General features: G+C 64.7%; 56 protein-coding genes and 1 tRNA gene (1 of these 57 running past the window's edge). 22 read left to right on the top strand and 35 right to left on the bottom strand.

All coding sequences use genetic code 11. From position 1 onward, the window contains the following. Positions 1-454: the 3' portion of an ABC transporter ATP-binding protein gene (locus Q0877_RS11955; protein ID WP_299168119.1), read on the top strand. It extends 1445 nt beyond the left edge of the window; the window shows 454 of its 1899 coding nt (coding positions 1446-1899); its start codon lies off the left edge, out of view; it ends in the stop codon at positions 452-454. Between the two features lie 67 nt (positions 455-521). Then, positions 522-845, top strand: a complete 324-nt coding sequence (locus Q0877_RS11950) for a hypothetical protein (protein WP_299168083.1) — start codon at positions 522-524, stop codon at positions 843-845. Positions 846-867: 22 nt separating this feature from the next. Here Q0877_RS11950 and Q0877_RS11945 read toward each other — a convergent pair whose 3' ends face one another. Continuing rightward, complete coding sequence (locus Q0877_RS11945; RefSeq protein ID WP_299168082.1) at positions 868-2394, bottom strand: DUF6297 family protein; 1527 nt, start codon at positions 2392-2394, stop codon at positions 868-870. Next, on the bottom strand, positions 2394-3080 hold the full coding sequence (locus tag Q0877_RS11940) for an ABC transporter ATP-binding protein (protein WP_299168079.1): 687 nt from the start codon (positions 3078-3080) through the stop codon (positions 2394-2396). Before Q0877_RS11940 ends, Q0877_RS11945 begins: the two co-directional genes overlap by 1 nt. Before the next feature lie 90 nt (positions 3081-3170). On the opposite strand from Q0877_RS11940, the gene Q0877_RS11935 reads away from it, so the two are divergent. After that, positions 3171-4439, top strand: a complete 1269-nt coding sequence (locus Q0877_RS11935; RefSeq protein WP_299168077.1) for a multidrug effflux MFS transporter — start codon at positions 3171-3173, stop codon at positions 4437-4439. Here Q0877_RS11935 and Q0877_RS11930 read toward each other — a convergent pair. Beyond that, entirely contained in the window at positions 4436-4708 is a 273-nt protein-coding gene (locus tag Q0877_RS11930) for a hypothetical protein (RefSeq protein WP_299168076.1), read from the bottom strand. The genes Q0877_RS11935 and Q0877_RS11930 overlap by 4 nt on opposite strands. Positions 4709-4842: 134 nt before the next feature. Between Q0877_RS11930 and Q0877_RS11925 the strand changes: the two genes are divergently transcribed. After that, positions 4843-5244, top strand: a complete 402-nt coding sequence (locus Q0877_RS11925; protein WP_299168075.1) for a VOC family protein — start codon at positions 4843-4845, stop codon at positions 5242-5244. A gap of 18 nt (positions 5245-5262) precedes the next feature. Next, positions 5263-6174 (top strand): ribonuclease Z, encoded by a 912-nt coding sequence (locus tag Q0877_RS11920; protein ID WP_299168073.1) that lies wholly within the window; start codon positions 5263-5265, stop codon positions 6172-6174. 12 nt (positions 6175-6186) lie between these two features. On the opposite strand, the gene Q0877_RS11915 is transcribed toward Q0877_RS11920, so the two are convergent. The 7 genes from Q0877_RS11915 to Q0877_RS11885 all read right to left on the bottom strand — a co-directional run bounded on the left by Q0877_RS11915 (position 6187) and on the right by Q0877_RS11885 (position 12524). Continuing rightward, entirely contained in the window at positions 6187-7224 is a 1038-nt protein-coding gene (locus tag Q0877_RS11915; protein ID WP_299168071.1) for an isopenicillin N synthase family oxygenase, read from the bottom strand. Between the two features lie 56 nt (positions 7225-7280). Further along, positions 7281-7775, bottom strand: coding sequence for a DNA alkylation repair protein (locus Q0877_RS11910; protein ID WP_299168068.1), 495 nt, complete (start codon positions 7773-7775; stop codon positions 7281-7283). A 3-nt stretch (positions 7776-7778) separates the two neighbouring features. Next, a complete protein-coding gene (locus tag Q0877_RS11905; RefSeq protein WP_299168065.1) occupies positions 7779-8060 on the bottom strand; it encodes an antitoxin in 282 nt (93 codons plus the stop codon). Between the two features lie 169 nt (positions 8061-8229). Further along, positions 8230-9477, bottom strand: coding sequence for an ABC transporter permease (locus tag Q0877_RS11900; RefSeq protein WP_299168063.1), 1248 nt, complete (start codon positions 9475-9477; stop codon positions 8230-8232). Continuing rightward, entirely contained in the window at positions 9474-10355 is an 882-nt protein-coding gene (locus tag Q0877_RS11895; RefSeq protein ID WP_299168060.1) for an ABC transporter ATP-binding protein, read from the bottom strand. Before Q0877_RS11895 ends, Q0877_RS11900 begins: the two co-directional genes overlap by 4 nt. A gap of 81 nt (positions 10356-10436) precedes the next feature. Continuing rightward, positions 10437-11135 carry a response regulator transcription factor gene (locus tag Q0877_RS11890; protein ID WP_299168058.1) on the bottom strand — a complete coding sequence of 233 codons (699 nt, stop codon included), beginning with the start codon at positions 11133-11135 and terminating at the stop codon, positions 10437-10439. A 42-nt stretch (positions 11136-11177) separates the two neighbouring features. After that, positions 11178-12524, bottom strand: a complete 1347-nt coding sequence (locus Q0877_RS11885; RefSeq protein WP_299168056.1) for a sensor histidine kinase — start codon at positions 12522-12524, stop codon at positions 11178-11180. Between the two features lie 320 nt (positions 12525-12844). Between Q0877_RS11885 and Q0877_RS11880 the strand changes: the two genes are divergently transcribed. Continuing rightward, positions 12845-14326 (top strand): glyceraldehyde-3-phosphate dehydrogenase, encoded by a 1482-nt coding sequence (locus Q0877_RS11880; RefSeq protein WP_299168053.1) that lies wholly within the window; start codon positions 12845-12847, stop codon positions 14324-14326. Positions 14327-14569: 243 nt separating this feature from the next. Here the strand turns inward: Q0877_RS11880 and Q0877_RS11875 are convergent, their stop codons facing one another. Together Q0877_RS11875 and malQ are read right to left on the bottom strand one after the other, a co-directional pair. Beyond that, complete coding sequence (locus Q0877_RS11875; protein ID WP_299168051.1) at positions 14570-15952, bottom strand: OFA family MFS transporter; 1383 nt, start codon at positions 15950-15952, stop codon at positions 14570-14572. A gap of 153 nt (positions 15953-16105) precedes the next feature. After that, on the bottom strand, positions 16106-18178 hold the full coding sequence (malQ, locus tag Q0877_RS11870; protein ID WP_299168049.1) for a 4-alpha-glucanotransferase: 2073 nt from the start codon (positions 18176-18178) through the stop codon (positions 16106-16108). A 165-nt stretch (positions 18179-18343) separates the two neighbouring features. On the opposite strand from malQ, the gene Q0877_RS11865 reads away from it, so the two are divergent. Beyond that, complete coding sequence (locus tag Q0877_RS11865) at positions 18344-20266, top strand: acyl-CoA dehydrogenase family protein (RefSeq protein ID WP_299168047.1); 1923 nt, start codon at positions 18344-18346, stop codon at positions 20264-20266. Here the strand turns inward: Q0877_RS11865 and Q0877_RS11860 are convergent, their stop codons facing one another. After that, positions 20267-20815: an acyl-CoA thioesterase gene (locus tag Q0877_RS11860; RefSeq protein WP_299168045.1), complete on the bottom strand. Its 549-nt coding sequence runs from the start codon at positions 20813-20815 to the stop codon at positions 20267-20269. Positions 20816-20959: 144 nt separating this feature from the next. Here Q0877_RS11860 and putP point away from each other — a divergent pair, with 144 nt between their 5' ends. After that, entirely contained in the window at positions 20960-22459 is a 1500-nt protein-coding gene (putP, locus tag Q0877_RS11855; protein WP_299168042.1) for a sodium/proline symporter PutP, read from the top strand. An 82-nt stretch (positions 22460-22541) separates the two neighbouring features. Here the strand turns inward: putP and Q0877_RS11850 are convergent, their stop codons facing one another. Further along, entirely contained in the window at positions 22542-23597 is a 1056-nt protein-coding gene (locus Q0877_RS11850) for a DNA polymerase IV (RefSeq protein ID WP_299168117.1), read from the bottom strand. A gap of 158 nt (positions 23598-23755) precedes the next feature. On the opposite strand from Q0877_RS11850, the gene Q0877_RS11845 reads away from it, so the two are divergent. Then, the gene (locus Q0877_RS11845) at positions 23756-24589 is read left to right on the top strand and encodes an aldo/keto reductase (protein ID WP_299168040.1); all 834 of its coding nucleotides are present in this window, start codon (positions 23756-23758) and stop codon (positions 24587-24589) included. Positions 24590-24660: 71 nt separating this feature from the next. On the opposite strand, the gene Q0877_RS11840 is transcribed toward Q0877_RS11845, so the two are convergent. Next, complete coding sequence (locus tag Q0877_RS11840; RefSeq protein WP_299168039.1) at positions 24661-25308, bottom strand: pyridoxal 5'-phosphate synthase; 648 nt, start codon at positions 25306-25308, stop codon at positions 24661-24663. Between the two features lie 67 nt (positions 25309-25375). Here Q0877_RS11840 and Q0877_RS11835 point away from each other — a divergent pair, with 67 nt between their 5' ends. The 3 genes from Q0877_RS11835 (at position 25376) to Q0877_RS11825 (ending at position 28277) form a co-directional block, all read left to right on the top strand. Next, positions 25376-26185, top strand: coding sequence for a phosphatase PAP2 family protein (locus Q0877_RS11835; protein ID WP_299168037.1), 810 nt, complete (start codon positions 25376-25378; stop codon positions 26183-26185). Between the two features lie 98 nt (positions 26186-26283). Beyond that, positions 26284-27972: a phosphoenolpyruvate--protein phosphotransferase gene (ptsP, locus tag Q0877_RS11830; RefSeq protein ID WP_299168035.1), complete on the top strand. Its 1689-nt coding sequence runs from the start codon at positions 26284-26286 to the stop codon at positions 27970-27972. A 29-nt stretch (positions 27973-28001) separates the two neighbouring features. Beyond that, on the top strand, positions 28002-28277 hold the full coding sequence (locus tag Q0877_RS11825) for an HPr family phosphocarrier protein (RefSeq protein ID WP_299168033.1): 276 nt from the start codon (positions 28002-28004) through the stop codon (positions 28275-28277). A gap of 209 nt (positions 28278-28486) precedes the next feature. Here the strand turns inward: Q0877_RS11825 and Q0877_RS11820 are convergent, their stop codons facing one another. The 4 genes from Q0877_RS11820 to Q0877_RS11805 form a co-directional block, all read right to left on the bottom strand. After that, a complete protein-coding gene (locus Q0877_RS11820) occupies positions 28487-29215 on the bottom strand; it encodes a hypothetical protein (RefSeq protein ID WP_299168031.1) in 729 nt (242 codons plus the stop codon). A gap of 8 nt (positions 29216-29223) precedes the next feature. After that, the gene (locus tag Q0877_RS11815; protein WP_299168029.1) at positions 29224-29961 is read right to left on the bottom strand and encodes a hypothetical protein; all 738 of its coding nucleotides are present in this window, start codon (positions 29959-29961) and stop codon (positions 29224-29226) included. A 152-nt stretch (positions 29962-30113) separates the two neighbouring features. Beyond that, the gene (locus Q0877_RS11810) at positions 30114-30326 is read right to left on the bottom strand and encodes a hypothetical protein (RefSeq protein WP_299168027.1); all 213 of its coding nucleotides are present in this window, start codon (positions 30324-30326) and stop codon (positions 30114-30116) included. Positions 30327-30335: 9 nt separating this feature from the next. After that, positions 30336-30509 carry a hypothetical protein gene (locus tag Q0877_RS11805; protein ID WP_299168026.1) on the bottom strand — a complete coding sequence of 58 codons (174 nt, stop codon included), beginning with the start codon at positions 30507-30509 and terminating at the stop codon, positions 30336-30338. A gap of 236 nt (positions 30510-30745) precedes the next feature. Between Q0877_RS11805 and Q0877_RS11800 the strand changes: the two genes are divergently transcribed. Beyond that, entirely contained in the window at positions 30746-31252 is a 507-nt protein-coding gene (locus tag Q0877_RS11800; protein ID WP_299168025.1) for a hypothetical protein, read from the top strand. 38 nt (positions 31253-31290) lie between these two features. On the opposite strand, the gene Q0877_RS11795 is transcribed toward Q0877_RS11800, so the two are convergent. The 3 genes from Q0877_RS11795 to Q0877_RS11785 form a co-directional block, all read right to left on the bottom strand. Then, the gene (locus Q0877_RS11795) at positions 31291-32568 is read right to left on the bottom strand and encodes an endonuclease/exonuclease/phosphatase family protein (protein WP_299168023.1); all 1278 of its coding nucleotides are present in this window, start codon (positions 32566-32568) and stop codon (positions 31291-31293) included. A 60-nt stretch (positions 32569-32628) separates the two neighbouring features. Then, the gene (locus Q0877_RS11790) at positions 32629-33234 is read right to left on the bottom strand and encodes a hypothetical protein (RefSeq protein ID WP_299168021.1); all 606 of its coding nucleotides are present in this window, start codon (positions 33232-33234) and stop codon (positions 32629-32631) included. Between the two features lie 196 nt (positions 33235-33430). Beyond that, positions 33431-33503 (bottom strand) — tRNA-Lys (locus tag Q0877_RS11785). Positions 33504-33643: 140 nt separating this feature from the next. Between Q0877_RS11785 and Q0877_RS11780 the strand changes: the two genes are divergently transcribed. The 4 genes from Q0877_RS11780 (at position 33644) to Q0877_RS11765 (ending at position 36680) form a co-directional block, all read left to right on the top strand. After that, positions 33644-34291 carry a hypothetical protein gene (locus Q0877_RS11780; RefSeq protein WP_299168020.1) on the top strand — a complete coding sequence of 216 codons (648 nt, stop codon included), beginning with the start codon at positions 33644-33646 and terminating at the stop codon, positions 34289-34291. A 64-nt stretch (positions 34292-34355) separates the two neighbouring features. Beyond that, the gene (locus Q0877_RS11775; protein WP_299168019.1) at positions 34356-34820 is read left to right on the top strand and encodes a pyridoxamine 5'-phosphate oxidase family protein; all 465 of its coding nucleotides are present in this window, start codon (positions 34356-34358) and stop codon (positions 34818-34820) included. A 231-nt stretch (positions 34821-35051) separates the two neighbouring features. After that, complete coding sequence (locus Q0877_RS11770; RefSeq protein WP_299168017.1) at positions 35052-35669, top strand: DUF47 domain-containing protein; 618 nt, start codon at positions 35052-35054, stop codon at positions 35667-35669. Beyond that, on the top strand, positions 35670-36680 hold the full coding sequence (locus Q0877_RS11765) for an inorganic phosphate transporter (protein ID WP_299168015.1): 1011 nt from the start codon (positions 35670-35672) through the stop codon (positions 36678-36680). A gap of 60 nt (positions 36681-36740) precedes the next feature. Here Q0877_RS11765 and pstB read toward each other — a convergent pair whose 3' ends face one another. The 4 genes from pstB to pstS all read right to left on the bottom strand — a co-directional run bounded on the left by pstB (position 36741) and on the right by pstS (position 40851). Continuing rightward, entirely contained in the window at positions 36741-37520 is a 780-nt protein-coding gene (gene pstB, locus Q0877_RS11760; protein WP_299168013.1) for a phosphate ABC transporter ATP-binding protein PstB, read from the bottom strand. A gap of 28 nt (positions 37521-37548) precedes the next feature. Next, positions 37549-38652, bottom strand: coding sequence for a phosphate ABC transporter permease PstA (gene pstA, locus Q0877_RS11755; protein ID WP_299168011.1), 1104 nt, complete (start codon positions 38650-38652; stop codon positions 37549-37551). Next, entirely contained in the window at positions 38652-39584 is a 933-nt protein-coding gene (pstC, locus tag Q0877_RS11750; protein ID WP_299168009.1) for a phosphate ABC transporter permease subunit PstC, read from the bottom strand. The genes pstA and pstC overlap by 1 nt, the downstream gene beginning before the upstream one ends. 151 nt (positions 39585-39735) lie before the next feature. Continuing rightward, entirely contained in the window at positions 39736-40851 is a 1116-nt protein-coding gene (gene pstS, locus Q0877_RS11745) for a phosphate ABC transporter substrate-binding protein PstS (protein ID WP_299168007.1), read from the bottom strand. Between the two features lie 257 nt (positions 40852-41108). On the opposite strand from pstS, the gene Q0877_RS11740 reads away from it, so the two are divergent. The 4 genes from Q0877_RS11740 to disA all read left to right on the top strand — a co-directional run bounded on the left by Q0877_RS11740 (position 41109) and on the right by disA (position 45662). Next, positions 41109-41870, top strand: a complete 762-nt coding sequence (locus tag Q0877_RS11740; protein ID WP_299168005.1) for a hypothetical protein — start codon at positions 41109-41111, stop codon at positions 41868-41870. A 10-nt stretch (positions 41871-41880) separates the two neighbouring features. Continuing rightward, entirely contained in the window at positions 41881-43008 is a 1128-nt protein-coding gene (locus Q0877_RS11735; RefSeq protein WP_299168003.1) for an aromatic acid exporter family protein, read from the top strand. A gap of 55 nt (positions 43009-43063) precedes the next feature. Further along, on the top strand, positions 43064-44440 hold the full coding sequence (gene radA, locus Q0877_RS11730; RefSeq protein WP_299168001.1) for a DNA repair protein RadA: 1377 nt from the start codon (positions 43064-43066) through the stop codon (positions 44438-44440). A gap of 145 nt (positions 44441-44585) precedes the next feature. Next, positions 44586-45662 carry a DNA integrity scanning diadenylate cyclase DisA gene (gene disA / locus Q0877_RS11725; protein ID WP_299167999.1) on the top strand — a complete coding sequence of 359 codons (1077 nt, stop codon included), beginning with the start codon at positions 44586-44588 and terminating at the stop codon, positions 45660-45662. A gap of 28 nt (positions 45663-45690) precedes the next feature. Here disA and Q0877_RS11720 read toward each other — a convergent pair whose 3' ends face one another. Continuing rightward, positions 45691-46395, bottom strand: coding sequence for a DUF4232 domain-containing protein (locus Q0877_RS11720; protein ID WP_299167997.1), 705 nt, complete (start codon positions 46393-46395; stop codon positions 45691-45693). Positions 46396-46513: 118 nt separating this feature from the next. Here Q0877_RS11720 and Q0877_RS11715 point away from each other — a divergent pair, with 118 nt between their 5' ends. After that, positions 46514-47437: an A/G-specific adenine glycosylase gene (locus Q0877_RS11715; RefSeq protein WP_299167996.1), complete on the top strand. Its 924-nt coding sequence runs from the start codon at positions 46514-46516 to the stop codon at positions 47435-47437. Positions 47438-47456: 19 nt separating this feature from the next. Here the strand turns inward: Q0877_RS11715 and dhaM are convergent, their stop codons facing one another. From dhaM to Q0877_RS11675, 8 genes are all read right to left on the bottom strand, one after another. Further along, positions 47457-48185, bottom strand: a complete 729-nt coding sequence (gene dhaM / locus Q0877_RS11710; protein WP_299167995.1) for a dihydroxyacetone kinase phosphoryl donor subunit DhaM — start codon at positions 48183-48185, stop codon at positions 47457-47459. After that, positions 48182-48820 (bottom strand): dihydroxyacetone kinase subunit DhaL, encoded by a 639-nt coding sequence (gene dhaL / locus Q0877_RS11705; protein WP_299167992.1) that lies wholly within the window; start codon positions 48818-48820, stop codon positions 48182-48184. Before dhaL ends, dhaM begins: the two co-directional genes overlap by 4 nt. Beyond that, the gene (dhaK, locus tag Q0877_RS11700; RefSeq protein WP_299167990.1) at positions 48821-49822 is read right to left on the bottom strand and encodes a dihydroxyacetone kinase subunit DhaK; all 1002 of its coding nucleotides are present in this window, start codon (positions 49820-49822) and stop codon (positions 48821-48823) included. A 241-nt stretch (positions 49823-50063) separates the two neighbouring features. Next, on the bottom strand, positions 50064-50237 hold the full coding sequence (locus Q0877_RS11695; protein WP_299167988.1) for a CsbD family protein: 174 nt from the start codon (positions 50235-50237) through the stop codon (positions 50064-50066). A gap of 159 nt (positions 50238-50396) precedes the next feature. Then, on the bottom strand, positions 50397-50906 hold the full coding sequence (locus Q0877_RS11690) for an amino-acid N-acetyltransferase (RefSeq protein WP_299167987.1): 510 nt from the start codon (positions 50904-50906) through the stop codon (positions 50397-50399). Between the two features lie 48 nt (positions 50907-50954). Further along, positions 50955-53045 carry an alpha/beta fold hydrolase gene (locus Q0877_RS11685; RefSeq protein WP_299167986.1) on the bottom strand — a complete coding sequence of 697 codons (2091 nt, stop codon included), beginning with the start codon at positions 53043-53045 and terminating at the stop codon, positions 50955-50957. 98 nt (positions 53046-53143) lie between these two features. Then, a complete protein-coding gene (locus Q0877_RS11680) occupies positions 53144-55651 on the bottom strand; it encodes an ATP-dependent Clp protease ATP-binding subunit (protein WP_299167983.1) in 2508 nt (835 codons plus the stop codon). A gap of 132 nt (positions 55652-55783) precedes the next feature. Further along, complete coding sequence (locus tag Q0877_RS11675) at positions 55784-56107, bottom strand: Lsr2 family protein (RefSeq protein WP_299167982.1); 324 nt, start codon at positions 56105-56107, stop codon at positions 55784-55786. Positions 56108-56258 lie beyond the last annotated feature (151 nt).

Here is a 56258-nt window from a genome sequence, read left to right as displayed (position 1 = left end):
CATCCGCTACGGCAACCTGGATGCCACCGAGGAGCAGGTGATGCAGGCGGCGAAAGCGACCTTCGTGGACCGCTTTGTGCGGGCGCTGCCGGAAGGTTACGACACCGTCATCGACGAAGAGGGCAACAACGTCAGCGCAGGTGAGAAGCAGCTGATCACCATTGCCCGCGCGTTCCTCGCCAGCCCGTCTCTGCTGATCCTTGACGAGGCCACCAGCTCCGTGGACACCCGGACCGAGCTGCTGGTGCAGCACGCAATGGCGGCGCTGCGCACCGACAGGACCAGCTTCGTCATCGCCCACCGCTTGTCCACCATCCGCGATGCCGACATCATCCTCGTGATGGAGGACGGCCGGATCGTGGAGCAGGGCAGCCACGCCCAGCTCCTCGAGGCGCAGGGAGCCTATTACCGCCTCTACATGTCGCAATTCGCAGCGGCGGCGGATCCCGTCTAGGCCGTCGGGGTTCCCCATCTCGGTATCGGCTGTTTGAATGGACTATGACTATCCAAGGGGGAACGTCATGACCTACACCAAACTTTTCCTGACGGGCGGCACGTCGCTGCTCGCCGGTGCCTTCCTGTTGCTTGTGCCGCTCAGCAGCATCATCAACGGCACAGCAAGCGGACTGGACTGGTTCCTCGCGGCAGTCGGGGCCTTCCTTCTGCTCGAAGGTGCCCTGATGTTCTTCCTCGGGATGCAGTCGCGGAAGAGGGATTTGAACCGTGCCCGTACGTACGGCGAGGAGTCAGACGGCAAACCCTTCGACGATGACCGCCCCCAGAACCCGCATCAGTTCCCCGGCGCCGGTGTCCAGGGGCAGGCGGGAACGGGCGGATCGCTCTGACCTAGCGCCGGTTGCCGGGGTGCTAGCTGTTCCCGTGCGGATTGGTCATCGCAACCACCAGGAACACCACTGCGCTGATCACCCCCTGCACCACAAGCACCGGCAGGGCCACCACGCCCAGATACAGCGTGAGGGCCACGGGCATCAGACTCAGCACCGTCACGTCCACGCCCCGCAGCAAGGACGCCAGCTGAGCGCGCGGAACCGGACCGAACGGCGTCTCAACCGGCGGCGCTGACCAGTCCGTGGCCGGTCGGGTAGCGCCGCGAACCGAGCCGGCACCCATCCCGACGCCGGACAGCGCCGCAAGCAGGATCAGCATCGGCCCAGCTGCCCCGAGGAGAACCAGCACCCCGCAGAGCACCATCATCCACAGCGCCATGGCGACGGCAGGCATGAAGGAGCGGCTCGCCCGGACCAGCGCCGGCCCGACCGGCACCAGCCCATCGAGTTCCGGCACAAGCGCTGCTTTCCGCGCGACAGCCCCGAATCCGGACGCCACGGCACATCCGGCAATAACGACGGCTCCAAGCTGCACGAACACCGGCAAACCGCCGTCCACCAGCATCACGGCGACACACGCCATCAGCCAGAGCACCGCCGTCGTCGGTGTGGGATGCAGACGCAGGAAAGCAACGACGTCGGCGCGCAGCAAAGCCGTGAACGGACGGCTCGTGCGCCGGGCGAAAAACCGTGCACCGCGGCGGTGCGCGGTACGGGACTCAGCTCGGACGGCGCGCAGCAGCTCGTTCGAGTCCATGAAATACAGTGACGATCCAACGTGCCCCGAGACCGCTCCGGCGCGGGTCAGCTCCGCGCCCGGGATGAAACCGGCGCGCGGTGAAACGAACGCCAGGAGTGCCACGGCCAGCACCAGCCCGGCGCTCGCGGTCCAGACCGATGGCACCAGCACTACGGCAAGCGCACCGCCAACCACGAGGACGGCGGCCGTGACCTTCAACCCGACCGCGCCCGGACGTTGCTGCAACAACGCGGCTACACCCAGCGTCGCGGCGACGGCCAGCCCGAAAGTCGCGGCGGCAAACGCATGCGTAGGAGGAGTCCGTTCCAGCGCACTCAAAATGCTGACCGGCGTGTAGGCAACTGCTGCGCCCACACCGGCAAGCACCGTCCGTCTCAGGAACGGACCCCACACCATGGGCCGCCGATCCACCGGCAGGGAGAGCCACCACGTACTCTCCGGCCCACCAACCGCAAGCGGTCCAAGCCTCCGGCCAAGCACGACGACGGCGGTGAGCGCCGCGAACGTCAGCAGAACCTCCAGCGCCTGGCTGGGCAGGACGAGTACCGGGTCGGCGATGAGGCCGCTGTCCGTGGTGGAGCGCTGGGCGAATTCGCCGCGCAGCGCAAGCACGAAGGACACCGCGAGGGCAACCGCGCAGCCGAGAGCGAGAACGCTGACATAGACGTCGACGAACAGGTCCGGCAGGGAAGTCCTGGCGCGGTTGTAACGGCGGGCCGATCGTCGGGTGAACCGGACAATCTCCCCAGCTCGATCAGCGGAGCCCACCGCGGTGGCAGTGCTCATCAGGCGCCCGCGATAATGGCCGCTGCGGCATCCGGAGCGGTAACCGTCACCTCGTCATCGATGACAAGACAGGACGTCGCCGTGTCCAGGAGCAGCTGCGGGTCATGCGTCACGAGCACCACGGCCGTACCGCCCGCGGCCAGCAAACGGATGCGCCTGCCCAGCGCTTCGCGCATCACCGGGTCGAGCCGCTGCTCGGGCTCGTCGAGGATGAGCAACGAGGCCGGCCGCATCAAACCGGCAGCAAGCAGAGTGCGCCGACGCTGACCGGACGAGAGCGACTCAGGTACAACATCGGCCCGCTCTTGAAGGCCGAAGAAACTCAACTCCTCCTCCACCTGCGCCTCAGGATCAGGGAGGGAATGGCCGCGGGCGACCAGCAGCAAATGTTCGCGGACAGTGAGGGACGGGAAGAACAGGTCCTCATCGAAAACGGCGGATACCTCCCTGCGGAAGGCAACGGCGTCGGGATTTGCCAACAGCCCGTGGACTTTCACATCCCCCGAGATGGGGAGCTGCCGGCCGGCGAGCGTGCGGGCGGCCGTCGACTTGCCCGCTCCATTGAAACCGACGACGCCGAGGATCTCCCCTGCACCGACGGCCACTGAAATCTCGCCGCAGACCGGCGCACCCGCGTAGCCGACGACGAGGCGCTCGGCCTCCAGGACAGTCCCCCGTGAAGTCACCCTCCAACCCTATCGGGACGGCAGAGCGGCGGTCCCGTAACGTTTCAACTCCCCCGACACTCGGCCGGGAATCGGTTTACAGTTGATCAGGTGACCAACCCGCCTGCGTCCCAGGCTCAAACTCCTCGGTATGTTCCCGGGATCAAGTACATCCTGATGCTGGGCGCACTCGCTGCGCTGCCGGCCGTCACCACCGACATGTACCTGCCTTCGCTTCCTGCGGTGGCGGAGGATCTGCAGGCGAGCCAGGCAGCCGTGCAGTTCACGCTGTCGGGCATGCTTTTGGGCGGCGGCGTGGGGCAGCTGGTGATCGGTCCGCTGTCAGACCGCTTCGGGCGGCGGCTGCCGCTCATCGTCGGGATCACGCTGCACGTGGTCATCTCGCTGCTTTGCTCGATCGCCCCCGATATCGGCACGCTCATTGTGCTGCGGGTGCTGCAGGGCTTCTTCAACGCGGCTGCCGCCGTCGTCGCCATCGCGGTCATCCGCGACCGGTTCGTCGGATCCGACGCCGCACGGCTGCTTTCGCGCCTCATGCTGGTGATCGGCGTCGCGCCGCTATTCGCTCCGACCGTGGGGCAAGCCATCGCCGGCCTGTGGCAGTGGCGCGCGGTGTTCTATGCACTGGCGCTGATCGGCGTTGCCCTCGTGGTGATTGTCTGGCGGTTCATGCCGGAAACGCTTCCCAATGAACGACGCCGGCCCGCCCACATCCGCCATGTGGCCGGCGGGTACTGGCAGCTGCTTCGGAACGTTCGCTTCATGTCACTCGCCGTGATTCCCGGGCTGGGACTCGGCGTCATCATGAGCTATGTGGTGGGTTCACCCTTCGTGTTCCAAAACCAGTACGGCCTCAGCCAGGGCCAGTTCGCGCTGGTGTTCGCGCTGAACGGTGTGGCGTTGGTGCTCTCGGCTCAGCTGAACGCCTCGCTGGTCCGGAGGGTCGCGCCCGCCAGGCTGCTGCGCGCGGCGTCAGTTGCGCAGCTCGTGTTCGCGCTGGTTCTGGTGGCAGTGGCGGCAACGGGCTTCGGCGGTGTCATCGGCCTGTGTGCAGCCCTGTGGCTCGTTCTCGGTACGCAGGGCATGATTCCGGCCAATGCATCGGTACTGGCGTTGAACTCCTACGGGCATATGGCGGGTACGGCAGCAGCAGTGATCGGCGCGCTGCAGTCCGGGGTCGCAGGAATCGTGAGCCCGCTTGTGGGGCTGCTCGGCGGTGACGCCAGGTCCATGGCGCTTGTCATGCTCGGCACCGTGGCGCTCACCGTCGTCGTACTGCTGCTTGGCACTCCCGTCTTTCGCAGGGGCGGCTGGCGTGTGTTCGACGTGCCGGAGGAACAAGCCGCCGCCCAACCCTAATCGCTGGGACTGGTGTCCGTCGTGAGGTCTCGGTCGTCGTCGCCCTCGTTGTCCTCATCCTCGGCAGGACCGGGTGCTTCGCTGACGCCCTCGGCAGTGCCCTCCGCCTCACTTTCAGCTTCATCCGCGGCTGCATCCTCGGCCTTATCTGCTGCTCGATCCTCCGCCCGCTCATCATCGGTACGCTCGGGATCCCGCGAGATGGGGCTATGCGCGTTCTGAAGACCGTCCTGCACAGGATTCTGGTGGTCGTCTACTTCGCTGTCCATGATTTTCCTCCTGCGGTCATTCACGCTTGATGCGCCAACGTTACAGCTCAAGCGGCACCCTTGTCCCTGTGGAAATGCCCGACATTTCCGGGCGGATCGCTACGCAGCGGGCGTGCACTTTGTAAGCTTTGCCAATGACAGCACCCCAGATCTACGTCAGTTTCCCGGGCACTGCGCGTGAGGCTTTGAGCTTCTACGCCGGTGTCTTCGGAGGAGAGCTTTCCCTGCACACTCACGAGGACTTCGGTAGAAGCGAGGGAACTCCCCATGCCATAGCCCACGGAACGCTCAACGGCACCGTTGCTTTGGCAGGTTCGGATGCAGGACCCGGCGACAAGAGCGTCCGGTTCGAGGGCATGATGCTCTCGTTGCTGGGGACAGCCGAACCGGCTGTTCTCCACGACTGGTTCGACAAGCTGGCTGACGGCGGCACCGTGGTCGATCCGCTCGCGTCCAAACCGTGGGGCGCGTCCGACGGGCAGGTCATCGACCGTCACGGGCTCCACTGGCTCATCGGCTACGAACCCGAGGGGTGAGCGGGCAGACTCGACACCATGCGCGAACTCGTGATCCTCGGCACCGCCTCCCAGGTTCCCACCCGGACCCGCAATCACAACGGGTACCTCCTCCGTTGGGACGGCGAGGGGCTGCTCTTCGATCCGGGTGAGGGCACCCAGCGGCAGATGACCTACGCCGGCGTCAGTGCTTCCAGCGTCAGCCGCATCTGCCTGACACACCTGCACGGCGACCACTGCTTCGGTCTCCCGGGAGTACTGTCCCGCATGGTGCTCGACGGCGTCACCCACCCCGTGCACCTCCACTACCCCGCGTCCGGCGAGGAAGCGGTCCGGGCACTCGTCTCCCTCGCGACGCCGGGCCTGGACCTGCGGCTCCACCCACACGGATCCGCCGGCGCCATCGCCGACGGACTCGAAGTGCAACCGTTGCGGCACCGGATCGAGGCCTACGGGTACCGGCTCACCGAACCGTCGTCACGAAGCCTGCTTCCTGAGCGTCTTGCTGCCGCTGGAATCAAGGGTCCCGACGTGGGCCGCCTGCAACGTGAGGGGCGGATCGGCGACACGGCCCTCGAGGACGTCAGCATGCCGAGGCCCGGCCAAAGCTTCGCCTTCGTCATGGACACGGCTGAGTGCGAGGGCGCCGAGGCGCTCGCCGAGGACGCCGACCTTTTGGTCGCCGAATCCACCTTCAGCGACGACGACGCCGGCCTCGCCGCCGAGTACCTGCACCTCACCGCGGGGCAGGCAGGCACGCTGGCTGCGAACGGACACGCACGAACGCTGGTGCTTACACACTTTTCGTCACGCTACCCGGATGTCGGGGTGCTGGCGGAGGAGGCGGGTGCTGCCGTCGTCGTCGGTGAAGGTGCCAGCGGCGGCACTCACGTGATCGTCGCCAACGACCTGGACCGCATCTCGCTTCCCAAGCGCCGCTTGCTGCCCTAGCCTCCTGCCGACTCAGCGCTGCGACAGAACCTTCCCCAGCCCGGGATGGTGCAGTTCGGCAACATCGGGGTGGGCACGTACCCGCCCCTTGAGCACGTTCATCCCGTAGGAGGACAGCATGGGGTTGTCCGGGTCATCCGAGATCCCGCGGGCGGCAGCTTGCAGCTCGGGCGGCAGCGGAACGGGCTGGACGACGGCGTCAAGACGGGGCGACCAGAAGAACGGGACCGAGTAGCGGTCCACGCCGGGCGGCGGCGCCTGCACCTGATGGATGGTCGCTGCAAGGTAGCCTCCGGTGGCCACCTCCAGCATCTCGCCCAGGTTCACCACCAGTGCCCCCGGAATGGGCTCGACAGGAATCGGGGTGTCCGTGCCGGGCGGCAGCACCTCAAGCCCGCCCACCTCGTCCTGCAGGAGCAGCGTCACAAAGCCGTAGTCGGCATGGAGTCCGACGCCCTGGCTGCCAGCACCCTCGAGCCCGCCGACGTAGTGCACGAGCTTGGCCATCCAGGCCGGCGTGGCCTCGAAGAGGTCCGCGAAGTGATCCTCCGGCTGGCCCAGTGCAACGGCGATCGCCGACAGTAGCTCCGCACCGACCCCGGACATCAGGGCAGCCCATTCCATCGCCCGGCTTTCGAGCTCCGGGGGGTTTTCTTCCGGCCACTGGTTGGGCCCCTGAAGCAGCCAGTACGGCTGGTCCACCGGGTAGTCGGGGACCGGCTCGCGCTCCGGGGAGAAGTCGATCTGCTCGCGGGAATCAGCACGGCCACGCGTCACCTCGGTACCGAGACGGGCATAACCGCGGAAGTGCGGGGAGTTGCGGTTGTCGAGGGCGAGCCGCTCCTCCACCGGTAGGTCAAAGAAATCCTTCATCCCACTGAACAGGTCATCCACCTGGGAGGAAGCAGCGCCGTAGTTGATGATCTGGAAGAACCCCACGGCATGGGCGGCTTCGCGCAGCTGCTCGATGAAGTCCTGGTCGAAAGAGCCGTCGGGGCGGCGGGCTGTGCTGAGATCGAGCACGGGAATCGATCGCTGGGTATGCGTCATTGATGGAGCCTAACGCGAGCACCCCTACCTGATACTTCTCTTTATGACGCAATGTTTCATTCAGACGGAAGGGACTGCCGGACCACTTCCGCGGCCCGGCGCAGCATGGGCTCCTGATCCTGCGCCCAACGGTCGACGACGGTGATCGCCTTCAGTCTGTCGTGCCCGGTGAGGCGTGCAATCATTGGCCCGACGACGTCGGCCGCGAGTGGACCCGCCAGCGATTCTGTCTGCGAACTCCGCAGGAAACCTTCAATCCTCGTCAGATCACTGTTCCGGAGCAGTGCAACGCTCGACTGCAAAAGGACCACTGCAGCGAGTCGCCGCTCGAAAGCCGGTGAAATTCCCCAGAGCTCGGAGCTGAGGAAGGCCACCTCATCGTGTGTCAGATGCCTGAATTTGCGGCGGGCATCACGAACGGCGCCCCGGACGGCGCCAACCGAAGCACCGTAGTAGCGCAGCCCGTCGTCGAGCGCGTTCAGGAAATCGGCCCGCTCCCACGACGCTTCACGCTGGAGCGCGGCATCAATGAAGTCCGCTGCCTCACTCAAGGATCAGAGGCGTGGATTTTCGGGGCTACCTCCGGGGGCCTGCGGGCCACTCCCGGGGGCCTGCGGTCCGTCGCCGGGACCGCCGAGGTGCTTCTGCGCCTGGCCGCGGGCGTTCTGGATCTTGTCCTGGTGCTTGCCCTTGGTGGCTTTATCAGCAGCCTCGGCGACCCGATCCACCACCTTGCTGCCCATTTCCCTGGACTTGGGGCTGTTCAGGGCCTCCCTGACCTTGGGGTTACGCGCAAGTCCCATTGCAATTTTGCCGAGCGATCCGAATGAAGCCATGACCAATTCCTTCTTTCACGTGTTTGGGTGTCCTGTGACTACCAACGTGGTCCTACCGGGAATTGTCCCCGCAATCGGCCCGCGCGGAAAGCAGAAACGGCCCGCAGGTGCAGGAACGCCGATTCGAACCGGCGTTCCTGCCCCTGCGGGCCGTCTTTGCGAAGGGGTTTTACTGCTCCAGCTTCATGGCCTTGCGCAGTGACAGCGCACCGCCGCTCTGCATGATGGCCCGGCGGTAGATCTTCTCGCCGAGGTAAAGGAGCGCGAATGCCGCAGCCAGCGCGATTCCCAGTGACAGGATCGGCTCCCACAGTGCCACTTCCGAGTTCAGCATGCGGATCGGCATTGCCACCGATGACACCACCGGCATGTAGGACGCGACCACCAGCAGCTGCCCGGAGGCAAACAACCCCGCACCCAGCGCCGCGAAGATGAGGACCATGACCGGCGTGGAATTGCTCGACAGGTCCTCCGGCCGGCTTGCCAGGGAACCCAGCACCGCCCAGATGGACGCGAGGATCAGGAACCCGAACAGGAAGAACACGAGGAACCAGCCCGAGGCAGGGATGATGCTTCCCACGAGGTCCGCCGTACCGGTCAGGTTCAGGGCCAGCAGAGCCGCGCCGCCATACAACGCGAGCTGCACCATGGCCAGGACCGTGTTGCCGAGCACCTTCCCGTACAACAGCTGCCGGACGGGTATCGCCGTGGCGAGAATCTCCACCACCCGGTTCTGCTTCTCCTCCACCACCGAATTGGCGATAGCCATTCCGAAGATGATGGACGCCATATAGAACAGGAAACTGAAGGCAAACCCGGCAACATCTGCCACGGCCTGGTTCTCCGCACTGCCCTCAAGCAGCGACTCCTCCAGCTCAGAACCGGCGAGCAGCTCCTCCGGGGACGTTCCGGCCGCGGCCGCGTTGGTTTCCAGCATGTACGCCTCCAGCGACGCACCGATTCCGGTGTTCAGCCCCCTGGAAACCTCGTTCTTGCCCGTCAGAGTCCAACTGCCGTCGTCGCCCCGGATGAGTGCCGCATCGGCTTCCTCTGCCCGGACCTCCTCGAGCGCTGCTTCCTCCGACTCGGCGACAATCGCCGAGAAGGTGGTGTTGCCGTCGTCGGCCCGGCCTTCCTCGTCTGCGAGCGCGACGACCGACTGTCCCGCCTCCGAAGTTATCGCCACTGTGAAATCCTCACCGCGGCTGGACATGTAGGCGTTGAACACGACGCCGGCGACAATCAGCACCAGCGTCACAATCGTGGAGATCGCGAACCCGCGGTCCTTCGCCTTGACCATGACCTCACGCAGCGTGACGATCAGCCAGGCCGGCTGCCCGTTGCGCCCTGATGGGGACGACGACGGCGGCTCCTGCTGCAGCTGCTGTTTTTGTTGGTGCCTGGTTTCGGTGCTCACTGGGATACCCCCCGGTAGATTTCGCTCAGGCTTGGCCTGATCCTGCTGAACTCCTGCACGCTTCCCCGCGCCATGGCGGCGGCAAGGAGCCGCTGCGCGTCGTCGTCGTGTTCCAGCTCGACGACGGCGTCCTGGCCGGCGACGTCGATGACCTTTACGGCGGTTTCCTCCCGGACCCAGCCGGCGTCGGGTGAGACGGTCAGCCTGTGACGGCGGGGAGCGGTAGCGCGGAGTTCATCGCCGGTGCCGGCAGCCACCAGTCGGCCCTTCTGCAGTACCACCAGGTTGTCGCAGAGACGGTCCACGAGGTCGAGCTGGTGGCTGGAGAAGAGGACGGGGACGCCCTGAGCCGTGTGCTCGCGGAGGAGGTCCACCATGGAGTCCACCGCAATGGGGTCGAGCCCGGAGAACGGTTCGTCGAGAACGAGGACCGAGGGCCGGTGCAGGAGTGACGCCGCAATCTGCACCCGCTGCTGGTTGCCGAGTGACAGGGACTCCAGCTTGTCCTTTCCGCGGTCGCCGAGCTGGAACCGCTCCAGCAGGTCCTGTGCGCGGGACCGGGCATCGGTCTGGCTCATCCGGTGCAGTTGGCCCAGGTAGACGAGCTGATCGAGGATGGGCTGTTTCGGGTAGAGGCCGCGTTCTTCCGGCATGTACCCGAACGTGGCGCGGTCGTCTGCCGTGACCGGGCGGCCGTCCACGAGGACGCTGCCCGCATGCGCGGTGAGCACGCCCATGATCATGCGCATGGTCGTGGTTTTGCCAGCGCCGTTGGCCCCCACGAAACCGGTCATTTTCCCCGAGGGAACTGTGAAACTAACGTCGTCGACGGCGGTGTTCTCGCCGAAACGCCGGGTCAGGTTCTGCACCTGCAGCATTGGGTTTCCTCCCGTTTGATCCTTCTGTCATCAACAGTAGGCAAGCCGGGTGCGGGGCGGATGAGCCGTAAGGCGGAACCTTCATTCCCCCGGACGGATGAGCCCGCTCTCATAGGCGAAGACGACAGCCTGCACCCGGTCCCGGACCTGGATCTTGGCGAGCAGGGAGGAGACGTGGGATTTCACGGTGGCTTCGGCAAGATAGAGCTTCCGGGCCAGCTCGGCGTTGCTCAGCCCAGAAGCCATACACTCCAGGACCTCCTTTTCCCGCTGGGTCAGTGTCGCGAGGAGGGTCTGCTGACGTTGCTGGTGCGGGCTGGGCTGCTTATCCGCCTGCGCCGGAGCCTGGCTGCCGAGCTGGTCCGCGAAGCGCTCGATGACGCGGAGGGTAACCTCCGGGGCAAGCAGCGCATACCCGCCGGCAACAGCCTGCACTGCCGCGACGAGGTCCTCCGGATCGGCGTTCTTGAGCAGGAACCCGCTCGCGCCGCCGCGGATTGCGTCGAAGAGGTAGTCATCGCGTTCGAAGGTGGTGAGGATGATGACTTTCCCCCGGCCCGCCGCCGTGATCTGTTCGGTAGCCCGGATTCCGTCCAGCACTGGCATCTGCACGTCCATGAGGATGATGTCGACGTCGTTGGCGGCCACGAAGTCCACTGCTTCCTGCCCATTGGTTACCTGGCCCACCACCTCGATGTCGTCCTCGATGGAGAGCATCGTTGCGAAGCCGGCGCGAACCAGTCCCTGGTCATCGGCGAGCAGCACTCGAATCTTGTTCATTGCGTTCTTTCTCGGGAAGTTTCGCTGGAGGAAGGGACGGGTCTAGTGCAGCAGGAAACGAGCACGAACACGCCAGCCGCCGTCCGAGCGCGGCCCGATTTCCACCGTCCCCCGGTGCAGCGCGGCGCGTTCGCGAATGCCCTGTAATCCGTACCCGGAGCCTGCCTCCACGTGCTGCCTGGGCCTGCCGTTGTCCACGGTCTCCAGCTCTACCCAGCGCTCCCCGTCCGTGCACCACGTGCGCAGGGTCATGACCGCAGCGGACGCAGTCGAATGCCGTCGGACATTGGTGAGGGATTCCTGGGCCGTCCGGTACAGGGACAGCGCCAGCGGTGCCGATACCTCATCGAGAGCCCCTGGTGCGTCCTCCACCCGCGCGAAGGCGACATCAAGGCCACCGTCCAGTTCGCTCTTGGCCAGCACCTCAATATCGGCGAGTCCGGGCTCCGGATGGCGCCCGCCGTCGTCATCCGTGTCCTGTGTTGCCGCCTCCGAGCGCAGCACGCCGAGGAGATTGCGCATGTCCGTGACGGCCTGGCGGCTGGCCTGTTCGATGGTGCGCAGCGATTCCGCGGCGACCTCCGGCTTACGGTCCATCACCCGACGCGCCGCTCCCGCCTGGACTCCGATGACGGACACGTGATGGGCGACGACGTCGTGCAGTTCACGGGCGATCCGCAGGCGCTCTTCGATGACCGCACGGCGTGCGAGTTCCGCCGATTGCCGGGCGATCTGTGCTGCCTGTTCGGCCAACTGTGTGCGTTGGAGTGCGTTGCGCCAGGACGACATGCCCGCCAGGATGGCACCGCCGAAGTACGCGAAGTTCACGATGAAGTTGTAGAGCGCTGCAGAGGTCAGCGTGTCGAGAATGCCCCGCCACGTCTCGTCTCCCTCGGAAACCTGCTCCAGCAGCCCGTCATACGTGTTCGAAACGGTCAGCGAAAGGATCAGCCACAACGTCATGGCGACCACCACAACCGTGGTTCCGAGCCACAACACCCTGCGGTCTTTCGCCCAGGCCACCGCCGAGTAAAGCGACGCGAAGTACGCCACCTGGTAGGAAAGTTGCAGCGAAAGCGCCGGAATCCAGAGACTGAGGATGATGAAGAGCGCCGACATCACCAGCATCACCGCAACCGGGAAACGCCGCCTGAACACCAGGGGGAAGATCATCAGCGCAAGCACGGCGTGCTGCAGCCAGATAGGGCTGCGCTCCTCCGCCATGGCCCCGACTCCGCGGCTCAGCTCAAGCGTCACTGCGCTGACCAGGAAGAAGACCACGACGCCGGTCACGTCCCTGCGCAGCTGCTCGGCAGTAGGGCCGGGCCGCTCCCACCGGCTTTCCTCGGCCTCCATTCCGGGTGTGAGGCGATTGAGTATGTTCAGCATGACGACGTACAGCACCCTCCGGATTGTTCCTGCGTCAGTGTAGCGAGCGGCACCGACAAACCGGCTCCGCCGCAAGGTCTAATCCCAACGGATGAGCGGCTACGGGCCGAAGAACTTATGCCGTTCGTCACAGATTGCCCGCGGGCGTTATCAGCTGCCGGAAGCGGCGGCTATCCTAGCTGCATCACCGCATCCGGGCTGCCGACGTCAACGTCGCGCGGATCTGTGCGGCGAACCGATCAACTGAACTGCCGCACTCCCACCCTGGAAGCTTCGCGGCAAACGCCGGACAACCCGGCGAGAGAGAGGACCTGATCATCGTGGATCACAACCCTTCCGTCACCCGCGACACCTGGATGAGCCGGGAGGCTCTCGCCGAGGGGATGATTCCCGTCATCGGCCGCCTCTACCGCGAGAACAACGTGGTTACCAGCATCCATGGGCGCAGCCTCATCAACAAGTCCACCATGGGCATTTTGAAGGCCCATCGGTTTGCACGGCGCATGAGCAAGGAAGAGCTGCTCCTCGAAGAGACCGCTCCCCTGCTGCGCACCCTCGCAGAGTTGAACCTCGGAGCAGCGTCGATTGACGTTGCCCGCCTCGCACAGAAATACCGGACGGACGGCGCCGGTGCCTCCCTGGAGGAGTTCCTCCGGACGGAACTTGCCGACGTCGTCGGAAAGCGCGGCGCGGACGCAAGGACGAGCACCGACGTCGTTCTCTACGGTTTCGGGCGCATCGGCCGCCTGGTGGCCCGGTTGTTGATCGAGAAGGCAGGCGGCGGGCACGGCCTCTGCCTGCGGGCGATAGTAGTGCGCAAGGGGGCTGAAAACGACCTCATGAAGCGCGGCAGCCTGCTGCGCCGTGACTCGGTGCACGGCTCCTTCGAGGGCAGCATCCAGGTGGACGAGGAAACCAACACCATCACAGCCAACGGTGTAAGCATTCAGGTCATCTACTCGAATGACCCGACCACCATCGACTACACCGCCTACGGCATCAACAACGCGCTGGTTGTCGACAACACCGGCCGGTGGCGTGACGAGGATGGCCTCAGCCAGCACCTGCAGAGTAAAGGCGTTGCGAAGGTCCTCCTGACCGCGCCGGGCAAGGGCTCCCTGAAGAACATCGTCCACGGCATCAACCACACGGACATCGCCGCGGATGACCGCATCATCACCGCGGCATCGTGCACCACCAACGCCATCACCCCGGTCCTCAAGGCAATCAATGACGAGTTCGGCGTGGTGCACGGGCATGTGGAGACGGTGCACTCGTTCACCAATGACCAGAACCTGATCGACAACTTTCACAAGGGCGACCGCCGCGGACGCTCCGCTGCCCTGAACATGGTCATCACGGAGACCGGTGCGGCCAAGGCCGTGGCCAAGGCACTGCCCGAGCTGCAGGGCAAGCTCACCGGCAGTTCCATCCGCGTGCCTACCCCGGACGTCTCGATCGCGATCCTGAACCTGTCACTCGAGAACGAAACGACAAAGGACGACGTCAACGACTTCCTCCGCGAGATGTCGCTGCACTCCGACCTGCGCAAGCAACTGGACTACATCGATTCCCCGGACGTCGTCTCCACCGACTTCGTGGGCTCGCGCCGCTCCGGCACGGTCGACGGCCTCGCCACCATCTGCAACGACAAGAACCTGGTGCTCTACGTCTGGTATGACAACGAGTTCGGCTACAGCTGCCAGGTCGTGCGCGTGATGGAGGAGATGGCAGGCGTGCACGCGCCGTCGTTCCCCGCGAAGGAAGCCATCCCGACGGCGGAGCTTGCCGCGAGCGTTTAGCTTCCGCGCGCTGCGGTCGCCTTCGGCGGCGAGCGTTCAGCCGCTGCGCAGAAGCGCCGGTCAGTGACGCGATCGTGGGGATGTCCCCACGATCCTGCCACTCACCGGCGCTTCTGCGGTTGTAATTGCAGCTAGCCGGTGAAGAGCGCGGCCACCCGGGTGAGGGTTGTGAAGATTCCGTAGGCCAGGGGCACCGCCACCAGTGCCCACACGACGGTCAGTCGAGCCTTGCTGATTTCCATCTCATGCCTCCATTGCGGGTTCGGCGGTCTTCTTGGGTTCGTGGAAGCTTGAATCCACGGACTTGATCATCAGGTTGGCGATAAATCCGATGATCAGCAGGCCAACCATGGTCAGCAGGGCCGGCTGGTAATCGGCAGCAACAAGCTCTCCCGGGGTGCCCCTTGCATCGAGGAACCCGTTCACGATCAGCGGCCCGGCAATGCCGGCGGCCGACCAGGCGGTCAGGAGGCGGCCATGGATCGCGCCCACCTCAAAGGTGCCGAAGAGATCGCGGAGGTACGCGGGCACGGTGGAGAAGCCGCCGCCGTAGAAGGAGATGATCACGAAGGCCAGCAGCACGTAGAGCACCGTGGTGGAGGATCCGGCGAGAGCAAGCACTGTATACAGCACCGCGCCGACGCCGAGGTAGACCATATAGATGCGCTTGCGGCCAATGTGGTCGGACAGGGTTGACCATCCGAAGCGGCCGGCCATGTTGCCGATGGACAGCAGGCCCACGAAGCCGCCCGCTACAGCCGCGGACACCGCGCTGGCGCCGTCTGCCTGTCGGAAGAAGTCCTGGATCATCGGTGCGGCCTGTTCAAGAATGCCGATTCCCGCGGTCACGTTGCAGAACAGCGCGATCCAGATCAGCCAGAACTGCTTGGTACGAATGGCGTTCTTCGCGGAGACGTTGTCGCTGGTGACCAGTGCCTTGGACTTCAGGGTGCTCGGATCGAAGCCGTCCGGCCGCCAATCGGCAGCGGGAACCTTGATGGTGAAGGCTCCGAAGACCATGTAGATGAGGTAGATGACCGCGAGGGTCACAAAGAGCATGCCGACGGCTTCGCCGCTCGCTACCCAACCGTCCGTGCCGGAATCAGGGTCGAACATCCTCAGCAGCTGCGTGGAAAGCGGGCTCGCGATCAGCGCGCCGCCGCCGAAGCCCATGATGGCCATACCGGTAGCGAGGCCGGGCCGGTCGGGGAACCACTTGATCAGCGTTGAAACGGGCGAGATGTAGCCGATGCCCAGCCCGATTCCACCGATCACGCCGTAACCGAGGTACACCAGCCAGAGCTGGTTGGTGAAAATGCCGAGGGCGCCGACCAGAAAGCCGCTCACCCAGAACATCGCAGAGGTGAACATGGCTTTACGCGGCCCGTTGCGGTCCACCCAGGTGCCCATCACCGCTGCGGACAATCCGAGCATCACGATGGCGATGGAGAAGATCAGGCCGATCTCGGTCAGGCTCGCGTCAAAGTGCTCCACGAGTGCCGTCTTGTAGACACTGGTGGCGTAGGCCTGCCCGATGCACAGATGCACGGCGAGCGCCGCGGGCGGGATCAGCCATCGGTTGAATCCGGGTGGAGCAATTGTGTGTTCCCTATCGAGCCAGCTCATGAACTGAATGCCTCTCCCTTGCGCGTATGGACGGCGTCGTCCGCTCGGCCCCCACCATGGAACATTGTGCATGAGGTCACATATTGCCTGAGGCAAACATAACCGGCGTGCGCCGAACGGTCATTTCTGCGCGATAAGCGGTAGAGCCGCCCCTTATCGCTGGACAGCGCGCACCAGCGAATCGAACCGGGCAGAGCCGGGCAGGTCTTCAATGAGCACGACGCCGTCCGGTCCTGCCAGCGGAATCTGCCAGTTGGGATACTGCTCGGCTGTGGTTCCCGGCTGGTTCTGGGTGCGTTCCTCCCCCACCGCGTCGGTCAGCGCCACGCCGAGGAGAACCGACGGTGTGCGCGCGATGAAGGAATGCATCGCTTCAACCGTCTCCTGGACGCTGGCGGGCTCAGTGCCGGTCGTGGAGCGGACGAGCGAAAGCACCTGCTCCTGGGTTTCCCGGTCGGCGGCCTTCTCCTCCTCCACGGATCGGCCCAGCAAGCCGAGTTGCTCGCGCAGTTCCACATGCCTGCCGGCGAGATACCCCGCGCTTGGCGGAAGGTCGTGGGTGGTGACAGTGGTGAGGCACGCCGTCCGGTACTGCTCCGCCGGGCGGGGCTCGTCGTCGTCGTACTCAAACCACAGGATCGAGGTGCCGAGCACGCCGCGCTCGGCCAGGTACTCCTGCACGCCCGGCTCGAAGACTCCGAGGTCCTCCCCGACGACGACGGCGCCCGCCCGCTCCGCTTCAAGCGCGAGGATGCCGATGAGCGCCTCGTGGTCGTAGTACACGTAGGCGCCGTCGCCGGGCATGGAGCCCTGCGGAATCCACCACAGCCGGAACAGGCCCAGGATGTGGTCGATCCGGATGCCGCCCGCATGGCGGAGGATGGTTCGCAGCATGTCACGGTACGCCGCGTAGCCGGACTCCGCGAGTCGTTCCGGGTGCCACGGCGGCTGCGCCCAGTCCTGGCCCTGCTGGTTGAACATGTCCGGCGGGGCACCGACGCTGATGCCGGATGCCAGCACATCCTGCAGGGTCCAGGCGTCAGCACCGGCGGGGTGGACGCCCACGGCGAGATCGTGCATGATGCCGAGGTTCATCCCGGCATCCGCCGCTGCGTGCTGGGCTGCTTCGAGCTGTTCGTCGCAGAGCCACTGCAGCCAGGCGTGGAACTCGATGCGCCCCTCGAGCTCGGTTCGCTGCGCCTCAAGGAACTCGGGGTCGCTCCACTCGCGGGCTCCCTCGGGGAGCTTTTCAGCGAGCGCGGACCACAGGGCGAAGTTCTCCAGCCCCGGCCCGGCCTCGGAGCGGAACCGCCGGAACGCTTCGTTCCGCTCAGGGTGGCGCGGGACGGCGAAGACGAGTTCGAGCGCCTGCAGTTTGGCGGCGTAGCTCGGATCGCGCTCGATAACCTCCGCGTTGCCGTTAGCTGCCTTGAATGATGCAGCCAGGTCGCGGACGGTCTTCGCGTCGGCATCGGGAAGGCCGTCGAACTCGGCAATGTTCTCAACGCGAAGGTAGATGGGATTGAAGAACCGGCGTGTGCTCGGCAGGTAGGGGGATGCCTCGACAGGCGGCTTGGGCTGCGCGGCGTGCAGCGGGTTGATCAGCACGAATCCCGCACCCTTCGCGGCGGAAATTTCTGAGACTCGCGCGAGGTCATCGAGGTCCCCGATACCCCACGACGACCGCGACCGCACCGAGTACAGCTGCGCCATGAGCCCCCAGGTCCGGGTCAGCCGATCGGCCGTGCTGAGTTTCCGCGGGGTTCCAACGAGCGCGCAACGCGTTTCGGTAGACCCGTCAGTCACTACAAGCGAGTGCCAGCCGAGCGGGAGGTCGAGCGGGATCTCCACCGTGAACCGGCTGACGCTCGTTCCGTCCACGTCCTGCTTCTGTGCTGACCCGACTGTCAGCGGCCGTTCAGTCCCGTCTTCCAACACGATCCGGACGGAGGGAGTTGATCCGGTCGGCACACTGACCGGCACCGTGGTGGGATCACCCTCCCGAACGACGACGGCGGGAGGCAGCGTACGCAGCCACGGCGCAAGTTCAGCCGCCCGAAGGGAGGAAGCGACGTCGTCGTCATCTGCGCAGGGAACGCCCAGCGCGGTAAGGACCGCGGTCAGGGTTGCATCGCTGACCGTTTGCGGCGTGCCGTCCCAGCCTTTGAAGGTGGTTCCGACCTGGTGCTGCCCGGCGAGCTGCGCCAGAGGTGTGAGCTGAGCCATCTTCCTAATCTATTGGTTCAGCTCAGTTCCTGCTGGACGTGGGAGATCCCGCTCCACCGGGACTGGTTTCTCGGCGAAGTAGTCGGGCCGCGTTTCCTACTCGGGAGTAGCATTTACCCATGGCCGGGTTCCGGCTGGCGGAGCCTGCCGTTGAAGGGGGCTGCCATGAGCGCCGAAGCACTTCACGAGAACGTCGACGAGCGCACTTCCCGGGAGGTGGCCGAGTCCGCCCGGGAAACGGAATGGAACCGGCCGAGCTTCGCGAAAGGTCTCTACCTGGGGCGCTGCGACCTGTCCCTGATACACCCCCGCCCCTCCTCCGCTTCCGGCAACAGCGACGACGGCGAGGAGTTCCTCTCCCGACTCACGTCGCTGCTGGCCAGGGTGGACGGACAAGTCATCGAGCGGGATTCACGCATCCCGGATGAGTACCTTCGCGACCTTGCAGCACTCGGTGTTTTCGGCATCAAGATCCCCAGGGAGTACGGCGGCCTGGGCCTGTCGCTGGCCTACTACGGTCGCGCCCTCATGCTGCTCAGTTCCGTTCACCCCAGCCTGGGCGCCCTGGTTTCGGCCCATCAGTCCATTGGGGTTCCCGAGCCGGTCCGCATGTTCGGCACGCCGGAACAGAAGCGCGAATATCTCCCCCGCTGCGCCTCCGGCGCGATCTCCGCCTTCCTGCTCACCGAGCCCGACGTCGGCTCCGATCCCGCCCGCATGAGCGCCACGGCCACCCGCAACGACGACGACGGCACCTACGTGCTCAACGGCAGCAAACTCTGGACCACCAATGGAGTTATCGCCGAGCTGGTGGTGGTGATGGCGAAGGTGCCGGCGCACAACGGCGGAGCCGGCGGCATTTCCGCTTTCGTTGTGGAAGCAGATACCCCGGGCGTGACGGTGACACACCGCAACGCCTTCATGGGTCTGCGCGGGATCGAGAACGGCGTTACCCGGTTCGAGAACGTCCGCATTCCGATCGCGAACCGTCTGGGCAAGGAAGGCCAGGGCCTCAAGATCGCGCTCACCACCCTGAACACGGGCAGGCTCTCGATCCCGGCGAACTGCGCGGCGGCCGGCAAATGGTCGCTGAAAATCGCCCGGGAGTGGTCGACGGCCCGTGTGCAGTGGGGGCGGCCGATCGGCAAGCATGAGGCAGTCGCGCAGAAGATTTCCTTCATAGCTGCCACAGCATTCGCGCTGGAATCCGTCTTCGAGCTCTCGGCAGCCCTCGCCGATTCGGGCCAGAAAGACGTGCGGATCGAAGCTGCGCTGGCGAAACTCTGGTCAAGCGAGATGGCCTACCGGATCGCCGATGAACTGGTGCAGATCCGCGGTGGCCGAGGGTATGAGACTGCCGCGTCCCTCAAGGCCCGCGGGGAGTGTGCGGTCCCGGTGGAGCAACAGTTGCGCGACCTGCGGATCAACCGGATCTTCGAGGGTTCCTCGGAGATCATGCACCTGCTCATTGCCCGCGAGGCAGTGGACGCCCACCTGGCAGCGGCAGGTGATCTGGCGTCGTCGGACGCTGACCTTTTGGCGAAAGCAAAGGCAGCCGGCAGCGCCAGCAGTTTTTACGCCGGTTGGCTGCCGCGTCTGCTGGCCGGGCCCGGGCTGTCTCCGCGCTCCTACACCGACTTCGGGCGGCTCGCCGGGCACGTGCGCTACGTTGAGCGGGCGTCGCGGCGCCTTGCCCGGCACACCTTCCTCGGCATGGCCAGATGGCAGGCAAAGCTTGAGCACCGCCAGGTGTTTCTTGGGCGAATTGTGGACATCGGCGCGGAACTCTTCGCGATGGCGGCGACGTGCTCGCATGCGAAGCACCTTGAGAAGCAAGGCAGGGATGAAGCCGGCAACCTCGCGGACGTCTTCTGCCGGCAATCGCGGCTGCGGATCGAACAGTTGTTCACCGACCTGTGGAGGAATACGGACAGCGCCGATTCCCGCCTGGCACGGAGCGTCCTCGACGGCAGCCTTGAGTGGCTTGAAGAAGGCATCCTCGACCAGTCGGACGGAACCGGCCCCTGGATCGCCGAACCGGGCGGAACGTCATCCGACGCGGAGAATCTACACCGCAACTACCGTTGACTACCGCGCCCACTCGTGCGGAGCAGGACGCCGGGTGCTGGGAAGCGCGGTATTGATGCGCCACTCGTGAATCCACTCCGGAAGCACCATCTCCGCCGGAGGATTCCCCAACGCCTCGAAAATCTCCTCATTCGGCACCGGCCCCTTTGAGCCGAGCAGGCGGGTGGCGATGTACGCGCGTGCATAGACCTCGCCGCCATGCACCATTCGCTGCTCAAAGAAGATGGCCCGCTCGTCGAAGCCCAGAATCCGCGTCTCGATGGTGTAGCGCTGACCCAGCTGAAGCGACTTCCGGAACGTGATCGTTTCGGCATTGACCACCGGGCCCCAGCCATTGCGGCGCATCACCTTCCATACGCCGCTGCGGATCATGAGATCGAACCTGCCGAGGTCCATCAACGACAGGTACATTCCGTTGTTCACATGCATGGCGATGTCGATGTCCGTCAGCTGAACCCGGAGCGGCAACGAAGCCGAATCCCAGATGCTCACCTTCGACCGGCGACGGGAGGCGAAGAGGATCCAGAGGGTCCGAAAAATCAAGTGCATTTTGCCATATTACCCGCCGGTAACAACTCTTTTCTGCTCCGAAATCATGGTGAACCAGGTCACTTTATTAGCCAAACTGGGTGCGACCTTGGAATAGTGGGCGGCTGCACTCAGCCAGTTCCAAGAATTCTGTGAAAGGAACCCATGACTGACCAGACCTTCCAATACCTTGCCATGGCGCTTTACATGGCCGCCATGCTGGGGATCGGCTGGTACGCCTACCGGAAAACGTCCGATCTCGACGATTACATGCTCGCCGGCCGCGGGCTCAAGCCCGGCGTAGCGGCGCTCAGCGCAGGAGCTTCCGACATGTCGGGTTGGCTGCTGCTCGGACTCCCCGGCGCGATTTACCTGTCCGGCCTTATTGAGGTCTGGATCGCCATCGGCCTGACCATCGGCGCGTGGCTCAACTGGAAGTTCGTGGCTCCCCGGCTGCGCAGCTACACCGAGGTCTCGAACAACTCGATCACGGTGCCGAGCTTCCTCGAGAACCGGTTGAAGGACCGTTCACGCGTCCTCCGCGTTGTCTCCGGCGTCATCATCCTGGTGTTCTTCACCTTCTACGTGTCCTCGGGCATGGTTGCAGGCGGCACCTTCTTCGAGTCGTCCTTCAACTCCAACTACACCCTCGGCATGATTCTCGTCGCCGCTGTCACCATTGCCTACACACTGTTCGGCGGCTTCATGGGAGCCACCTTCACTGACGTAGCCCAGGGCATCCTCATGCTCATTGCGCTGCTCACGGTGCCGATCATCGGGTTCATCAACGTCGGCGGCCTTACCGGAATGACCGATTCCATCCGCGCCGTCGACCCCTCGATGCTCAACTTCGTAGCCGGCGGTTCAATCCTCGCCATCATTTCGGCTGCAGCCTGGGGCCTCGGCTACTTCGGCCAGCCGCACATCATTGTCCGCTTCATGGCGCTGCGGTCCCCGCAGGACGCCAAGGCCGGACGCCGCATCGGCATCGGTTGGATGATCCTCACAGTCTTCGGCGCCGTTGCCACCGCACTGGTGGGTATCGCCTACTTCGAGCAGAACCCGCAGCTGACTCTCGCGGATCCCGAGGCCGTGTTCCTGGCGCTTTCGCAGGCCTTCTTCCACCCCTTCGTTGCAGGCATTGTCCTCGCCGCCGTCCTTGCGGCGATCATGAGCACCATCTCGTCGCAACTCGTGGTGTGCTCCTCCGCACTGGTCGAGGACCTGTACAACATGGTGTCCAAGAAGAACCTCACCCCGAAGCAGGGTGTCATCCTGGGCCGGCTCGGCGTGCTGGTGGTTGCGATCGTAGCGATCATCCTGGCGTCCGGCCGCAACGAGTCGATCCTTGCACTGGTCGCCTTCGCGTGGGCCGGGTTCGGAGCGTCCTTCGGCCCGACCGTGCTGCTCTCGCTCTTCTGGCGGAAGCTGACCATGCCGGGCGCCCTGTCCGGAATGGTTGTCGGCGCCATCATCGTCTTCGCCTGGGGCAACTCGCCGCTGGCCGCGACCATGTACGAGATTGTGCCGGCGTTCTTCGCAAACCTGGTTGTCGCCGTCGTCGTCAGCCGGCTGACCTGGAAGCCGAACCCGGAGATCGAAGCCGAGTTCGACGCGGCCGTCCAAGGCGTCTCGGACCGCAAGGAAACCGTTACCGTTTCCTAGCCTCATTCCGCATCGACTCCCTACCTGCTTTCCGGCGGGTAGGGAGTCGATCTGCATTAAGGGCACGACGACGACGGCGCACTCACCAGCCGCTGCGGGTTGGCGTATGCCCCTTCCGCGCTTCCTCCGGCATAGACATTTCCGCCCGGAAGCCAAGGAGGCGAATCGGCCGTTCCGGCTCGATCTTCCCGACGAGGTTCAGAGCCTGGGCAAGCACGTCCTCGCGGTCGAAGGTCTCTGCTATCCGTCTGGCGTAGGTCTTGGTGAAGAACGGCGCGTACCGCACTTTGAGTGTCAGCCCGATCACCGGCCGGCCCTCGGCAATCACGTCCTCGAGAACCCGCGCCACAAGTTCCCGGACGGCTTCATCCACCTGCACCGGTTCAGTCAGATCCTGCTGGTAGGTGGTTTCCCTGCTGTGTCCGCGGGCAACCCACGGGGTGTCATCGACCGTCCGTTCGCCGTCACCCCGTCCCAGTTGGGCATACCAGGGACCCATCTTCGGACCGAATTCCGGAACAAGGTCCGCAGGATCGCAGGCGGCGAGCTGCGCAACGGTCGTGATATCGAGTTTGGCGAGACGGCCCGAAACCTTCGACCCGACTCCCCACAGGTCAATGGTGGGCCGGTCCCCCATCACCGCCAACCAGTTCTCAACGGTGAGGCGGAAAACACCGGCAGGCTTTGCAAACCCCGTGGCAATCTTGGCGCGCACCAGTGTGTCGCCGATACCGACGCTGCAGTGCAGGCTGGTGCTCTCCAGCACCGCGTCGTGCAAGCCCCGCGCGTAGGTTTCCGGGTCAGCTGTGCTCACTCCCATGAAGGCTTCATCCCAGCCCAGCACCTGCACGGTGGCTCCCGGCTGGGCACGCAGGGTGGCCATGACAGCGTCCGAGGCGGCGAGATAGGCCTCGGAATCCACCGGCAGAATCACGGCATCCGGCACCTTGCGGGCGGCGACACGCAGCGGCATCCCGGAGCCGACACCGAATGCGCGCGCCTCGTAGGACGCTGTCGATACAACCGCACGTTCGGTGGGATCCCCGCGCCCGCCGACGATCACCGGCTTCCCTGCCAGCTCGGGCCGACGCAGCACCTCCACCGCGGCAATGAACTGGTCCAGATCCACGTGCAGCACCCACTGGTTTTCGCCTTGGCTCACGGTCCCAGTCTGCCCGCACGGCCCTTTCCGCACCACTGTTTTTCCCGTCACGCTCGGGTCACCGGATTGACGCACTACCGTCCCAGCTAGAAAGCTGGGAAAGAAGTTGCACACCCGAACGATACGAGGAGAACATGACTGACGCAGCGGCACCCACCATCGAGCTCCTTAGCGGCGCCTCCATTCCGGTGCTCGGGCTGGGCACCTGGCCGCTCGACGACGACGAGGCAGCCGTCGCCGTCGAACAGGCAGTGTCAGTTGGTTACCGTCTCTTCGACACCGCGGAGAATTACGGCAACGAGGCCGGCGTCGGAGAGGGGATCCGACGGTCGGGAATCGACCGGGATCAGGTTTTCATCACCACCAAGTTCAACAAGCAGTGGCACAGCGTCGACGGCGTCCGGAAGGCTTACGAGCAGAGCGCCGCCCGGCTGGGCGTCGACTACATAGACCTGCTGCTGGTGCACTGGCCCAATCCGGACCAGGACCGCTACGTCGACGCCGTCAAGGGACTCGCGGCACTGCGCGAGGACGGGCTGGTCCGGGCCATCGGCGTCTCGAACTTCAAGCCGGCGCACCTGCAGCGGGTGCTTGACGAGGGCCTGGTGCCCGACGTCAACCAGATCCAGCTGGACCCACGCCATACCCGGCCCGAGTCGCGGCACTTCCATGCCAGGCACGGGATCGTGACGGAGTCCTGGAGCCCGCTCGGCAAGGGCGGCAACCTGCTGCAGGATCCCGCCGTAGATCAACTCGCGGACAAGTACGGCATGACACCGGCACAGATTGTCCTGCGCTGGCACATCCAGCTCGGGCTGGTGGCCATCCCCAAGTCCGCCAACCCGCTGCGCATCAAGCAGAACATCAATCTATTCGGCTTCGAACTCACCCAGGACGAAGTTGAATCGCTGTCTGCGCTGGACACCGGCGACGGCGACCTCACCGACTCGGATTCCTTCGGTCACTAGCGCAAGACCGGAAGTTTTGTGCACTTCTGGTGGCTTCTGCTGGGGCGAAGTCACCAGAGGTGGACAAAACTTCAGGGCCAGAGGACCTCGCGCCTCCAGCCCGCGCCTCTGCGCAAATACCGGAGGCGCGTGTGGCGGCGCTCCGCATCCGCCTGCCAGAACTCCACCTGTTCCGGCGCCACCGTGTAGACGGTCCACGTCGCCGATCCCTTATGCTCGATTCCGGCCAGCTCACGCTCGACGGCGGCACTCACCGACTCGCCCTCCCGAAGAACATCGCTCTGCTGCCCTGCCAGCACCAGAGCACGCGCAGCAGGATGACGACGGCGGAAGTCAGCGTCGTTCTCCTCAGCGGTTCCCGGCGTCACGGCGCCGCTGACGCGAACCTGCCGGCCCACCTCCTGCCAGAAAAAAGTCAGCGCTGCATAGGGCGTCCCGTGCAGTTGCCGCCCCTTGGGGCTCCCGCTGCTGGTGGCGAACGAGAATCCGTGATCGTCGAGGTCCCTAAGGATGACCACGCGCGCGGCCGGGCGGCCGTCGTCGTCGACTGTTGAGACGGTGACTGCATGCGGGGCGGGAACACCGCCGTCGATCGCGGCGCCCAGCCACTCGGTGAACAGGTTCAGGGGTGAATCAGGCGCAGCGGCCGGGTCAAACGGCTGCATCTGGTCGGGGAAGACGGGCAGTCCGCGCAGCAGGTTTTGGACGGGTGTGCTCATGCTCAGAGCCTACGCTTTGCCACCGGCCGGCCGAGCAGGGAGCGGGCTGCGTTGCTAACCTCGAAAGATGTCATTCCAGGACCCGGAGAACGAAGACCATCATGTCGGTACCCGCGACCTGACCAGATGGACGACGCCGGTCGGCCGGTTCCTGGTCACGTGCGTTCGGGCTGTTGCGCAGTGGATCGGGCCGCGGTGGGCACTTCTGTTGCTGCTCGCTGTAGGAATCGGTGCCGCGATATCGCTCACCGTCGCATCAGCGGAGGTTTACGAAGCGGTGGCGGAGGAAGACGGAATCGCTGCCCTGGACCAGCCGGCGCTCAATGCGGCACTGGAACTGCGTTCGCCCTGGCTCAACGAGGCGGCGACCGCGTTCACCCACCTGGGCGGACCGGTGGGGATGCCCATCCTCGCCACCTGTGCAGTGCTTGCGCTGACTCTGGTTCGCCGGTCATTCACACCGTTCATCCTGATGGTCGTCGCCGCCGGAGGATCGCTGCTGATGACGGTCCTCGGCAAGGACGCCATCGGTCGGCTGCGGCCCGATCTCCAGTTCGCGGTGCCGCCGTTTGAGCTGTCGCCGTCGTTTCCCAGCGGGCACACGCTGAACGCTGTCGTCATCTCGGGCATCACCGCGTACCTGCTGGTACTGCGGCAGCATTCCAAACGGGCCCGGGCACTGACCATCACCGCGGCCATCGTCTTCGCGTTCATCATGGGGCTGACCCGCGTGTATCTCGGGCATCACTGGGTTACGGACGTAGCGGTCGCGTGGACGCTGGGTCTGGCCTGGATGGCCCTCGTCATCACGGCTCACCGGCTGCTGCTGACGTTCCGGAATTACCGGCGGGAGCGCCGGGCCGGGCCGGTTACCTAGGGCTCCGGTTTCCCAACGCTCCGGCTGCCCAACGCTCCGGTTTCCTAGGGCTGCGCCTCCCGCTCGAGCCGCACGTACTCCCGCAGCAGCTCGAGGGCGTGAGTGTTTCCCTCGGCTGTCAGTGCCTTCTCCATCGATTCCGCCAATGGCTCGCCGCCCGGGAACGGCGGTCCAACACCACGGTTGACGAGGAGACGGCACGGCTGAAGACCGCCGCCAAGACCGTCCAGGCTGAACTCCAGAAACGCGCCGACTCCGCAACCGGCGACGCAAGGGCAGTTCTTGAAGCCACGGCCATGATGGCTGCGGATCCAATGCTCCTGAAGTCGGCCAACGCGCTCATCGTGGCCGGCACGTCAGCCGAGCGCGCGGTATGGGAGGCGGGCGCCCAGGTCGCGGACATGCTCCGCGGCCTGGGCGGCTACATGGCCGAACGAACCCAGGACGTTCTGGACGTCCGCTCGCGGGTGGTCGCTGAACTGCGCGGCCAGCCGGCTCCCGGCATTCCCACGGCGGACCACCCGTTCGTCCTCGCCGCGGAGGACCTTGCGCCGGCCGATACCGCCACGCTCAACCCGGAACGGGTTCTGGCACTGATCACTTCCTCCGGCGGCCCCCAGTCCCACACGGCCATCCTGGCGCGTGCACTGGGGCTGCCCGCCGTGGTCGCCGCCCGCGGGGTTGAGGACATCGAGGACGGCACGGAAGTCTTCGTCGACGGCGCCGCCGGGACAGTGCTTACCGGGCCGGGTGACGTCGAGCGCACGGCAGCCGTCATCTGGGCTGAACAGGCGCGCTCCCTCGGCACCTACAGCGGTACCTGCACGACGACGGACGGGCACCGCGTGCCGCTGCTCGCCAACGTTGGGGCAGGTGCTGATGCCCGCAAGGCGGCCGAAGCCGGTGCCGAAGGCGTAGGACTTCTGCGCACGGAATTCTGTTTCCTCGACCGGGACACCGAGCCCACCGTCGCCGAGCAATCCGCAGCGTACCGTCAGGTGTTCGACGCGTTCCCCGACGGCAAAGTAGTGGTGCGCACACTCGACGCCGGAGCAGACAAACCCCTGCCCTTCCTGACCGACGCTTCGGAACCGAACCCTGCGCTCGGCGTTCGCGGCTACCGCACGGAGCTTTCGACGCCCGGGGTGGTCGACCGCCAGCTGAAGGCGATTGCTGAAGCAGCCGACGGCGCAACCACCGACATCTGGGTCATGGCACCCATGATTTCCACCGCGGAGGAGGCCCGGCGTTTCGCTGATTCCTGTGCAGCAGCCGGCCTCAAGGTTCCCGGCGTCATGGTGGAGGTTCCGTCAGCCGCGCTGACCTCACGCACCATCCTGCAGCACGTGAACTTCGCGTCGATCGGCACCAATGACCTCACGCAGTACGTCATGGCCGCGGACCGCCAGCTCGGACCCCTCGCCGCCCTGAACGATCCCTGGCAGCCGGCCGTCCTTGAGCTGATCCGGCTCACTGTGGCCGGTGCCGACGCCGCCCGCGGCGAGACGGATCACGACGCTCAGGACGGTGCGGGTGGGGACAAGTCAGTCGGCGTATGTGGTGAGGCTGCCGCCGATCCGGCTCTCGCCGTCGTGCTGGTTGGCCTGGGCGTTCAATCGCTGTCGATGAGTTCACGGGCACTGGCAGCCGTGGCTGCCGTGATTGGATCGGTGTCCCTCGCTGACGCACAGGAGCTGGCAGAGAAGGCTCTTGCCGCGCCCACCGCCCTCGAGGCTCGCGCAGCAGTGCGCGCCGGTCTGCCGATTCTTGAGACCCTGGGCCTGTAGGCTCGCACCAAAGCAACGGAAGGAAGATCATGATCGAACGCAAAGCAACCGTAGCCAGCCGGGTAGGGCTTCACGCCCGGCCTGCCGCCATCTTCGCTGAAGCGGCGGGAGAACTCCCCGTCGAGGTCACCATCGCCCTTGAGGGCAGCCCGGCGGATGAAGCCATGGACGCCTCATCCATCCTGTCCCTGATGAGCCTGGGCGCCGAGCACGGCAACGTGGTGGTTCTCCGCTCGGAAGATGATGGCGCAGGCGACGCCCTCGACTCTCTGGTTCGCATCCTGGAGACAGACCACGACGCCTGAGCAGGCCCTACCGGTCCGGTAACCGGCGCAGGAAACGAAATAGGTGCGTCCACCCGTTCTAATGGACGCACCTATTGCTGTGTGTAACCCGCTGACCCCCCACGGTCACCGGGAGTTACATAATCATAATTTTGACACACCATGATGAAAACGTGAACAGTGTTTCCAACTATTGACGCAATAATCATCCAAAAGGACTAACCGGCACCTCATGGTTGTCGGTGTTCATCCGCCAGGAAGTTGGCCGAGCGGCGCCCGGTCGCCCGCCTGCGGGACAGCCAGATCATCGTAAGGCCGGTCGTAACCAGGACTATTGCGCCGAAGGGCAGAATGAGGTCAGCCGCTCCCGTCCTGATGCCGGTGAACTTGAGGGCAGTATGGCCCAGGGCCATCACGAATCCGAGCGCAAGGAGAGCCGCTGCAATCCGATGCAGGGAGCGGGCCGATGTATCGCGGACACCTGCGATTGACGGACCCAGCAGGCACGCCCCGACATACGAAGGGTAGATGCGTCCCAGGTGCGAGTACCAGTGCACCGTGGACTGATCAGCGTACGCGCGCAGCCCGGTCGAGGATTCCGGCAGGTCACTCACCACAAAAAGGGTCACCGTTGCCACGACCGTAAGACCCAGGACCGCGAGGCCGACCGGCCCCCTGATTAAGGTGAGCGCACGCCTGGACCCGAAGGCGGCAGCAATACGCCCGCCCAGCAGCAACATGATGGCATAGAGAGTGAACCGGATGAGCAGGTTGGCGATATTGGTCCCGCCGAGCAGGCTGTCAACGAATAGATAGATCGGCGACAGGCTCAACGCCACCGCCACGCAGAACAGGACCAGCACGGCAAAGACGCTTCGCCCTCTGCCACGCATTGCATCCGGCAGTCGGACGCACGCGAAAATAACGCAGAGCGCGAGCGCAAGCCATTGGATAGCCATCCCGACACTCATCCGAGGTTCTCCCATAAAGCCTGGTCGCGTGTGTTGTCCTGCTCCTGTTTGCGCAGGCGTTTGCCCAGCCCGTCGAGCCGGTCCCGGGCCATCAGAATGAGCTCCGAATCAGGCAGGTCGCACAAGACCTGTTCGCGGCCGTCGTCGGCCCAGCCGCCCTCTTCAGGGGTAAGGATCCCGGTGACAACGAGTCCGTTCACCAACGAGACCCCCGATAGCCGGGCAACCTCGACGCATAGTTGCGTATTCAACCGGCCGGCGCTGAGTTGGGCCGAGAGATTCTGCGGAGCGATGCCGGTGCTTGAGGTGAGGGCGTGGCGAAGATCGCCGCGGTCGACCGCCTCGAACCAGGAGCGCACTGAATAGCGGTGTGGAAGCGGCGCCAGTTGGAAGCTCAACGGGCGGCCTACGCAGTCGGTATCCTCGCTGCGCCCCAGGACCAACCGCAGGAGGTCCATCGGGGATACCTGGCTGAGGTATTCAGCCGGAGTGGGAGGCAACATGCCGTCCTCAAGGTCCCGGTACCCGTCGAACTCACTGAGCGCCTGCACCGGTGGAATCCCGTAGGCGCGGGCAACGCTGATCACGGTTTCAAGAGAGACTTTTCCGCGAACCAGCTGCTGGGCGAGGGTGGAGCGCTTGATGTCCGCCTTGCGGCAGAGGTCTGAAACGGTTGCCTCCGGTGCTATCCGGGTACGCCACAGCTGGAATGCTTTAGCTGTGACTGTCATCATCACCCTTCAGGTGGAGTTTGACTGGACTTTTGACCCCTCCCGTGAAGTATAGTTGGGGAACTGGCTCCCCATTCTGCGATTCCCCCATACGCAGAATGGCGAGCCAGTTTCACTTTAACTCCCTTTTTCCCGACAGGCGTCCGGCAGGTGAACTACCAGCGCACCTTCTTCTCCGGCTTACCCTGCTTGCTGCTGGGGTGGATTGATTTGTTCCTCCGACCGGTGCTGTGTGCACTGTCCAGCTCGCCGAAGGCAGGGTTCTTCCGCGCGAGCGCCTCACGCGCCCGGGGATCATCCACCAGCTTCTTCGCGGCGGCTTCTGTGAGATTGACGTTCAGGGGCTGTTGATTATTCGACTGGGTCATGGCTCTCCTTCAATGGCTTTGTGACCGGCTGAGCCACTCACCTGCGGGCAACATCGAGGACGACGGCGTTCTGCCGGGTTCGATGGTGCCCGCGGTTCCGAGGGGGACCTGATCAGAGAGCGGAGCCCGGTCAAAGGACCAGGCGAACCGCAGCTCAAATCCGGGAGCAGTGGAAACGTACATGGAGGCGAGGCCTCAACACGGTCTTTTCGAATGGTGTTTGTTGTTGTTGGGACGGGCGAAGAGGCACACGTCCAGCACAATTACTCGAAAATTATTGTTCCCATGCGTTTCAACCTACACGAGCGTCCGGAGCCTTGACCAGAGCGGTTCGCGGAATTTCGTGCGCGAACACGGCCGACACTTACCCTGATGCCGCAGAACTAGTAGATTTCCAGCACAGGGTCAGGGAGGAACACATGGGCGAGAACACGCCGAACATCGACAACCGGTACAGTCCCATCTACCAGCGCGGCGGCACGGGAGCTCCGCACGCGTCCCCCGGCAGCCGCTGGACCGCTCCGGAAGAACCGCCTCACCGTCGGCAGGGCACATCTCCTGAACCGCAGCCTCCCCGTCCTGCGGAAGAGCAGGCGAACGTTGTCGAGGTAATGCCGCAAGAAGCAGCGCCTGACGCCGACACCGCCACGCCCGCAGGGAGGTTCAACCCGTTCGTGCTTATCTTGTGGCTGCTGGGAGCGGCGCTGCTTGCGCTGGGCCTGTGGGCTGTATTCGCGCCGCTTCAGGTCGATGAGACGGCAATCAACGGCCCGTTCCCGCAGTGGATTTACATCATCAGCCAGTCGGCCGGCGGCATGGTGGTCGGCGGGAGTATTTTCCTCGCAGCCGGCGCCTGGCTCAGCGCAGTCTCCTGGGAACGGCGGCACCGCATCCCGCCTCAGGATCCAGTTCGCCGTAGCAGCTAGCTGCTACGGACTGATCAGCCATCTCTGGGTTGATCAGTTCAGCGCTTCCTGACTTCTACGTCGACGTACACCAGCCGATGGTCGCTCGTCGGAAACGGGAACACCCCGGTGAGCTCTGAACCGGGCGTTCCGGCCCGCGGCCAGAAGATGCCGGCGTCGCGTACCTTCATGGACTTGGACGGCAGTACGTAATCCACACGCACGTTGCCGGCTTCGGCGTCTTCGAAGTCGGCGGTGTCCAGGGCTGGATCTCCGCGGTGCTCTGAATTCACCCTGCCCTGCAGGACCGACGCTTCAGCTGCTCCTTCTGCTGAAGGCTCCGGGTCCTGAACCTCTTTCAGCCCGAGGAGCTGGCCAATCGATCCGGGGCGGGAGTCGCCGTCCACCGGGTCGCTGTTGAGGTCGCCTAGAACCACGAAACTGGAGCGCCGGTCCAGTCCGCCGCGGGCGCCGTCGTCGTCGTAAATGTAGCGGGCGTCTTCGCCGCCGCGGATGTAGTCCGCCCAGAAGCGGATTTCATCGCTGTTCCGCCGGCCATTGCGGTCTTCCTCGCTGTCGAAGACCGGCGGCGTCGGATGGCTTGCGAGCACATGGACCGTCGCGTCGCCGATGGTCACCGGTACGTCCCAGTGCGATTTGCTGGACAGGCGAACAAGTTCAAGTTCCTCGTCGGTGAACCAGTCTGCGGCCCCGGACGTTGCGGGATCATCGGGCAGGAGGGCGTCCGGCATGTCTTTCCAGAGGAAATTCTGGAAGGTGCGGACGTTCCCGGTATCGATCGGATACTTCGAGTAGAGGACCATGCCGTACTGACCCTCGAACTGCCCGAAACCCAGCGCGTCATCCGCGCCACCAACGTTTCCGTCATTGTTCAGGTCCATCCCGCTGGGGATGCCGGTGTTGGACGGTGCAGTGTAGAGGTACGGGTAGCGGACGGGTGTCTTGCCGTTCTGGCTGACCTGGAGGTAGTTGGTGCGGAAGAGTTCGGCGGCCTCATGGCCGGCGTCGTAATCGAACTCGTTGAGCAGCACGACGTCCGGGTTATTGAGCTGGATAACCTCTGCAATCCGCTGCGCCTGCTCATTGTCGCCGGTGCTCAAATCCTCCACCAGCGCACCCTGGGCGGACCGGTTGAGACTGGCGTTGTAGGTAGCAAAACGCACTTCCTGCTTGCCCTTGCCCTGCGCAGGGGTGCCCGGACGGTCAGCATGTGCGGCGGCGGCTCCGGGCGAGGCAACGCCTACACCGGCGAAGGCCAGCGCTCCTACAGCCAGGATGGCTGCCGCCCTGCGCCGGGCTGTACGAGCTGAACCCATGGATTTTCCCCTTCGATCCCCAGTAATACCGCCAGAGACACCCCCAGTGACCGGTCCAGCCTAACTGTCTCGCCTCCGAGGGGTCGAATGGGCGCCGGCAGCACGCTCAGCCGCTTGAAATGCGTTCTCCAGATCAGCGACAGCCGATTCATAACCGGGCGCAGCGCCGTCGTCGTCCGCGTCAGCCTGCTCCCGCAGCGCCGCCGCTTTCCGCATGGCACGCACCAACTGGGCTGTTTCCGGTTGCCTGAGATCCGTCATGTCCGGGTAGTCGATAGCGACAGCCGGATCCAGTTCGTAGCTCACCCAGCGCTGCAGCACCGATTCATGGCGCGCCCGCAGCGCTGACTGAGCCTCTTCCACAGACCGACGACGACGACGCGCCGCCCGCTCCTGCTCACCGCGCCACACCCAGCCGCCGGCCAGACCGATGCCGAGCATGCCGGCGAGTCCGCTTACCGCCGCAGTCTCCGGGACTAGGACCATTGCACCGATGACAGCACCAAGGCACGCAAAACCGCCCGTAAAGCCGTACCAGAACACTCCGTCGCGGTCCTCGTCCGTCGCCAGACCGCGCGACACGGCGAACGCCGTCAAGGCAATAAGCGCGCAGATCACGACGACGGCGAGTGCCGTCTGGACCGGTAACGCCAGGAGAGCGGGCATCGGGCTTCCTTCCGGCACCGGCGTGCCGTTTGCTCGGAAAAAACCTGCACTTCCAGTACAGGCTTGATGCGCGTGGTAGTCAATGGCCGTTGCGGGAAAGCAACCTGCGCAAGAATCCGCGGCACCAGAAGCGGCACCAGAACAAAGAGCACCCCCGCCGATGCCTCGCGGGGATGCTCTTCAGGTGTTCTCAAGGTGGGCCCTGTGGGACTCGAACCCACGACCCACGGATTAAAAGTCCGATGCTCTACCAACTGAGCTAAAGGCCCACGCCACCGGGTCAGCCCCGGAGACGTGTCTACTTTATCGCACCCGATCAGGCGATCGGGCAACCGGGCTCCACCGCGCCGATGCAGCCGGGATTCCCCCGTGCCTAGCCCCTCAAATGGCGCAGGAGTATCCTCGACCCATGGACGGCGAATATGTAGACAACAGCCCTCGGCACCACAAACCCAAGCCGTTCGCGCCAGTAGACTTTGAGGTCTTTTCGGGCGGTGCTGACCCGTCGAGGGTTTCCGAAGCCGCGCACCTTGCCGCGCACGCGCTGGTTCACCATGGCCGGGAGGCCGATGACCCGGCGGTAACGCAGCGGTTGGTGCAACTCGCCGACCAGCAGGGGCTTGAAGCCATCGCGGAGATGTGGGCCGAGAGCCCTGCGCGCTCGCTTCCCGGCGCACTCTGGCGCCTTTATGCCCTCCGTGCTGCAACCCAGCAGAATCCCGAGAAGATCGCAGCCTATTTCAAAGCCGGCAAGGAAGTGGCGCAGGTTTCGAAGGTGGTTGCAGGTGTCGCGGAGCCACCGGGCGCTGATGAGGTTCAGCACATGGCAGACACCATTCTCTCCGGAGCTTTCGATGGCGAGTTCGATGTGGCCCTTGAGCGGTTCGCCGCGTTCTGCCGCGTGGTTGCCCTCGGCCAGACAAACCACGCCGACGATGCCGACACCTCCAACGGTGCCCACGCCAGCAAGCTCACCCGCAGTTCACACCAGCTGGTCAAGACCGCTGAAGACCTGGAGCACGCTGCCGCATCCTGGCGCCGCGGCGAGCTCGACTGAGCGTAGCGGCGAGCTCCGGTTGGCACCCCTGTCTCGGGGCGGTTTCGGGGTCTAGGATCGCCGTATGGAAGAGAATTCGGCGGCACCCGAAGTTTTGTCTGACAGTGACTGCTGGGACTGCCTGCGGGGCGTCTCGGTGGGTCGGCTCGCGGTCGCTCTCGAGGACGGTCCGGACATTTTTCCGGTCAACTACACCACAGACCACGGGACCATCGTCTTTCGCACGGGAACCGGCACCAAGCTCGCTGCTGTCGAATCAGACGCGCGGGTAGCACTGGAGGCCGACGGTGTAAACCAAGACGCCGGCGTCGCGTGGAGCGTCGTCATACGCGGCCGCGCCGAACTGGTGAAGCGGCCGGATGATGTTCTCGAGTCGTTCTCGCTGCCCCTCTTTCCGTGGCAGGCGGGCAAGAAGGATCAGTTTGTACGGATCGTTCCGAATTCCGTTTCCGGCAGGCGATTCCCCGTCGTTGAGCCGAAGGAATGGTGGACTCCGGGGGCCGGAACCAGCCGTTCGGCAGTCGAGTAGCTACTGCTCGTTGACATGCAGGCAGTCCGGTAGCAGACTGAAACTGGTGTCGGACCGTGGAACCCCCGGGCTTCAACATTTAGCCGCTTCGAGCGGCCTTCCGCCGAGAGGCGCTCCCGGTTCGGCGCCACTTTTGTGCCCTCGGGTGCCGTCTGCACAGCGGCGGTCACCCGAGCGCGGCGCACAGGTATTCTTAGGAAGCAACCGTCCGTGCGACCCTAGGTGACCGTCGTGAAGCTCCGCCTCTTCCCCCAGGAAAACGCAGGACTGGAACTGCTCTCCAGCATGGCCCAGCAACTGGTGCTGGGAGTCCGCAGCATGTCGGGCATCCTCGGTGCCGCCGCCCAGGAGTACGACCAGTTGGCCGAGGAGCTTCACCAGTACGAAGGCACGTCCACCGATCTTCATTTCGCCCTGCTGACCTCGATGCGCACCAGCTTCATCAATCCGCTGCCGCGGGAAGACCTCTACGCAATGTCGCGGCTGCTCAGCGAAGCCATGGAGAAGCTCGACGGCGCGGCGGAGCTCATTGCCCTTTACAAACTGAACAAGCTGAGCCGCCGCGCAACCGAGCAGCTTGAGGTAATCACCCGGCAGGCGGAGCTGACCGCGGAGGCGATGCGGCAACTCAATTCCCTCGATGATCTCGAAGATTACTGGATCGAGATCCTGCGTCTTGCCAAACGTGCCGAACGCACGCACAGGATCTGGTGCTCGGAGCTGCTCTCCGAGCACAAGCCGCTCGTTTATGCCCGGCATCGTGACGTGGCCAACCAGCTGGTCGACGTCACGAAGGACATCCGCAAGGTCGCCACCCACGTCGGTGCCATCGTCGTCAAGGAATCGTAGGTGGAGTTCTTCCTCCTCGGTGCAGTAATTCTCCTTGCCGGCGGTTTTGCCTTCATCAACGGTTTCCACGATGTCTCCAACTCGATTGCCACGTCGGTTCGAACGCGCGCCCTGACGCCCAGCGTCGCAGTGCTGCTCGCTGCGCTGTTCAACCTGGTGGGGGCGCTGATGAGCTCCAGCCTTGCCACGCTCTTCATCGGCGACAGCATCAGCCTTCCAACCGGGCAGAGCGGTCTGGGAATCCTTTTGGCCGCGCTGATTTCAGCCTGCGCCTGGGGGATCTTCACCTGGTACCGCGGCAAACCGTCGTCGTCCACGCACGCGCTTATCGGCGGGCTGATCGGTGCCGGCGGAGCAGCGGCTGTGCTGGGCGGCGGATCCATTTCCGGCTCCGGCCGGGTGTTCCTCCTGGAGATCGCCCTGCCGCTGCTGCTCTCGCCTCTGATCGCCTACCTTCTGGCGTACGTCGCCGTCTTCCCTGCAACGTGGCTGCTGCGCCACAACTCGCCGCGGAAGGTCAACAACGGAAACCGGATGGCGCAGGCAGTCCTGACCGCCGCTTTCGCCCTCGGACACGGCCTTCAGGACGGACAACGCACCATGGCCGTGGTTGTGCTGGCGTTGGTGGGTGCGGGTCTTTACTCGGGCGACGGAGTTCCCCTGTGGGTCCAGATCTTCGCCGCCGTGCTGCTGGCCGGCGGTTCACTGCTGGGAGGGTGGCGCATCACGCACACCCTCTCGAACAGGCTCGTGCGCATCGATCCCCTGCGCGGCATGACCGCCCAGGGCGTCAGCGCAGTCATGCTGTTCGTCGGCGCGCTGTCCCTGAACATGCCGCTCTCCAGCACGCACACCATGACATCGGCGATTGTGGGTTCCGGCGCGAACCAGCGCTACGCCACGGTTCGCGGCCGCGTGGTGCGCTCTGTACTGCTGGTATGGATTACGACGGCGCCCGCCACCGCGCTGCTTGCAGCCATCCTCTACCTGGCCATGAGCCCGCTGCTCTAGCAGCATGCGGTCGAATGCCAGCGTCTGGCCGCCGACTGCCGACTGGCACCTGCCTCCGCTCTATCCGAAGCGCCCGGAGACGTAGTCCTCCGTTGCCTTCTGCGAGGGCATGTTGAAGATGTGGGTAGTTTCGCCGTACTCAATCAGCTTGCCCGGTTTGCCGGTGCCTGCGATGTTGAAGAAAGCGGTCTTGTCTGAGACACGCGCCGCCTGCTGCATGTTGTGGGTCACGATCACCACGGTGTACTCGCTCTTGAGTTCGTTGATGAGGTCCTCGATGGCGAGGGTGGAGATCGGGTCAAGCGCAGAGCATGGCTCGTCCATGAGGATGACCTCGGGAGAGACCGCAATTGCGCGGGCAATGCAGAGACGCTGCTGCTGGCCGCCGGACAGGCCTGAGCCTGGACGGCCCAGACGGTCCTTCACTTCGTTCCAGAGGTTGGCGCCGCGCAGGGACTTCTCCACCAGCGCATCCGCGTCCGACTTTGAGATCCGCTTGTTGTTCAGCTTCACGCCGGCCAGAACGTTGTCGCGGATGGACATGGTGGGGAACGGGTTGGGCCGCTGGAAAACCATTCCGATCTGGCTGCGGACCGTTACCGGGTCCACCGCGGAGTCATACAGGTTGTCGCCGTCCAGCAGCACTTCGCCCTCAACGCGCGCACCGGGGATAACCTCGTGCATGCGGTTCAGCGTCCGCAGGAAGGTCGATTTTCCGCAGCCGGACGGGCCGATGAATGCCGTGACGGAGCGTGCGTCGATGCTGATGTTCACGTCTTCCACAGCGAGGAACTTGCTGTAGTAAACGTTGAGGTCCTTGACGTCGATTCGCTTGGACAATGGAGATCCTTCTGGTTGTGCCCGCGGGTCAGCGGCTGGTCTTGGGAGCGAAGAGGCGGGCGATCAGCCGCGCCACGAGATTCAGGAGCATGACCATGATGATCAGCACCAGCGCAGCCGCCCATGCACGCTGCGTGCTGGGGTCTGTGGCCGTCGGCGAGGTGGGAGTGAGGATTTGGTAGTAAATGAACGTCGGCAGGGTGCTCATCCAGTCACCGAAGACGTTCCAGTTGATTGAGCTTGCAAAACCGGCGGTGACCAGGATGGGCGCCGTCTCGCCGATCACCCGGGCGATTGCCAGGGTGACGCCTGAGGCGATGCCGGAGATCGCCGTCGGAATCACCACGCGGGTGATCGTGCGCCACTTCCGCACGCCCAGTGCATAGGCCGCCTCACGGAGTTCATTCGGAACGATCTTGAGCATCTCCTCGGTGGAGCGCACTACGACCGGGATCATCAGGACTGACAGCGCGACGGCGGCAACAAAGCCGGTGCGCGTGCCGGGCCCGAACAGCTGGCCGAACAGTGCTGCTGCGAAGAGACCGGCGACGATGGATGGAATACCGGTCATGACGTCGACAAAGAAGGTGATGGCCCGGGCGAGTTTGCCGCCCGTGGAGTACTCGACCAGGTAGACGGCCGCCAGGAGCCCGATGGGCACGGAAATGAGCGTTGCCCACAGCGTGATCTGGAGGGTCCCGACAATGGCGTGGTAGGCACCGCCCAGGACCGGCGTACCTTCTGCGGCGACCTGATTGTCAATGGCGCCCGTGACGCCGTTCATGGACGTGAACAGGAAGTTGTAGGTCAGGCCGGGAACGCCGCGCTCCAGCACCGTCCAGATGACTGAAAGCAGGGGCAGGAGAGCAACCAGGAAGGACCCGTAAATCAGGAACATGGCCAACCGGTTCCGTGCCTTGCGTGCCCCCTCGACGACGCCGGTGACTGCGGTTCCGGCCACGATGAAGAGGACGGCGCTGAAGAGTGCCCAGGGCACGAGGCTGAAGCCGACCAGCGCGGCCAGGGCAGCACCGACGACGATGGAGGCTGCCAGCACTACCCACAGGGTGTAGGAGGGCATCTTGCCCTTGGTCAGTTGCGAGCGACGCGGAGTCAAAGTGGCGTTGGCCATTAGTTAGCCCCTGAAAATTCTTTGTGCCGGCTTATGATCCAGCGCGCGACGATGTTGACGGCGAGGGTGATGACAAAGAGGACCAGCCCTGCGGCGATCAGTTCCGCCAGGCGCAGCCCGTAGGCCTCGGGGAAGTTGAGGGCGATCTCGGCAGCGATGGTCTGGTTGCCGGACTGAATAAGGCTTGCGGTCAGGGCGCCGCCCGAAAGTACCAGTGCCACGGCCATGGTTTCACCCAGCGCGCGGCCGAGGCCGAGCATGGCGGCACTGATGATGCCCGGGCGGGCGAAGGGCAGCACCGACATGGTGATCATTTCCCAACGCGTGGCGCCCATGGCCAGTGCTGCTTCTTCATGAAGTTTCGGCGTCTGGAGGAAGATCTCCCGGCTCAGTGAGGTGATGATCGGAAGGACCATGACGGCGAGCACGATCCCGGCGGTGAGCATGGTGCGTCCGGTCTGGCTTGCCGGGCCCTCGAAGATCGGAATCCACCCGGCGTTGCGCGCAAGCCAGTCGTAGGCGATAGCCAGCTGCGGTGCCAGGACGGCGTAACCCCAGGCGCCGTAGACCACTGACGGAATTGCAGCAAGCAGGTCGATCACGTAGCCGAGACCCTGCGCGAAGCGGCGCGGAGCGTAATGCGAAATGAACAGCGCCACCCCGATACCGAGCGGTGTGGCGATCAGAAGGGCAATGGCGGCCGCAATAACGGTTCCAATGACGATCGGGAAGATGTAGGTGAAGAAACCATCCCCGCCGGTAACGTCCGCCGGGTCCGCGCCGAAAACCGGCAGAGCTTCGATGATCAGGAAGACTGCAACGCTGAAGAGCGCTGCCAGAATGAGGCAGCCGGCGGCCAGGCTGGCGCCGGAGAATATCTTGTCTCCGGATTGACCTGCACCACCCGCTCGTTTCACTGCATTCGTGGACACTGGGGACCTTTCGGCGCTTCACGGGGATCGTCTGGGACAGTGCTCACGCAACTGTCCCGCTTATACAAGGTACCTGCAACCGGCGTCGGGCCGCAGACAGCCAACAGCCCCGCCAGGGCCTGTCCGTTCCTGGCGGGGCGTTGTTGGACTATTAGGAAGCAACCTGGATCGAGTCGATCGCTTCCATGGCCTGCTCACGCAGCGCCTCGGAGATGGGCGCATTGCCGGCGGAGGACTCAGCTGTTGCCTGGCCCTCCTCGCTCACTGCGTAGCTGGCGAAAGCCTTGACGAGGTCCACGGTCTCCTGGTCCTCGTATGCGCTGCAGTAGAGGTGGTAGGAAACAAGCACGATGGGGTAGGCACCCGACTCGGTGGTGTCCCGCTGCAGCTCGAGGGACATGTCGACTTCGCTGCGGCCTTCAACCGGCTCGGCAACCTCGACTGCGCGTGAAGCGGCCTCAGCGCTCAGCGGCACGTATTCCTCGCCTACCTTCACCAGTGCCTGTCCCAGATCGCCGACGGCGGATGCGTCGGTGTAGGTGATGGCGCCTTCGGTGGAAGAGGTGGTGGAAACGACGCCGTTGGTGCCCTGTGCGTTCTCGGCAACGATTTCGGCGGGCCAGTCGCCGGAGACCTCGTAGGTCCAGACGTCGGGTGCTGCCGCAGCAAGGTACTCAACGAAGTTCTCGGTGGTACCTGAGTCATCTGCACGGTGCACAACCGTGATCGGCAGGTCGGGCAGTTCCACGCCCTCGTTCTGGGAGGCTATGGCTTCGTCATTCCAGTTGGAAATCTCACCGGCGAAGATGGAAGCGATGGTGGTTGCGTCGAGATTCAGTTCACTGATCTCAGGGAGATTGAAGGCCACCGCGATCGGTGAGACATAGGCGGGAATGTTGATGGCGCCGTCGGGACCGCAGATTTCCTTCGATGCCTCATATTCCTCGTCATCCAGGTACGCATCCGAGCCGGCGAACCGCACCCCTTCGGCGAGGAATGCTTCGCGGCCCGCACCGGAGCCGTCCGGGGAGTACTGGATGGTGGCCTCAGGGTTCAGTTCCTCGAAGCCGGTCTTCCACGCGGTCATCGCCGCATTTTGTGAGGAGGCGCCCGCACCGGTCAGGGTCCCGGAAACGGTGCTCTCGGGAGCAGCGCTTGCATCGCCCTCGGTGCCGGGGCTGACGGCGGCGTCGGAACCGCACGCCGTAAGGGCCAGAGCGGCCACAGAGATAACTGCCGCTGCGCGGCCAAAGCGAAGAGCCTTCACTTGAATATTGCCCCTTCCAGGGTTTTGAACAGTCGGTGCTCACAAGGGCACGGATCGTGTAGACAGCTGTCAGTACGAGTTGAGTACGCACCTCACGCTAGGGACCACAGGTAACGAGACTGGCCGCTCAAAATGAACGGAAGGTGAACGGCCGGCGGATTCTTGACCTGTTCCGGTCCCCAACCCTTGTGCTTTCGGCGGAATGGGCTATTTAACCTGAATCCTGCTTCTCATGTGGACCTATTAGCGTTATGACCATGACCACCGACCGCAGTCCCGACGGAAACCCGATCCAAGCCGAGGATCGAGTGGCGGAACGGCCCGGTCATCCGCTTCGATGGCGCCGCCTGTTGTTCGGGCTGGCAGTGGTACATGCGCTGGTCGTCGGATTCAGCCTTATTGCCCCTTTGCTGACCGGCCAGCCTCGGGGCGAGACGCTCTTCAGCGTGTACTTCGACGTCAACTATGAGGGCAATTTTCCTACCTGGTGGGCCGTGGTGCAGCTCGCCGCCGCAACCACCACCCTCTCCTTCGTTGCGGTTCTCGCCCGGCACCAAAAAATCAAGGGATCCGCTGCGTGGTGGATCCTCGGCGCCCTGGTCTTCGTCCTCTGCCTGGACGAGGGCACCTGGCTGCATGAACGCCTCGACGCCCTGGCCACCCAGTTCGTCGACATTGCAGATTTCACCTTCGTGTGGCTTGTCTTCGGTATTCCAATTGCCATCGCCGTTCTCCTACTGGCGATCCTCAGCGCCCGCCATCTGCCGGAAGCATCAACCCGGCTGATCGTCCTGGGTATTGCCACTTTGCTGTTCGCCGCCGTCGGGCTGGAGTTCGTGGCGGGCGAGCTCATCCGCCTCAGTGCACCGACGGCTGCGCTGGCGGTGCTTTACCACCTGGAGGAATTCCTGGAGCTGATTGCCGGCTCACTCATGCTCGCGGCGCCGCTCGCAGCCGTCCGGACGCAGACCACGGGCTCATCGACAAGCTTCACCCTCCTGGACCGTTCGCGGCGGTAGGGTCAGGCGTATGACCCGGCGCTCGCGACTGGACCGCGCACGTTCCTTCGTGCGCACCCGATCCCGTGTGGGTCTGCGCCGCAGCCGGTCATCGTTGCTCCCGGCCGTCCAGATCACGGTCGGCGCTGTGGGCGCCTACGCCTTCGCCGAGCAGGTACTTGGCCACGACGGTCCGCTTTTCGCCGCGACCTCGGCGCTTATCGCGCTGGGCTTTTCCCGTGATCCGCGCCTGCGCCGCGTGCTCGAGGTGGGCTTCGGCTGCACCCTCGGCATCGCCGTGGGGGACGTGCTGCTCGCGGTGCTGGGCACGGGCGTGTGGCAGGCCGCCGTCGTACTTTTTGTGTCGGTGCTGCTGGCGCGGTTCCTGGACAGCGGGACCATCTTCACCACCCAACTGGCGCTGCAGTCCCTGCTGGTGGTCCTTCTCCCTGCCCCGGAGGGTGGGCCGTTCACGCGCAGTGTGGACGCCGTCGTCGGCGGTGTCATTGCGCTGCTGATCACCATGGTGGTGCCGCGCGACCCTCGCCGCGAGCCGAAAGGCGACCTACGGAAGCTGCTCGGCGAGTTGTCGGGGGTGTTGCGCGAGAACGCGAGGGCGCTGACGGCGAGCGATCCCACCCAGGCCTGGCACGCGCTGGTACGGGCGCGGAACTGCCAGCCGCTGATGGACGGCCTTTCCGGCACCATGCGGGCTGCCGCGGAAGTTGCCCGCCTGTCCCCCGCGTACCGGCGGCACCGGGGTGAACTCGGCGACCTCCGCGGCGCGATCAGCTATATCGACCTGGCCATCCGCAACAGCCGGGTGTTCTCCCGGCGGCTGACTTCGGTGATCAACCATGCGGCGCTTTCGGACGAGGCAGTGCAGTCACTCGCGCAGGTGATCGAGGATACCGCCGACGCCGTTGACGTCCTTGCGCTGGCCCTGCACTCCTCCTCCATTTCCGAACGCGACCAGCACCTGCGCAGGGCACGCGAGGATCTCGCGGCGGTGGCCACGGTGCTGCACCCCGCCCGGCTCAATGTGAAGCGTCTTGAGGGTGAGGGCCTCGTCATTCTGTATCGCCCGCTCGTCGTCGATCTCCTGGAGGCAACCGGCCTGCCCCACGAGGATGCGGCCGGATACCTGCCGAAGCTGTGAGGATCAACAGCTGAGCCTCTGCAGGACTGTCAGTTGCACCCGGTACGTTTGAGTCATGGCTACGAAGACCGCGCGATCGCGCACGCAATCCCCCGCTTACCGCTGCGGTGAGTGTGGCTGGACCACCGCCAAATGGGTGGGCAGGTGCGGTGAATGCCAGGCATGGGGCACGGTCGAGGAAACCGCTGCGGCGGGGGTGGCGCGTACGACGGCGGCAACTACAGTTGCGCGTCCTGCCCTGCGTATCGCTGACGTTGACTCCACCACCGCGTCCTACCAGCCCACCGAGATCGGTGAACTGGACCGGGTCCTCGGCGGCGGGTTGGTCCCCGGCGCCGTAATCCTCGTTGCCGGCGAGCCGGGCGTCGGTAAGTCCACGCTGCTGCTCGACGTAGCGGCGAGGGTCGCCCGGCTGGGACGCACCGTTCTCTACGTCACGGGTGAGGAATCCTCGGCACAGGTGAAGCTCCGGGCAGAACGCATCGGCGCCCTCGCGGATACCCTGTACCTCACGGCGGAGTCGGATCTCAGCCAGGCTCTCGGTCAGGTTGAGAAGGTGGATCCGGCGCTGCTCATCGTGGACTCGGTACAGACGCTCAGCAGCCCGGACGTGGATGGCAGTGCGGGCGGGGTCACCCAGGTGCGTGAAGTGGCGGCGTCGCTGATCAACGCGGCGAAGACCCGCGGAATGACCACGCTGCTGGTCGGACACGTGACCAAAGACGGCTCGATTGCGGGACCGCGGCTCCTGGAGCACCTCGTTGATGTGGTCTGCCAGTTCGAGGGTGAGAGGCACTCACGCCTTCGCCTGATGCGTGCAGTGAAGAACCGCTACGGCCCCACTGACGAAGTAGGGTGCTTCGATCTCACCGACACCGGCATTGTGGGCCTGGCGGATCCGAGCGGGCTTTTCGTGTCCCGTACCAAGGAGCCGGTGGCGGGAACCTGCATCACCGTCACCCTCGAGGGCAGGCGCCCGCTGCTGGCGGAGGTCCAGGCGCTGCTTGCCGAATCAGCAACCGCACAGCCGCGCCGCGCCACCAGCGGCCTGGACAGCTCCCGCGTCTCCATGCTCCTCGCCGTCCTGCAGCGCCGGGCGTCACTGCAGTTGCATAAGGATGACAGTTACGTTGCCACCGTGGGAGGCGTGAAGCTGAGCGAGCCGGCAACGGACCTTTCGGTTGCTCTCGCCATTGCGTCGGCGAAGACCAATCAGGCGCTTCCCTCCCGCATGATCGCGTTCGGGGAGGTGGGTCTGGCCGGCGAGGTCCGTCCGGTACCGGGAATCTCACGGCGCATCCAGGAGGCCGAGCGCCTTGGCTTCACCCACGCCGTCGTGCCGGAGTCACCCAACGGGCCTGGCCGCATACCTGCCGGCTTCACCGTGAAGCAGATCAGCACCCTCACGGAAGCCCTCGAACTGCTCTTCTAAGCCTCCTGCAGCTTCGTTGAGCCGCCAACGGAGCAGAACGTTATGCATTTGAGTGGAAACTGGGCACTCGGCTGAATGCGTGCTCCCATAGGATTAGGAACTGTTGGGCCGCGCATTGGCCTGCCCAGCTTCGAAGAGGAGTGAGATGGTACGCAGTCCGGAGGACGCGCTGAAGGCAACCCTGGCGCGGGTGGCGCCGGGTACGCAGTTGCGCGACGGCCTTGAGCGGATCCTGCGCGGCCGCACCGGCGCCCTGATCGTCCTCGGATTCGACCGCACGGTGGACTCAATCTGCTCAGGCGGCTTCGACATCGGAATCGATTTCTCCCCCACCCGGTTGCGCGAGCTCGCGAAGATGGATGGTGCGATTGTCTGTGATCGTGATGCCAGCAATATCCTGCGCGCGGGCGTGCAGCTGGTGCCGGACCACCGGATCGAGACACAGGAATCAGGCACCCGGCACCGAACGGCAGAGCGCGTAGCCATTCAGACCGGGGTTCCCGTCATCTCGGTGAGTCAGTCCATGCAGATCATCGCGCTCTACGTCGACGGTCTCCGCCACGTGCTGGAGGGGTCCGAACCGGTACTCGCCCGTGCCAACCAGGCACTCGCCACCCTGGAGCGCTACCGGGCGCGGCTGGATCAGGTCACCGGGTCACTGTCGGCTTTGGAAATCGAGGCCATGGTCACCGTTCGTGACGTCGCTGTCACCCTGCAGCGTCAGGAGATGGTGCGCCGTATCTCGGAAGAAATTTCTCAGTATGTGCTTGAGCTTGGCATCGACGGCCGGCTGCTCTCACTGCAGGTTGAGGAGCTCACCACCGGTCTCGGCCCGGGCAGCGAGATGGTGCTGCGGGACTACTCAGGGCTGGACGGGGGCAGCACTCCGGTGGAGGACCAGCTCGCGCGCCTCCAGGGTTTCAGCTCCACGGACCTCATCGACCTCGGAACCATTGCAAGCGTGCTCGGGTTCAATCAGTCAACGGACTCCCTCGACGCCGTAGTGCAGCCCAAGGGGTACCGGCTTCTCTCCGGTATCAAGGCCATGCCGCCGACGGTGGCCAACCGGCTCGTGGACCACTTCAATGGCCTGCAGAACCTTATGGCCGCCAATATCGATGACCTCATGGCCGTGGACGGCATCGGCGAGCAACGCGCGCGCACCGTTCGCGAGGGACTCTCGCGGATTGCCGAGACCAGCCTCCTCGACCGCTTCATGTAGGTTCCGCGCCTGATCGCAGCAGCTGGTTCTACTCGAGGGTGAAGACCGTCTCGTCGCTGGTACGTTCACCGAGGCGGGTCTGGAAGACGTACTGGCCTGGCCCCGGCACGTTCTCAACCTCGGCGCACTCGGGAGCGCTGCGTACCCGCTCCCACGTGAAGCGGGCGGTTTCGGACTCTCCAGGCTCTATGGTCACTTCAAGGTCCTCTGCGCCCTCCTGGCAATCCCGGGAGGAGAAGATCCGGTCATCCCCGCTGGTGATCAGGAACTCCATTTGCGCGGTGCCGACGTTCACCGGGCAAGGAACCTCGCCCGTGTTGCTGACGGTCAGGGAGAAGACAGGATTCTGTTCCGGTGCATAGGTTTCGGCGTCCGTGCTGCCGGTCACCTCGATCGACGCGGGGTTGCACACCGGCTCCGTGGAGGTCGGGGTAGGAGACGGCGTCGCGGTTGGCGAGGCGGTTGCTGACGGCGTCGCTGACGGTGTCGGTGTTGCCGGGGACGACGCTGACGCGGTTGGCCCAGGAGCAGCACTGGCCGACCCGGCCGCCGGTGCAGGATCCGGATCACCGCGAAAGAGCCCCGCAACCGCGATTCCTGCCCATACCAGGCCCCCGACGAGTAGAAGCGCGAGCACCGCGACCAGCTGACGGCGCCGCTTGTAGACCCGGGGGCTGGGTTTCCGCCTGGGGCCATTCACCCGGCTGCTGCCTGTACCTCCTGCCGAGCTCATGGTTCAAGGTTAGGAGCCCCTGGGCCAGCAGGCGGGCACACCACGCCGCAGAGTGCTGAGTTGCGCGCGCCTTCGGTAGGGTGGACTCTGCCGAATTCCCGAGAACCCGGAGCTCACCGTGGACGCCGCAGTACTGCATGCTCGCCTGAGTGGCTGGTTCGACGACGCCGCCCGCGACCTCCCGTGGCGGCTGCCCTCCCGCACACCCTGGGGCGTTCTGGTGAGCGAGTTCATGCTGCAGCAGACTCCCGTATCCCGGGTGCTGCCCGTGTGGGAAGACTGGATGGCCCGCTGGCCGGCGCCCGCGGATCTGGCTGCAGCCCCGGCGGGTGATGCCCTGCGGCATTGGGGACGCCTCGGCTACCCACGGCGAGCGCTGCGCCTGCATGCGGCGGCGAACGCCGTCGTCGAACGTCACGGGGGAAGGGTGCCGGGTTCGTATCAGGACCTGCTTGCCCTGCCGGGCGTGGGCACCTACACCGCTGCCGCCGTCGCCGCTTTCGCCTTCGGCCGCCGCGAGACGGTTGTCGACACCAACATCCGCCGCGTGCATGCCCGGTTGGTGGGAGGCTCGGCCCTTCCCGCACCGACGCTGACCGCTGCTGAAATGAAGCGGGCCGCAAATCTCCTGCCCGACGACGACGCCGCCTCCGTGCGCTGGAACGCGGCCGTGATGGAGCTGGGCGCGCTGGTATGCACCGCTCGAACCCCGTCATGCGAACGCTGCCCGGTGATGAACGGGTGCGCCTGGGTCGCGGCGGGAAAGCCCGCGCCCACCTATGTACCGAAAGGCCAGTCATGGGCCGGGACCGACCGGCAGGTGCGCGGTGCGATCATGCACGTTCTGCGGCACGCTACAGCCCCGGTTCCGCGGCCGCTGATCCATGAGCGCCCTGTGGATCTGACCTACGGCACACCTGCGGCGCTCGAAGAACTCTACGGGTTGAATGTGCCGTCCGAGCAGCTGGAGCGTGCCCTGGGCGGCCTGCTCGCCGACGGGCTGGCCGAGGAAACACCACTCGGGCTCCGGCTCCCCGCCTGACCTACACCGGAACCTCCGGTCAGATTTCCCCGAACCCGGCCTTCACTTCGCCGCCGATGTACTCGATGGCCTCCTGGGCCTGTGGGCCGGTGGCCTCCGCGCGCAGCTCCTGGCCCTCTCCCAGCGCCAGTGACATCAGCAGCATCACTGACTTGCCGTCGACGCCGTTGATGGTCACCTCGGCGTCCAGGTCGGTCAGCGCCCTGGCGATAACTGCTGCAGGACGGGCATGCAGACCCATCTTGTTCGGTAACGTCCACGCGCCTGTTACGGGTGGTTCGGTCGATTCCTCCAGCGGTGCAGACGGACCGGGAGCAGCGGCTCCGTGGGACACGAACGGCTCAAGCGACTCGGGATCGATTGAAACGATGGCGCGTTCGGCAGCCGTTGCCACCTCATCCACCGTGCCGCCCGACTCCGCCTGCACAGCCGCCGCAACCGCTCCTTCCACCAGTGCAGCCTGCGGCAAACGAATTCGCGCTCGGGCGTCCGGGGAGAGGAACTCAAGCGTCATCTCCGCGGTCATCACGGCCGAGCCAAGGTCAGTAAGGACCACGACGCCGTCGCCCTGTTCCGCTTCCTCAAGAGCCGACTGCACCTTCTCAAGGCTGGTACCGATGCGCGACGGTGAGTCACTGGTGCCGCCGGCCGCCTGCATGCGGACACCCGGCGCCATCTGTGCGGCCAGCTCAATCACCCCCTCGGCGATCTTGCTGCTGTGCGAAACAATCACCAGGCCGACCGTCACTGCTCGCGCCCTGCGGTGTCAGCTGCCGCCTGAAGGATCAGGGCCGTGGACTGCGCACCCGGGTCCCGATGCCCGGCGCTGCGCTCACCCAGGTAGCTTGCCCTGCCCTTCCTCGCACTGAGCGGCTCGGTTGCCAGCGCGCCCGCCTGGGCGGCATTGGCTGCAGCCTCAAGCACCTCCAGGCTCGATGCGCCGGCTGCCTGTGCCGTTTCCGCCGCCTCGACGGCCGGGGTCCAGGCGTCGATCATGGTCTTGTCTCCGGTCTCTGCCTTGCCGCGAGCAACGACGCCATCACGCGCTGCGGTAAGGAAGGCGACGACGGCGGCAGGATCGATCTCCGCTGCGTCACCGACAGCAGTGGCCGCGCGGAGAAAAGCAGTGCCGTACAGCGGACCGGCCGCCCCACCCACGGTGGACATAAGGGTCATGGCTGTCAGCTTGAGAACAGCTGCCGGAGTGTCCTGGCCGCCGTCGTCGAGCTTTTTCACCACTGCGGCGAATCCGCGCTGCATGTTCTCGCCGTGGTCGGCATCACCGATTGCCCGGTCCAGCTCGATCAGCTCGGAGCGGTGCTCAGTGAGAACCTGCGAGCACTCCCGGATCCAGGCTTCGGCCCATTGCGCGTTCAACGCCATTTACACTCCCCATCGCAGGGCCGGCGTCCAAACCGGCGTGTCCCAGAGTTCCACCATTTCATCGTCAAGCTTCAGCACCGAAATCGAGGCGCCCTGCATCTCCAGCGCGGTGATGTAGTTGCCCACCAGGGAGCGTTCCACCGATACGCCCCGCTCAGCCAGCACCTGACGCGCACGCCGATACACGATGTAGAGCTCACTTGCGGGCGTGCCGCCCATGCCGTTGACGAAAAGCAGCACGCGGTCACCGTCGGATGCGGACAGATCGCTGAGGATGGGCTCCAGGAGACGATCGGTGATGCCGTCGGCGTTCTCCATGGCGATCTTGTGCCGGCCGGGTTCGCCGTGGATGCCAATGCCGATTTCGATCTCTTCCTCGGTCAGCTCGAAGCTGGGCACTCCGGCGTGCGGAACAGTGCAGGCGGAAAGCGCCACACCCATGGAACGCACATTGTCATTTACCCGCTGGGCAATCTGGGTGACGGCATCCAGCCCGTCACCGCGCTCCGCTGCCGCACCGGCGATTCGTTCCACGAGCACCGTCCCGGCTACACCTCGCCGTCCGGCTGTGTAAAGCGAGTCTTCAACAGCGACATCATCATTGATCAAGACCGACCTGACCTCCACGCCCTCGGCCTGCGCCATCTCGGCTGCGGTCTCGAAATTGAGGACGTCTCCGGTGTAATTCTTGACGATGTGCAGCACACCGGCACCGCCGTCCACGGCGAGCGTGGCGGGAATGATTTGGTCCGGGGTAGGTGAGGTGAACACTGCGCCCGGCACCGCGGCGTCGAGCATTCCGCGTCCGACGAAGCCGGCGTGCAGTGGTTCATGGCCGCTTCCACCGCCAGAGACAAGCCCCACCTTGCCCTTGACCGGCGCGTCCTTGCGGGTGATGAACAGCGGGTCCGAATGTACCTCGACCAGATCGGCGTGAGCAGCTCCGAAACCCTCGACGGATTCCGTTACCACTGACTGCGGGTCGTTGATCAGCTTCTTCATGCGAGTCTCCTTGACGGTGATCGACTGCTGGATAACCGGTTCGCCATTGATCGGCCCGCTTCATTTCCTGATGCAGGAGATAGCCTCACCCGGCGGACGCTAGGGTACTTGAACAGTACTCTGCGGCGGTGACGGTTGCCCAGACCCTTGGGGAAAGACGGGCCCCGGATACAGCTGTGGGAAGGGTCCTTTGGAGGATCCTTCCCACAGCCGGCGGCTCGAAGCCACCAATTCGGACCGGCTACTTCTTGAACGCGTCCTTGATGTTCTCGCCGGCGTTCTTCAGGTCAGCCTTGCTCTGGTCCTTCTGACCTTCGGCTTCCATATCCTTGTCACCGGTGGCCTTGCCCAGGCCTTCCTGGACCTTGCCGCCCAGCTTCTCGGCATTGTTCTGTGTCTTGTCGTCTGCACCCATGGCGTTCCGCCTTTCGTCGACGTTTCCGTCCTCCTGTCTGGGAGGACTCGCCCGATGTTTGAACGATCACCTTTCCAAACGGTTACCTTTCGAACGGTGACGTTCAAATACCAAGCACCCTTAGCCTATCGATGCCTCGCAGCTGTGGCTAGTTGGCCGTCAGAGTTCGCGGATCATCCGCGTGTTGCCCAGCGTATTCGGCTTCACCCGCGCCAGATCGAGGAATTCCGCCACGCCTTCGTCATGCGAGCGCAGCAGTTCCGAATACACCAGCGGGTCCACCGCCGACTGATCCTCCATCACACGGAATCCGTGGCGGCGGAAAAACGCCTCCTCAAACGTGAGACAGAAAACGCGCCGCACACCGATCGCGCGTGCTTCCTCAAGCAGGGCACTAACGACGGCGCTCCCCACTCCCCTGCCTCGCGCCGCCGCAGAAGTGGCGAGGGTACGGATCTCTGCGAGATCCTCCCACATGACATGGAGGGCTCCGCACCCCAGTACACCGCCGTCGTCGTCTTCGGCGATCTTGAACTCCTGGAGGCCTTCGTAGTAGGCAACCGTCTCCTTGGCGATGAGGATCCGCTCCTCGGCAAGCGGAGCCACCAGCTGCTTGATGATGGGTACGTCAGCGGTGGTGGCACGGCGGATTCGGAAGGATTGGCTCACCCGACCCAGTCTAGGACCCCTTGAACTCGCAGAGATTCCTCAGTCTCCTCAGGTTCCCAGCTCGGCGGGCAGGTCCACCTTCTCCCCCAGCAGGTGGCGGGCAAGGAAATGCTCGACGACAGAATACCAGATTTTTGCGTGCTGCGGCTTGAGGATCCAGTGGTTCTCATCCGGGAAGTAAAGGAACCGGTGCTCGGTCTCCCCGTCACGGCCGGCTGGGAGCTGCGACTTCGACAGCAGTTCATACCAGAGCCTCAGGCCTTCGCCGATGGGCACGCGGTAGTCCTTGTCGCCGTGAATGACCAGCATCGGCGTACTGATCTTCTCGACGTGCGTGTGCGGGGAATTCGCGAGCGCCATCTCGGGCGTCATCTCCTTCTCCCAGTAGAACGAGGCGTCGGTGGTCGGCCCGAACTGGTCCAGCGCCCACAGGCTGGCGTGCGTCACGATAGCGTTGAAGCGGTCCGTGTGCCCGGCCACCCAGTTGGCCATGTAGCCGCCGAAGGAGCCGCCCATCGCAGCCGTGCGGCTCTCGTCGATGTCCGCGCGCGCCACACCCGCGTCCGTTGCGGCCATGAGATCCGTGTAGGGCGCCTCTCCCCAGGCACCCCAGCCGCGCTCGATCATTCGCTGGCCGTAGCCGGTTGAGAGGGCAGGATCCGGCAGCAGGACGGCATACCCCTTCGCCGCCAGCAGCCACGGCGACCACCGCCACGTCCACGCGTTCCAGGAACCGAGCGGACCGCCGTGGACCCAGAGCAGCAGCGGCGCCGGATTGCTCTCACTGGCGCCCTCGGGCAGGACGAGATAGGACTTCACCGGGTGCCCGTCCACGCCGGAGGCCTCCACCCGCTCAAGTGTTCCCGGCAGTACCGGGCGCTCACTCGGTGCCGGAAGGGGTGCAACTGTTCCTGCTGCCAGCTCGATCCGCACCGCTTCGGGCGGGAACTCGTAGGAGCTGCGCAGCGCGTAGGCCACCGCGCCGTCCGGTGACACAACGACGTCCGTATACGACGCCGCGTCCATCGTCACTCTCTTCACCTCACCGCTGGCTGCGTCAACCGTGAAGACCGGCGAGGCGCCGTCGTCGTCGGCTGTAGTCACGAGCCCGCTTCCGTCCGGCAGCCACGCTGCGGGAGCGGGCCAGCGGTCCCAGTCGGAGGCGAGTGGCGCAAGCTCTCCGCCATCAGCAGGAAGGAGGCCGAGTTCCGTGTTCGGCGGGGTGCCCGGGCCGGTTCGGTGACGGACCACCACCACCGCGGTTGAGCTGTCCGGGCTGATGGGGCCGGCGTCGTAATCGAAATCCGGGTGGTCGAGGACGACGGTGCGCTCACCGGTTGCCGCATCGACGCGCACGAGGACCGACCGCTGGTCGCCGGCTCCTACGGGCACGGTCTGCGAGGTGAGCAGGAAAGTGCCGTCCGGGCTGATGCGCGGTGTCGCGTTCCGCAGGGATGAGCCCACCCCGCCGGTCACAGCACGGAGTGTGATGGGAGGCTCGTCGTCGACCGTCACCGGGCCACTCTCACCGCGCTCACCCTGCTCGACCAGGAAATAGCGGGGCTCCGAGGGGCCGAGATCTGCGTCCCAGTGGCGGACCGGGTAGCCCGTGTGCAGGATCGCGGCGACCCCTGCTTCCTTGCGTGCTTTCCGGCGTTCCTCGTCATCCGATTCGTCGGTCGATCCCGCCAGGACCTCCGCTACGACGGCGACGGCGTCCGCGTCTGCTGCCGCGATGACTGACTGCACGCCGCCCGACCGGGAATGGACTACGCGGGCTTCCCCGCCCGCGGCGGGTAGCTTCCAGAGCGCTGCGACGGGCTCCTCGTCCGAGTTCTTTGGGTCCGGCCGGGCGGAGGTGAACAGCAGGTCGCCGTTCTTGAGAAAAGCGGCACCCGATTCGCCCTTTGCGCTGCGGGTGATGCGCCGGGCCGGCTGCTTACCGGCCGGGTCGATCTCCCAGAGAGCGGACACATTCGCCGTGCCCTTGGGGTTCAGGGTGGCCACCGACGTGACCAGCCGGGAGCCGTCGGCGCTTAGGGAAAGTCCGTTGAGGCGGGGCAGCGCAACGAATCGATCCAGGTCGTGGAAGGCAGTGGCGGTATTCGCAGGGGTAGGCGAATCGGGTGCGAGAGTCATGCAATATCTCTATCATCCGATGTGCGCCAGCTCACAACCGGGCGAAACCAAACATGCCCGCACCGGCGAACCGGTACGGGCATGTTGGTGGAAATGCGTTACTCGGGGACGACTGCCTCGATAGCCGCAGGAGAGTCCTCGATCTCCTTGGGCGCGCCGTGTCCCACGAACGTGAACTGAGCTTCCTCGCCTTCGCCCTCGACGTCGACCGAAACCATTTCTCCGGCCTTGAGATCGCCAAACAGGATCTTCTCGGAAAGCTGGTCTTCGATCTCCCGCTGGATGGTCCGGCGCAGCGGGCGGGCACCCATTGCGGGATCATAACCACGGGTGGCAAGCAGCACCTTGGCAGCAGGGGTGAGCTCGATACTCATGCCCTTGTCTGCCATGCGCTTGCTCAGCCGTTCGAGGAACAGGTCCACGATCTCGATGATCTCGTCCTGGGTGAGCTGCGGGAACACCACGGTGTCATCGACACGGTTGAGGAACTCGGGCCGGAAGTGCTGCTTGAGTTCCTCTGTGACCTTCGCCTTGATGCGGGTGTAGCTCGTGTTGGTGTCGGTGCCCGACTGGAAGCCGGTCATGACGCCCTTGGAGATATCACGCGTACCGAGGTTGGTGGTCATGATGATGACGGTGTTCTTGAAATCCACCACGCGGCCCTGACTGTCGGTAAGGCGACCGTCTTCAAGGATCTGCAGCAGCGAGTTGAAGAGATCGGCGTGTGCCTTCTCCACCTCGTCGAAAAGGACCACGGAGAACGGACGACGGCGGACCTTCTCGGTCAGCTGGCCGCCTTCCTCGTAGCCCACGTACCCCGGAGGCGCACCGAAGAGCCGGGAGACTGTGTGCTTCTCCGAGTACTCCGACATGTCCAGCGTGATCAAGGCATCTTCATCGCCGAAGAGGAACTCGGCCAGCGCCTTGGCAAGCTCCGTCTTTCCGACGCCGGTGGGGCCGGCAAAGATGAACGAGCCGCCCGGGCGCTTGGGATCCTTCAGGCCGGCTCGGGTACGGCGGATCGCCTGGGAGATGGCCTTGATGGCGTCATCCTGGCCGATGACCCGCTTGTGCAGCTCATCTTCCATCTTGAGCAGGCGCGTGGACTCTTCCTCGGTGAGCTTGAAGACTGGGATGCCGGTGGAGTTGGCCAGAACCTCGGCGATCAGCTCCTCGTCGACCTCAGCAATGTCATCGAGGCCGCCGGACTTCCAGCGGCGCTCCTTGTCCATGCGCTCGTCATGCAGCTTCTGCTCCCGATCGCGCAGGCGGGCGGCACCCTCAAAGTCCTGGGCGTCAATGGCGGATTCCTTCTCCCGCTTGACGGAGGCGATGCGCTCGTCAATTTCCTTGAGCTCCGGCGGAGCCGTCATGCGGCGGATCCGCAGGCGTGCGCCGGCTTCGTCGATGAGGTCAATCGCCTTGTCCGGCAGGAAACGGTCGGAAATGTAGCGCTCAGCCAGGTTGGCGGCGGAAGCCAGCGCGGCATCGGTGATGGAGACACGGTGGTGTGCTTCGTAGCGGTCCCGCAGCCCCTTCAGAATCTCAATGGCGTGCGCCACCGAAGGCTCCTGCACCTGAATGGGCTGGAAGCGGCGCTCAAGAGCCGCGTCCTTCTCGATGTGCTTGCGGTATTCATCCAGCGTGGTTGCACCGATGGTCTGCAGCTCTCCACGGGCCAGCATCGGCTTCAGGATGGAGGCGGCGTCGATAGCGCCTTCAGCCGCACCGGCACCCACGAGGGTGTGAATCTCGTCGATGAACAGGATGATGTCGCCACGGGTGCGAATCTCCTTCAGGACCTTCTTCAGGCGTTCCTCGAAGTCACCGCGGTAGCGGGAACCGGCAACGAGTGATCCGAGGTCCAGCGTGTACAGCTGCTTGTCACGGATGGTCTCGGGGACGTCTCCGCGGACGATTGCCTGCGCGAGGCCCTCGACGACGGCGGTTTTGCCGACGCCGGGCTCACCGATGAGCACCGGGTTGTTCTTGGTGCGGCGGGAGAGAACCTGCATGACGCGTTCCATCTCAAGCTCGCGGCCGATGACCGGATCGAGCTTGCCCTCACGGGCCGCCTGGGTGAGGTTGCGTCCGAACTGGTCAAGCACGACTGAGCCCGCAGGAGTGCCCTCCTGCTGCTGGCCGCCGGAAGCTACCGGCTCCTTGCCCTGGTAGCCGGAAAGCAGCTGGATAACCTGCTGGCGGACCCGGTTGAGGTCAGCGCCGAGCTTGACCAGGACCTGCGCGGCAACGCCCTCACCCTCACGGATGAGACCGAGCAGGATGTGCTCGGTGCCGATGTAGTTGTGGCCAAGCTGGAGCGCCTCACGAAGAGACAGCTCGAGCACCTTCTTGGCGCGCGGGGTGAAGGGGATGTGACCGGAGGGAGCCTGCTGGCCCTGTCCGATAATCTCCTGCACCTGCTCGCGCACAGCGCCCAGGGAAATGCTGAGAGATTCAAGCGCCTTTGCGGCAACGCCCTCACCCTCGTGAATTAGCCCAAGCAGAATGTGCTCGGTGCCGATGTAATTGTGGTTGAGCATGCGGGCCTCTTCCTGGGCCAGCACTACAACTCGACGGGCACGATCCGTAAATCTCTCAAACATGAGACACACTCCTAGCTAACGCGTAATTCGATGCTACGTGCCTAGGGAAGGCTTCGGGAGCATGTTCGCCACAGGCGAGATAGGGCGGGAGGTGAGGCAGAGTGCGGTGACCTTCAAGCCTCGCGTCGATTGTTAGCGCTGGGCCGCCCGGTACGCCTCAATGATTTCCGAATTAACGCGGCCGCGTGAGGAGACGTTGTATCCGTTGGCTTTTGCCCATTCGCGAATCTGTGCCGCTTCCTGGTTACGGGCAGCGGGCGCACTCTGACGCTGCTTGGGCTGGCTTTCCCGACGTCCCGCAGATACGTAGGAGGATAGGGCGCCCCGAAGTTCCTCTGCGTGCGCCGAGGAAAGATCGATTTCATACTGCGTTCCGTCGAGGCCGAACCTCACGGTTTCATCCGCCTCACCGCCGTCGAGGTCGTCAATCAGAATGATTTTGACTTTCTGCGCCACGATAATCTCCTCAATCGGCCCTGACGAACTATTCCAGAGCAATTATCGTCCGCATTAATCCCAAACGTCAAAGAACCGACGAGACTCATCTAAAGTGCCCGCGAAACACCCTCGGTGCCTCAAATGAGAATGCCCGCGAAACGGTGACCCT

It is taken from the genome of uncultured Arthrobacter sp., from assembly GCF_947495145.1.
Classification (GTDB): domain Bacteria; phylum Actinomycetota; class Actinomycetes; order Actinomycetales; family Micrococcaceae; genus Arthrobacter_D.
Note: the sequence above shows the minus strand (reverse complement) of the source record. Positions and strands in the feature narration are given on the sequence as shown.

Excerpts from the sequence above, each read along its gene's own strand:
- Q0877_RS11815 (WP_299168029.1), bottom strand. The coding sequence starts at position 29,961 with ATGATGACAGTCACAGCTAAAGCATTCCAGCTGTGGCGTACCCGGATA.
- Q0877_RS11915 (WP_299168071.1), bottom strand. The coding sequence starts at position 7,224 with ATGACGCATACCCAGCGATCGATTCCCGTGCTCGATCTCAGCACAGCC.
- disA (WP_299167999.1), top strand. The coding sequence starts at position 44,586 with ATGGTACGCAGTCCGGAGGACGCGCTGAAGGCAACCCTGGCGCGGGTG.
- Q0877_RS11860 (WP_299168045.1), bottom strand. The coding sequence starts at position 20,815 with ATGCACTTGATTTTTCGGACCCTCTGGATCCTCTTCGCCTCCCGTCGC.
- dhaK (WP_299167990.1), bottom strand. The coding sequence starts at position 49,822 with ATGAAGAAGCTGATCAACGACCCGCAGTCAGTGGTAACGGAATCCGTC.
- Q0877_RS11790 (WP_299168021.1), bottom strand. The coding sequence starts at position 33,234 with ATGCCCGCTCTCCTGGCGTTACCGGTCCAGACGGCACTCGCCGTCGTC.
- Q0877_RS11905 (WP_299168065.1), bottom strand. The coding sequence starts at position 8,060 with ATGGCTTCATTCGGATCGCTCGGCAAAATTGCAATGGGACTTGCGCGT.
- Q0877_RS11895 (WP_299168060.1), bottom strand. The coding sequence starts at position 10,355 with ATGCTGCAGGTGCAGAACCTGACCCGGCGTTTCGGCGAGAACACCGCC.
- pstA (WP_299168011.1), bottom strand. The coding sequence starts at position 38,652 with ATGGCCAACGCCACTTTGACTCCGCGTCGCTCGCAACTGACCAAGGGC.
- Q0877_RS11945 (WP_299168082.1), bottom strand. The coding sequence starts at position 2,394 with ATGAGCACTGCCACCGCGGTGGGCTCCGCTGATCGAGCTGGGGAGATT.
- Q0877_RS11720 (WP_299167997.1), bottom strand. The coding sequence starts at position 46,395 with ATGAGCTCGGCAGGAGGTACAGGCAGCAGCCGGGTGAATGGCCCCAGG.
- Q0877_RS11735 (WP_299168003.1), top strand. The coding sequence starts at position 41,881 with ATGACCCGGCGCTCGCGACTGGACCGCGCACGTTCCTTCGTGCGCACC.
- Q0877_RS11865 (WP_299168047.1), top strand. The coding sequence starts at position 18,344 with ATGAGCGCCGAAGCACTTCACGAGAACGTCGACGAGCGCACTTCCCGG.
- Q0877_RS11820 (WP_299168031.1), bottom strand. The coding sequence starts at position 29,215 with ATGGCTATCCAATGGCTTGCGCTCGCGCTCTGCGTTATTTTCGCGTGC.
- Q0877_RS11885 (WP_299168056.1), bottom strand. The coding sequence starts at position 12,524 with ATGCTGAACATACTCAATCGCCTCACACCCGGAATGGAGGCCGAGGAA.
- putP (WP_299168042.1), top strand. The coding sequence starts at position 20,960 with ATGACTGACCAGACCTTCCAATACCTTGCCATGGCGCTTTACATGGCC.
- Q0877_RS11775 (WP_299168019.1), top strand. The coding sequence starts at position 34,356 with ATGGAAGAGAATTCGGCGGCACCCGAAGTTTTGTCTGACAGTGACTGC.
- radA (WP_299168001.1), top strand. The coding sequence starts at position 43,064 with ATGGCTACGAAGACCGCGCGATCGCGCACGCAATCCCCCGCTTACCGC.
- Q0877_RS11680 (WP_299167983.1), bottom strand. The coding sequence starts at position 55,651 with ATGTTTGAGAGATTTACGGATCGTGCCCGTCGAGTTGTAGTGCTGGCC.
- Q0877_RS11805 (WP_299168026.1), bottom strand. The coding sequence starts at position 30,509 with ATGTACGTTTCCACTGCTCCCGGATTTGAGCTGCGGTTCGCCTGGTCC.
- Q0877_RS11740 (WP_299168005.1), top strand. The coding sequence starts at position 41,109 with ATGACCACCGACCGCAGTCCCGACGGAAACCCGATCCAAGCCGAGGAT.
- Q0877_RS11930 (WP_299168076.1), bottom strand. The coding sequence starts at position 4,708 with ATGGACAGCGAAGTAGACGACCACCAGAATCCTGTGCAGGACGGTCTT.
- Q0877_RS11825 (WP_299168033.1), top strand. The coding sequence starts at position 28,002 with ATGATCGAACGCAAAGCAACCGTAGCCAGCCGGGTAGGGCTTCACGCC.
- Q0877_RS11795 (WP_299168023.1), bottom strand. The coding sequence starts at position 32,568 with ATGGGTTCAGCTCGTACAGCCCGGCGCAGGGCGGCAGCCATCCTGGCT.
- Q0877_RS11845 (WP_299168040.1), top strand. The coding sequence starts at position 23,756 with ATGACTGACGCAGCGGCACCCACCATCGAGCTCCTTAGCGGCGCCTCC.
- Q0877_RS11810 (WP_299168027.1), bottom strand. The coding sequence starts at position 30,326 with ATGACCCAGTCGAATAATCAACAGCCCCTGAACGTCAATCTCACAGAA.
- Q0877_RS11950 (WP_299168083.1), top strand. The coding sequence starts at position 522 with ATGACCTACACCAAACTTTTCCTGACGGGCGGCACGTCGCTGCTCGCC.
- dhaL (WP_299167992.1), bottom strand. The coding sequence starts at position 48,820 with ATGGCGTTGAACGCGCAATGGGCCGAAGCCTGGATCCGGGAGTGCTCG.
- Q0877_RS11835 (WP_299168037.1), top strand. The coding sequence starts at position 25,376 with ATGTCATTCCAGGACCCGGAGAACGAAGACCATCATGTCGGTACCCGC.
- Q0877_RS11695 (WP_299167988.1), bottom strand. The coding sequence starts at position 50,237 with ATGGGTGCAGACGACAAGACACAGAACAATGCCGAGAAGCTGGGCGGC.
- Q0877_RS11800 (WP_299168025.1), top strand. The coding sequence starts at position 30,746 with ATGGGCGAGAACACGCCGAACATCGACAACCGGTACAGTCCCATCTAC.
- Q0877_RS11685 (WP_299167986.1), bottom strand. The coding sequence starts at position 53,045 with ATGACTCTCGCACCCGATTCGCCTACCCCTGCGAATACCGCCACTGCC.
- Q0877_RS11875 (WP_299168051.1), bottom strand. The coding sequence starts at position 15,952 with ATGAGCTGGCTCGATAGGGAACACACAATTGCTCCACCCGGATTCAAC.
- Q0877_RS11780 (WP_299168020.1), top strand. The coding sequence starts at position 33,644 with ATGGACGGCGAATATGTAGACAACAGCCCTCGGCACCACAAACCCAAG.
- Q0877_RS11890 (WP_299168058.1), bottom strand. The coding sequence starts at position 11,135 with ATGAACAAGATTCGAGTGCTGCTCGCCGATGACCAGGGACTGGTTCGC.
- Q0877_RS11920 (WP_299168073.1), top strand. The coding sequence starts at position 5,263 with ATGCGCGAACTCGTGATCCTCGGCACCGCCTCCCAGGTTCCCACCCGG.
- Q0877_RS11925 (WP_299168075.1), top strand. The coding sequence starts at position 4,843 with ATGACAGCACCCCAGATCTACGTCAGTTTCCCGGGCACTGCGCGTGAG.
- Q0877_RS11840 (WP_299168039.1), bottom strand. The coding sequence starts at position 25,308 with ATGAGCACACCCGTCCAAAACCTGCTGCGCGGACTGCCCGTCTTCCCC.
- malQ (WP_299168049.1), bottom strand. The coding sequence starts at position 18,178 with ATGGCTCAGCTCACACCTCTGGCGCAGCTCGCCGGGCAGCACCAGGTC.